At 37.4% G+C, this 57671-nt stretch carries 53 protein-coding genes, 4 tRNA genes and 1 riboswitch (1 of these 58 running past the window's edge); of the genes, 20 read left to right on the top strand and 37 right to left on the bottom strand.

Translation table 11 applies throughout. The features are described from left to right. The 3 genes from H280_RS0112220 to H280_RS0112210 all read right to left on the bottom strand — a co-directional run. Positions 1-891, bottom strand: partial view of a hypothetical protein gene (locus H280_RS0112220; protein ID WP_020061413.1) — the 5' portion only. The gene continues 195 nt to the left of window position 1, outside the view; only the first 891 of its 1086 coding nucleotides appear in the window; its start codon is at positions 889-891; the stop codon falls past the left edge of the window. A 218-nt stretch (positions 892-1109) separates the two neighbouring features. Next, entirely contained in the window at positions 1110-1589 is a 480-nt protein-coding gene (gene ytkD / locus H280_RS0112215) for an RNA deprotection pyrophosphohydrolase (RefSeq protein ID WP_020061412.1), read from the bottom strand. Between the two features lie 81 nt (positions 1590-1670). Continuing rightward, positions 1671-1985, bottom strand: a complete 315-nt coding sequence (locus H280_RS0112210; protein ID WP_020061411.1) for a hypothetical protein — start codon at positions 1983-1985, stop codon at positions 1671-1673. 219 nt (positions 1986-2204) lie between these two features. Here H280_RS0112210 and H280_RS0112205 point away from each other — a divergent pair, with 219 nt between their 5' ends. From H280_RS0112205 to H280_RS0112195, 3 genes are read left to right on the top strand one after another with little or no spacing between them, the layout of a single operon-like run. Continuing rightward, positions 2205-2435: a DUF3953 domain-containing protein gene (locus H280_RS0112205; protein ID WP_020061410.1), complete on the top strand. Its 231-nt coding sequence runs from the start codon at positions 2205-2207 to the stop codon at positions 2433-2435. A 37-nt stretch (positions 2436-2472) separates the two neighbouring features. After that, positions 2473-2706 carry a DUF3953 domain-containing protein gene (locus H280_RS0112200; protein WP_020061409.1) on the top strand — a complete coding sequence of 78 codons (234 nt, stop codon included), beginning with the start codon at positions 2473-2475 and terminating at the stop codon, positions 2704-2706. Between the two features lie 40 nt (positions 2707-2746). Beyond that, positions 2747-2977 (top strand): YczI family protein, encoded by a 231-nt coding sequence (locus tag H280_RS0112195; RefSeq protein WP_020061408.1) that lies wholly within the window; start codon positions 2747-2749, stop codon positions 2975-2977. Between the two features lie 113 nt (positions 2978-3090). Here H280_RS0112195 and luxS read toward each other — a convergent pair whose 3' ends face one another. Next, positions 3091-3564 carry an S-ribosylhomocysteine lyase LuxS gene (luxS, locus tag H280_RS0112190; RefSeq protein ID WP_020061407.1) on the bottom strand — a complete coding sequence of 158 codons (474 nt, stop codon included), beginning with the start codon at positions 3562-3564 and terminating at the stop codon, positions 3091-3093. A 482-nt stretch (positions 3565-4046) separates the two neighbouring features. Here luxS and yidD point away from each other — a divergent pair, with 482 nt between their 5' ends. Then, the gene (gene yidD, locus H280_RS0112180; protein ID WP_020061405.1) at positions 4047-4277 is read left to right on the top strand and encodes a membrane protein insertion efficiency factor YidD; all 231 of its coding nucleotides are present in this window, start codon (positions 4047-4049) and stop codon (positions 4275-4277) included. Here yidD and H280_RS0112175 read toward each other — a convergent pair. Continuing rightward, a complete protein-coding gene (locus H280_RS0112175) occupies positions 4274-4837 on the bottom strand; it encodes a beta-class carbonic anhydrase (RefSeq protein ID WP_020061404.1) in 564 nt (187 codons plus the stop codon). The genes yidD and H280_RS0112175 overlap by 4 nt on opposite strands. A gap of 348 nt (positions 4838-5185) precedes the next feature. Here H280_RS0112175 and H280_RS0112170 point away from each other — a divergent pair, with 348 nt between their 5' ends. The 3 genes from H280_RS0112170 to H280_RS0112160 all read left to right on the top strand — a co-directional run bounded on the left by H280_RS0112170 (position 5186) and on the right by H280_RS0112160 (position 8920). Further along, the gene (locus H280_RS0112170; RefSeq protein ID WP_020061403.1) at positions 5186-6532 is read left to right on the top strand and encodes a cytochrome ubiquinol oxidase subunit I; all 1347 of its coding nucleotides are present in this window, start codon (positions 5186-5188) and stop codon (positions 6530-6532) included. After that, a complete protein-coding gene (gene cydB, locus H280_RS0112165) occupies positions 6522-7550 on the top strand; it encodes a cytochrome d ubiquinol oxidase subunit II (protein WP_020061402.1) in 1029 nt (342 codons plus the stop codon). Before H280_RS0112170 ends, cydB begins: the two co-directional genes overlap by 11 nt. Positions 7551-7888: 338 nt before the next feature. Further along, positions 7889-8920, top strand: coding sequence for a YdcF family protein (locus H280_RS0112160; protein WP_020061401.1), 1032 nt, complete (start codon positions 7889-7891; stop codon positions 8918-8920). Between the two features lie 53 nt (positions 8921-8973). Here H280_RS0112160 and H280_RS0112155 read toward each other — a convergent pair whose 3' ends face one another. From H280_RS0112155 to H280_RS0112125, 7 genes are all read right to left on the bottom strand, one after another. Beyond that, the gene (locus H280_RS0112155; RefSeq protein WP_020061400.1) at positions 8974-9783 is read right to left on the bottom strand and encodes a DUF4247 domain-containing protein; all 810 of its coding nucleotides are present in this window, start codon (positions 9781-9783) and stop codon (positions 8974-8976) included. Positions 9784-9795: 12 nt separating this feature from the next. Continuing rightward, on the bottom strand, positions 9796-10302 hold the full coding sequence (locus H280_RS0112150) for a DUF4178 domain-containing protein (RefSeq protein WP_020061399.1): 507 nt from the start codon (positions 10300-10302) through the stop codon (positions 9796-9798). A 22-nt stretch (positions 10303-10324) separates the two neighbouring features. Beyond that, positions 10325-10729 (bottom strand): DUF350 domain-containing protein, encoded by a 405-nt coding sequence (locus H280_RS0112145; protein WP_020061398.1) that lies wholly within the window; start codon positions 10727-10729, stop codon positions 10325-10327. A 257-nt stretch (positions 10730-10986) separates the two neighbouring features. Continuing rightward, positions 10987-11652: a PspA/IM30 family protein gene (locus H280_RS0112140; RefSeq protein ID WP_020061397.1), complete on the bottom strand. Its 666-nt coding sequence runs from the start codon at positions 11650-11652 to the stop codon at positions 10987-10989. 230 nt (positions 11653-11882) lie between these two features. Then, positions 11883-12050: a FeoB-associated Cys-rich membrane protein gene (locus H280_RS0112135; RefSeq protein ID WP_020061396.1), complete on the bottom strand. Its 168-nt coding sequence runs from the start codon at positions 12048-12050 to the stop codon at positions 11883-11885. Between the two features lie 16 nt (positions 12051-12066). Beyond that, positions 12067-14055, bottom strand: coding sequence for a ferrous iron transport protein B (gene feoB / locus H280_RS0112130; RefSeq protein WP_020061395.1), 1989 nt, complete (start codon positions 14053-14055; stop codon positions 12067-12069). Continuing rightward, positions 14052-14279: a FeoA family protein gene (locus tag H280_RS0112125; RefSeq protein ID WP_020061394.1), complete on the bottom strand. Its 228-nt coding sequence runs from the start codon at positions 14277-14279 to the stop codon at positions 14052-14054. The genes feoB and H280_RS0112125 overlap by 4 nt, the downstream gene beginning before the upstream one ends. A 429-nt stretch (positions 14280-14708) precedes the next feature. Next, positions 14709-14810, top strand: a riboswitch (TPP riboswitch). Between the two features lie 86 nt (positions 14811-14896). On the opposite strand from H280_RS0112125, the gene thiT reads away from it, so the two are divergent. Then, positions 14897-15496, top strand: coding sequence for an energy-coupled thiamine transporter ThiT (gene thiT, locus H280_RS0112120; protein WP_020061393.1), 600 nt, complete (start codon positions 14897-14899; stop codon positions 15494-15496). A gap of 119 nt (positions 15497-15615) precedes the next feature. Here thiT and H280_RS0112115 read toward each other — a convergent pair whose 3' ends face one another. From H280_RS0112115 to H280_RS0112105, 3 genes are read right to left on the bottom strand one after another with little or no spacing between them, the layout of a single operon-like run. Next, complete coding sequence (locus tag H280_RS0112115) at positions 15616-16266, bottom strand: response regulator (protein WP_020061392.1); 651 nt, start codon at positions 16264-16266, stop codon at positions 15616-15618. Then, complete coding sequence (locus H280_RS0112110; protein WP_020061391.1) at positions 16235-17698, bottom strand: sensor histidine kinase; 1464 nt, start codon at positions 17696-17698, stop codon at positions 16235-16237. Before H280_RS0112110 ends, H280_RS0112115 begins: the two co-directional genes overlap by 32 nt. Beyond that, complete coding sequence (locus H280_RS0112105) at positions 17682-18584, bottom strand: substrate-binding domain-containing protein (protein WP_020061390.1); 903 nt, start codon at positions 18582-18584, stop codon at positions 17682-17684. The genes H280_RS0112110 and H280_RS0112105 overlap by 17 nt, the downstream gene beginning before the upstream one ends. 689 nt (positions 18585-19273) lie before the next feature. Here H280_RS0112105 and pgtP point away from each other — a divergent pair. Continuing rightward, positions 19274-20638, top strand: coding sequence for a phosphoglycerate transporter PgtP (gene pgtP, locus H280_RS0112100; protein WP_020061389.1), 1365 nt, complete (start codon positions 19274-19276; stop codon positions 20636-20638). Positions 20639-21024: 386 nt separating this feature from the next. Here the strand turns inward: pgtP and H280_RS0112095 are convergent, their stop codons facing one another. After that, on the bottom strand, positions 21025-21348 hold the full coding sequence (locus H280_RS0112095; RefSeq protein WP_020061388.1) for a hypothetical protein: 324 nt from the start codon (positions 21346-21348) through the stop codon (positions 21025-21027). Positions 21349-21992: 644 nt separating this feature from the next. On the opposite strand from H280_RS0112095, the gene hpt reads away from it, so the two are divergent. Continuing rightward, the gene (gene hpt, locus H280_RS0112090) at positions 21993-22523 is read left to right on the top strand and encodes a hypoxanthine phosphoribosyltransferase (protein ID WP_020061387.1); all 531 of its coding nucleotides are present in this window, start codon (positions 21993-21995) and stop codon (positions 22521-22523) included. 27 nt (positions 22524-22550) lie between these two features. Beyond that, a complete protein-coding gene (locus tag H280_RS0112085; RefSeq protein ID WP_020061386.1) occupies positions 22551-22739 on the top strand; it encodes a hypothetical protein in 189 nt (62 codons plus the stop codon). Positions 22740-23092: 353 nt separating this feature from the next. Here H280_RS0112085 and H280_RS0112080 read toward each other — a convergent pair whose 3' ends face one another. The 3 genes from H280_RS0112080 to H280_RS24445 form a co-directional block, all read right to left on the bottom strand. Continuing rightward, entirely contained in the window at positions 23093-25039 is a 1947-nt protein-coding gene (locus H280_RS0112080; protein WP_020061385.1) for an ABC transporter permease, read from the bottom strand. Then, positions 25026-25796, bottom strand: coding sequence for an ABC transporter ATP-binding protein (locus tag H280_RS0112075; protein ID WP_020061384.1), 771 nt, complete (start codon positions 25794-25796; stop codon positions 25026-25028). Before H280_RS0112075 ends, H280_RS0112080 begins: the two co-directional genes overlap by 14 nt. Before the next feature lie 826 nt (positions 25797-26622). Next, positions 26623-26805, bottom strand: coding sequence for an ArsR family transcriptional regulator (locus tag H280_RS24445; protein WP_051094774.1), 183 nt, complete (start codon positions 26803-26805; stop codon positions 26623-26625). A gap of 102 nt (positions 26806-26907) precedes the next feature. Here H280_RS24445 and H280_RS0112065 point away from each other — a divergent pair, with 102 nt between their 5' ends. The 5 genes from H280_RS0112065 (at position 26908) to H280_RS0112045 (ending at position 33672) form a co-directional block, all read left to right on the top strand. After that, complete coding sequence (locus H280_RS0112065; protein WP_020061382.1) at positions 26908-27603, top strand: response regulator transcription factor; 696 nt, start codon at positions 26908-26910, stop codon at positions 27601-27603. A gap of 3 nt (positions 27604-27606) precedes the next feature. Beyond that, positions 27607-28617 carry a sensor histidine kinase gene (locus H280_RS0112060; RefSeq protein WP_020061381.1) on the top strand — a complete coding sequence of 337 codons (1011 nt, stop codon included), beginning with the start codon at positions 27607-27609 and terminating at the stop codon, positions 28615-28617. A gap of 269 nt (positions 28618-28886) precedes the next feature. Further along, positions 28887-30857 (top strand): FtsX-like permease family protein, encoded by a 1971-nt coding sequence (locus H280_RS0112055; RefSeq protein ID WP_020061380.1) that lies wholly within the window; start codon positions 28887-28889, stop codon positions 30855-30857. Positions 30858-30949: 92 nt separating this feature from the next. After that, the gene (locus tag H280_RS0112050) at positions 30950-31702 is read left to right on the top strand and encodes an ABC transporter ATP-binding protein (protein ID WP_020061379.1); all 753 of its coding nucleotides are present in this window, start codon (positions 30950-30952) and stop codon (positions 31700-31702) included. Next, on the top strand, positions 31699-33672 hold the full coding sequence (locus H280_RS0112045; protein WP_020061378.1) for an FtsX-like permease family protein: 1974 nt from the start codon (positions 31699-31701) through the stop codon (positions 33670-33672). Before H280_RS0112050 ends, H280_RS0112045 begins: the two co-directional genes overlap by 4 nt. Positions 33673-33727: 55 nt before the next feature. Here H280_RS0112045 and H280_RS0112040 read toward each other — a convergent pair whose 3' ends face one another. The 7 genes from H280_RS0112040 to H280_RS0112010 all read right to left on the bottom strand — a co-directional run bounded on the left by H280_RS0112040 (position 33728) and on the right by H280_RS0112010 (position 42278). Beyond that, positions 33728-33907 carry a YjcZ family sporulation protein gene (locus tag H280_RS0112040; protein ID WP_020061377.1) on the bottom strand — a complete coding sequence of 60 codons (180 nt, stop codon included), beginning with the start codon at positions 33905-33907 and terminating at the stop codon, positions 33728-33730. Positions 33908-34183: 276 nt separating this feature from the next. Then, complete coding sequence (gene menC, locus H280_RS0112035) at positions 34184-35290, bottom strand: o-succinylbenzoate synthase (RefSeq protein ID WP_020061376.1); 1107 nt, start codon at positions 35288-35290, stop codon at positions 34184-34186. Continuing rightward, the gene (locus H280_RS0112030) at positions 35291-36736 is read right to left on the bottom strand and encodes an o-succinylbenzoate--CoA ligase (protein WP_020061375.1); all 1446 of its coding nucleotides are present in this window, start codon (positions 36734-36736) and stop codon (positions 35291-35293) included. 756 nt (positions 36737-37492) lie between these two features. Continuing rightward, a complete protein-coding gene (gene menB, locus H280_RS0112025; RefSeq protein ID WP_020061374.1) occupies positions 37493-38311 on the bottom strand; it encodes a 1,4-dihydroxy-2-naphthoyl-CoA synthase in 819 nt (272 codons plus the stop codon). Positions 38312-38317: 6 nt separating this feature from the next. Next, entirely contained in the window at positions 38318-39136 is an 819-nt protein-coding gene (gene menH / locus H280_RS0112020; protein WP_020061373.1) for a 2-succinyl-6-hydroxy-2,4-cyclohexadiene-1-carboxylate synthase, read from the bottom strand. Then, the gene (gene menD, locus H280_RS0112015; protein WP_020061372.1) at positions 39133-40887 is read right to left on the bottom strand and encodes a 2-succinyl-5-enolpyruvyl-6-hydroxy-3-cyclohexene-1-carboxylic-acid synthase; all 1755 of its coding nucleotides are present in this window, start codon (positions 40885-40887) and stop codon (positions 39133-39135) included. Before menD ends, menH begins: the two co-directional genes overlap by 4 nt. Then, positions 40884-42278 carry an isochorismate synthase gene (locus H280_RS0112010; protein ID WP_020061371.1) on the bottom strand — a complete coding sequence of 465 codons (1395 nt, stop codon included), beginning with the start codon at positions 42276-42278 and terminating at the stop codon, positions 40884-40886. Before H280_RS0112010 ends, menD begins: the two co-directional genes overlap by 4 nt. A 247-nt stretch (positions 42279-42525) precedes the next feature. On the opposite strand from H280_RS0112010, the gene H280_RS0112005 reads away from it, so the two are divergent. Both H280_RS0112005 and H280_RS0112000 read left to right on the top strand, forming a co-directional pair. Further along, on the top strand, positions 42526-43479 hold the full coding sequence (locus H280_RS0112005; RefSeq protein WP_020061370.1) for a 1,4-dihydroxy-2-naphthoate polyprenyltransferase: 954 nt from the start codon (positions 42526-42528) through the stop codon (positions 43477-43479). A gap of 281 nt (positions 43480-43760) precedes the next feature. Then, positions 43761-44492: a yteA family sporulation protein gene (locus tag H280_RS0112000; protein ID WP_020061369.1), complete on the top strand. Its 732-nt coding sequence runs from the start codon at positions 43761-43763 to the stop codon at positions 44490-44492. A 44-nt stretch (positions 44493-44536) separates the two neighbouring features. Here the strand turns inward: H280_RS0112000 and cspD are convergent, their stop codons facing one another. After that, a complete protein-coding gene (gene cspD, locus H280_RS0111995) occupies positions 44537-44737 on the bottom strand; it encodes a cold-shock protein CspD (protein ID WP_020061368.1) in 201 nt (66 codons plus the stop codon). Between the two features lie 291 nt (positions 44738-45028). Here cspD and H280_RS0111990 point away from each other — a divergent pair, with 291 nt between their 5' ends. Further along, positions 45029-45811 (top strand): TIGR00266 family protein, encoded by a 783-nt coding sequence (locus H280_RS0111990; RefSeq protein WP_020061367.1) that lies wholly within the window; start codon positions 45029-45031, stop codon positions 45809-45811. 364 nt (positions 45812-46175) lie between these two features. Then, positions 46176-46898 (top strand): lipase family protein, encoded by a 723-nt coding sequence (locus H280_RS0111985; RefSeq protein WP_020061366.1) that lies wholly within the window; start codon positions 46176-46178, stop codon positions 46896-46898. 223 nt (positions 46899-47121) lie between these two features. On the opposite strand, the gene H280_RS0111980 is transcribed toward H280_RS0111985, so the two are convergent. The 10 genes from H280_RS0111980 to H280_RS0111935 all read right to left on the bottom strand — a co-directional run bounded on the left by H280_RS0111980 (position 47122) and on the right by H280_RS0111935 (position 57671). Next, a complete protein-coding gene (locus tag H280_RS0111980) occupies positions 47122-49530 on the bottom strand; it encodes a glycogen/starch/alpha-glucan phosphorylase (protein WP_020061365.1) in 2409 nt (802 codons plus the stop codon). A 67-nt stretch (positions 49531-49597) separates the two neighbouring features. Further along, positions 49598-51103 carry a glycogen synthase GlgA gene (gene glgA / locus H280_RS23570; protein ID WP_020061364.1) on the bottom strand — a complete coding sequence of 502 codons (1506 nt, stop codon included), beginning with the start codon at positions 51101-51103 and terminating at the stop codon, positions 49598-49600. Positions 51104-51188: 85 nt separating this feature from the next. Then, positions 51189-52217, bottom strand: a complete 1029-nt coding sequence (locus H280_RS0111970) for a sugar phosphate nucleotidyltransferase (RefSeq protein ID WP_020061363.1) — start codon at positions 52215-52217, stop codon at positions 51189-51191. 289 nt (positions 52218-52506) lie between these two features. Continuing rightward, positions 52507-53637 carry a glucose-1-phosphate adenylyltransferase gene (locus H280_RS0111965; RefSeq protein WP_020061362.1) on the bottom strand — a complete coding sequence of 377 codons (1131 nt, stop codon included), beginning with the start codon at positions 53635-53637 and terminating at the stop codon, positions 52507-52509. Then, positions 53585-55492 carry a 1,4-alpha-glucan branching protein GlgB gene (gene glgB, locus H280_RS0111960; protein WP_034303787.1) on the bottom strand — a complete coding sequence of 636 codons (1908 nt, stop codon included), beginning with the start codon at positions 55490-55492 and terminating at the stop codon, positions 53585-53587. Before glgB ends, H280_RS0111965 begins: the two co-directional genes overlap by 53 nt. Positions 55493-55846: 354 nt before the next feature. Beyond that, positions 55847-56791: an L-lactate dehydrogenase gene (locus H280_RS0111955; RefSeq protein WP_020061360.1), complete on the bottom strand. Its 945-nt coding sequence runs from the start codon at positions 56789-56791 to the stop codon at positions 55847-55849. A gap of 548 nt (positions 56792-57339) precedes the next feature. Then, positions 57340-57411: transfer RNA gene (locus tag H280_RS0111950), tRNA-Glu, on the bottom strand. Between the two features lie 6 nt (positions 57412-57417). Beyond that, positions 57418-57508: transfer RNA gene (locus tag H280_RS0111945), tRNA-Ser, on the bottom strand. An 8-nt stretch (positions 57509-57516) separates the two neighbouring features. Continuing rightward, a tRNA-Asn gene (locus H280_RS0111940) sits at positions 57517-57591 on the bottom strand. 3 nt (positions 57592-57594) lie between these two features. After that, positions 57595-57671 (bottom strand) — tRNA-Ile (locus H280_RS0111935).

Genomic DNA, 57671 nt, shown 5'->3' with positions numbered 1-57671 from the left:
TGCATATTCAGAAACAAATTTGTCTTCATGTTCTTTAAAAAACTGCATTTGCGCTTCTACATCTGTCTCTACTTTCTTCTCTTTCCATTCACCTTCAATTGGTTTCCAAAACTGTTCATAAAATTGATTCACATACGACTCTTTCTTTGTACAGCCCTCTGTTAAAAACAGCGTTGTACATTTCGATTCATATGCGGAAATATCCTTTTCTTCTGTAACAGCTTTTATATACTTTTTATCTACAGGAATTTGCGTTTTGTTTAACGTGAAAACGTGAGCCGTTTCATGAATTAACGTTTTCATCACTTCGTTTATATTAACGTTGGAATCTAATGCATCTAAACTTAATATCCAGTCTTCAGGATTATTTTCATTTTGCACCACATGTGCAACGACATTATCATAGCCATCTGATACAATATCAAATTCCTTTATATTCTCTCGATATTTTGCTGGTATTAACACACTGTACATATCCCATAATGTTTGATGATAATCTGTGTCTTCATGGAATGCACTAATTTCTTCCCTTGCCTCTTTATCATCACTAAAGACTTTCTGTAATCTTTTTTTATCTAGCTTTTCAAAATATGGATCTATTATTTCATCGTTATCAATATAATAAGATGCTAAAAAGAAGTAACGTTCGTCATCTTTTCTTTGTTCTTCGTATGCCGTTAATTCTTCTTTATTTTCTACTTCTGTATATGTTTCTAGTTCAGAGATTCCTTGCATATTTTTATTAATCTTGCTCAGAGATGCATCCCCAGTTTTTAAACATTCTTCTTTTGTTTTACATACTTCTTTTGCCACATTCTTTGCTTTACTACAGCTACTAATCAAGCAAATAAATATAAGCAAAAATAAAAAATGAATATAGTTTTTCCTCATAACTTCCTCCTTGCATTCTATTTTTTCATTGAAATCATAATCAATTTTGGCAAAAGATACAATAATACGATTTCACTCTATATAGATGCAAATTGAAAAACTAACATAAAAAACCTTTTCTTTTTAGGGTAGGCAAGAGGATCTGGCCATGCATAGTAGCAGTCTATCCCGTACTAACAGACCTATCTCTAGAAAAATAAAAAAAGAAATCGGTTGCTCTACTTTGTAAAACAGCCGATTTCTTCTATATGCCGCATTGTGCGCGCTAGTACATCATCACGCATAATGAAACTGAAGCGTCTATTTTCTTTGATGTCCCCTGGAATTTGTGTCAATAATACAGATCCCTTTGTTTCTTCATAGTGCGTATGTTGTTCTACGGCACTAATTGTTGCGAAATAAATGTTTTTAATGATTATTTTGTCTTTTCCGGATACTTTATATTGTCCAATATACGTTAAGCTCGATACAATACCGCCTGTTTCTTCATGAACTTCACGAACTGCCGCTTCTTCCGGTGTTTCTCCCTCTTCTACTTTTCCACCTGGAAATTCAATACCACGGCGCAAATGATGGGTTAATAACCATTGATCTCCGTACCGGCACACAACCCACACATGCTTTGGCTCGGGAGAAAATGGGTAACGTTCAAACGATAATTGTACAGTGTTATGATAGTAATCTTTAAATGTGTACATGCCCTACTCCCCTATTGATGGTTACAAATTTCTTACCATAAATTGTAGCACATTCTGACTAGTATGACTAATCTTATCCTATCATAACCCGTCGATAATACCCATTTGTGCAATTAACTCTTTTGCTTCATTGTCACCAAGCTCGTAAATCATTCGATATGCTTTTTGCAATTGTTCATCATACCGATCATTATTGGAATCATGATGATATTCAACAAACGGAACATGTGAACGTACAAACGTCCCAAGATCTTCACGATACGCCTTATCAAAATACTCGCGCAGCCTCAAAATTTCCTCATCCGTCGCTTCAATTGTAAAACTATATGTATTAGCCGTTTTCACTTGTGAAATTTCGCCATTTGCAACTGAAATATAGTATATTTTCTTATCCATAGAACGTCCCTTCTTTCACCTACTTTACTTTCTATTGTTTTCATTTTTTACAAAAATATGTAAAAGCATAGTTGATTTAATGATAAAATAAATGCAGGATTAATCTTGTAATAATCTGAACATAAATGCATTTCGTACGTACAATCAATAAAAGATATTCATAATAAGCCTTCTGTGGCTTCGACTATCAAGAAAACAATCATAAAGGAGAGAGGTAAGATGCTAACTGGATTACGTATTTTCTTCGGAATACTCACAATCGCTATCAGTACATACAGTTTGTCTACCAAGGATGTTACACTCATGCCTTACATGCAACTGTCCCTTGCTCTCATGTTTATCTTCATCGGTATTTCCGAAAAAAAGGCTGAGCGAAAAGACATGGGAATTTTGTCATTCGGCGTTTCTGGGTTCCTTTTCTTCGTTGTTATATTACATTTCCTTCGCTAAACGATTGAAAAAAATTCCAGTTAAGGAGAGCACGAATATGCTCAAAATATTACGGATTACTTTTTCCATCATCACGCTACTTTTAGGAGCATTCGGATTTTTTACAGATAACACTCCATTCATTTTACCTTATATGCTCATCTCTTTAGGACTCATGTGTGTCATTTCAAGTATTGCAGAATTTCAAAAACAACAAACATCTACTGGGATTTTACTGTTTCTTACTGGTGCATTTGCGATATATTTTCCGCTCTCACAACTCTTTCGCTAAACGGAACACTATATACAAAAAATGATAAGGAGAAGCGACCATGCTAAAAACACTTCGTATTCTATTTAGTACAATTGCTTTAATTCTTGCTACTTATTCCTTTTTCTCAGAAAGCAATCAGCTACCTATTTATATACAAATATTCCTAAGTCTGACCTGTTTAACATGGGGAATTTCTGAGATAAAAGAGCAGCGCAAATCAATGGGGATTTTACTCATTTGTGTTGCTATCTTTATATCCTTTGTCGCCTTCGTAAAAATGTTCCGTTAATACTCTCACTTCTGTATATCGGCGCTTCGACACGGTTTAGAGATTCCTCGACAAAATTTAACATACATCCGCCAACTAAAAAAGCTGCCTTCCCCAGGCAGCTTTCTCACATATTATCCAAACACTTTCTCAAGTTCACCTTTATCTTGGCTTAGCCAGAAATTCATTAAGCGTTTTGCACCTTCTAAGTCATGAAGTTTCGCTTGGCCGCACTGCGTTTCGTTTGCCGCAGGAATTTCTGTAATTTGTATTGCGTCTTGCAATGTTAACTCTAATAAGTCGATGACTTCGCGTACTGTTGGCGTACCGCTTACGACAAGGTAGTATCCTGTTTGGCAGCCCATTGGCGAAATATCAATAATATCAAAGTGTGGATAACGATCAATATATTTACGTAAATTAAATGCTAATAAATGCTCTAGCGTATGAATGACATCTGGCTTCATCGCTTGTTTATTTGGTTGGCAAAAACGAATATCAAATTTATTTACGATACCGTCTTTTCCTACTTGATGAACGCCGCAATGTCTTACATAAGGCGCTTTTACAATTGTATGATCTAATTCAAAGCTTTCTACTGATGGCATATTCATCTCTCCCACTTTTCATAATCCTTATATATCCAATATGATATAACGGAATTAAAAATTAGTAAAGTATTATATATATCAAACTTGATCTCCCAACACACAAGTCGCTGCCATGCCAAGCAAAAAGTAACCTGCTACTCGCATACTTCTTTTGTTTAAAACATCGCACGTAGCAGAAAATGGCCCTAATCGTTCCTAGGTACAGCCAGTCGATCTCACCCTCCCCTAAAGAGAATGGCGGCTTTATGTTTATTTTCAGTGAGTCGCTGCCACGCAGACAAAACATAACCCATACTTACCCTTTGTTTTAATCCTCGCACGTGGAAAAAAAGGAACTGACCGCCTCTACACATAGCCAGACGCTCTCATCCCCCTAAAAGAAAAGGGTTTTTGGTTTTTGTGCTTCGTGTTTTCAATTTATATATATACGTACAAACCGTGCTATAATACTTACAGCATATGCCGGAAAGGAGCTTATTATGAAACGCATTTTCATCGGTATTATTCGCTTTTACCAAAAGTTTATTTCTCCAATGACACCGCCAACGTGCCGCTTCCATCCAACGTGTTCTCACTACGGGCTTGAAGCCATTCAAACTCACGGTGCATTAAAAGGAAGTTGGCTTACAGTGAAACGTATTTTGAAATGCCATCCCTTTCATCCAGGCGGATTCGATCCTGTCCCAGAGAAAAAACAGAAGAAGAATTAACCTTCGTAACCATTCACAACAACATCTAACTTTCCAGTATCCGGATGAATAACAAGTCCGTGTACAGGAACTTCTGTTGGCATAAGCGGATGGTTGTGAAGAATAGAAACACTGTGTTCTACGCTTTCTTCTACACTTGAGAACCCACGTAAAAACTTCTCTAAATCGATTCCAGAATAACGAAGTGTGTCTAGTTTTTCTTCAGAAACACCGCGCTCTTTCATCTTTTCAATCGTGCTGCTCGCTTGAATTTTCGCCATACCACAATCGTGATGACCAATTACACATACTTCATCTGCACCAAGTTCATAAATCGCTACTAAAATGCTGCGCATAATACTTCCAAATGGATGTGAAATAACAGCGCCAGCTACTTTAATAATTTTTACGTCACCGTTACGCATGTTCATCGCTTTTGGCAGTAGTTCTACAAGGCGCGTGTCCATACATGAAATAAGCACCATTTTTTTATTCGGGTATTTTCCGGTTTCGTATTCTTCATATTTTTTACTTTCAACAAATTCCTTATTATATTGCAAAATCTCTTCTAGAGCTTTCATAGTCAATCCCCTCTTTCTTTATGTAGCTATAATGCAAGTGTACCAAAGAACAAAAAAAACAAAAAATTTATTGCTTTATCCCGCATTAACGATCAGTAAGCCCCCACCTCAAGATGCAAAGGGAGATAACTGACCGTAAAAGCCCGATTGGTGAGGGCTAACCATCAGTGAGAAAGGCATCACTGATGGAAGTTTCACTTTATCCTAAGAATATAATTTTTCAGACAACAGTCATAATTCTTCCATAATTTCCACACAGTTCTGTAACAACTACCTCGTACTTTGCTTAAATTTTCACTATAAACTAAATGTAGATAATGAAAATGAAAAAAGGGAGTGAATTTTATTATGTCCGACGTTTTGTTACTGAGTCGTTTTCAATTTGCAATTACAATTTTTTATCATTTCTTATTTGTACCGTTAACACTCGGACTCGTTATTTTAGTAGCGTGTATGGAAACGCAATATGCACGCACATTAAATCCAACGTATCGAAAAATGGCGAATTTCTGGGGTAAGTTATTTACGATTAACTTCGTAATGGGAATCATCACCGGGATTACGATGGAATTCCAATTCGGAACAAACTGGTCTGAGTACTCCAAATATATGGGAGATATTTTTGGATCTCCGCTAGCAATAGAAGCACTTGTTGCCTTCTTCTTAGAATCTACTTTCATGGGAATTTGGTTGTTCGGTAAAGATAAAGTTTCACCAAAGTTCCGTGCTTTCTCTATGTGGATGGTCGCACTTGGCACAAATATTTCTGCACTTTGGATCATTACAGCGAACGGCTTCATGCAAAACCCAGTTGGTTATGTAGTCCGAAATGGCCGCGCTGAATTAAATGACTTTTGGGCACTAGTTACAAATCCATACGCATGGCATATGTTCTTCCATACTGTTGTTGGTTGTTATATCGTTGGTTCATTCTTCGTTATGGCAATTAGTGCGTATCACTTACTGCGTAAAAATGACGTTGAATTCTTTAAAAAATCATTTAAGTATGGTTTAATATTCGGTTTATTTGCAGCAACTGCAACACCATTCATCGGTCATGAATCCGGTGCTTTCGCGGCGAAAATGCAACCTGCAAAAGGGGCAGCAATGGAAGCTGTTTGGGACACTGGGGAAGGAAAAGGGTTCTCAATTTTTCAAATTCCTGATGTGAAAAATGAGAAAAATTTCGAAGCATTAACAATTCCAAAACTCGGCAGCTTCTTCTATACAAATTCATTTGATGGAAAAATTGTCGGTTTAAAAGATATTCCAAAAGACGAGCGTCCAAACGTAAATCTAGTTTACTACAGCTTCCGTTTAATGGTTGCACTTGGCACATTCTTTATGGCACTTACATGGTTTGGTTTCTATTTAAGCCGCAAAGGAAAACTAGAAAACTCAAAACGTTTCTTAAAACTTACAATGTGGTCTGTATTACTTCCATATGTAGCGATTAACGCAGGTTGGATTGTTGCAGAAGCGGGACGTCAACCTTGGACAGTATACAAACTAATGCGAACAGCAGAATCAGTTTCACCAATTTCTGTACCGCAAATTTGGTTCTCTTTAATTAGCTTAATCTTATTCTACACTTTACTATTAATTGCTGATGTATACCTTATGTTGAAATTTGCGAAAAAAGGACCAGCAGCATTAGAAGAGACTACAGAGGGAGGTGCAGCTCATGTCTCATGATACACTTGCAATTATTTGGTTCGGCTTATGGGGCGTGATTTGGACAGTTTACTTTATTCTCGATGGTTATGCACTTGGTAACGGAATGATTTTCCCGTTCGTTACGAAAGATCGCCAAGAGCGCAATCAGCTGCAAGAAGCAATTGGACCGTTCTGGGGCGGAAATGAAGTATGGTTAATTACAGCTGGGGGAGCAACATTCGCTGCTTTCCCAATCACATATGCAAACATGTTCAGTTACTTATACACACCATTATTCTTAGTATTACTTGCTCTGTTCGCTCGTGCAGCAGGACTAGAATTCATGCACAAAGATGATTCACCAGTTTGGCAAACTATTTGTAAATGGACATATGCCGTTGGTAGTTTCTTAATTGCTTTCTTATTCGGCGTTACATTCGCTAACCTATATTACGGATTACAAATTGGTAAAAATGGCTATGAAGGAAATCTACTTAGCTTATTACACCCATATGGCATTTTAGGCGGCCTTTTCTTCACAGCAATCTTTGTCGTATCAGGCGCGCTTTGGGTTATGATTAAAGCGACTGGTGAAGTATCAGATCGTGCTTATAAAATTGCCAAGCCATTTTCAATGGCAGCCGCAATTATTCTAGCTATCTTTTACGTCGCAACGTCAAACCTTACAAACTTATTCCAAAATTTCACGGAATATCCTGTACTGTTCTTAATCCCAGCTCTAGCGATGTTAATGAGCGTCATCGCTATGGCAATGGTTTTCAAACGTAAAATTGGCTTAGCCTTCACATTTGTTTGCTTAACAATTGCTACGTTTATGGCAACTGGTTTTGCTGGTATGTTCCCAAGAATGCTGCCATCACGTATTAACGATGCATACAGCACAACATTATTCCAAGCAGCAGGTAGTGAATTAAACTTAAAAATTATGTTCTTTGTTGCTATGGTAATGGTACCTATCGTTATTGGCTATCAATTATGGAGCTACACAATCTTTAAAGAAAAAATTCATAAAGACTCTGCAAAAGGGTATCACTAAAATCGCGAACCATCCTCTATCTGGGGATGGTTTTTTCTGTTATTTTCTTTACTTCTTGATATATGATTAAAAAAGGTAACTACTCAGTTACTTTATGAAAAACCGATAGAAAAGGGGAGAGGGACTGGCGATGCATAGGAGCGGTCAGTTCCTTTTCCTGCCACGTGCAGGCCCCCTATTGTATTTGCATAACAGCAGTCTATATACCAAAAAGGAATTTACAAGTAATAGAGAGACACATCTTCACTAGAATCATACCCTTTTCTAAATTTCTAAAAGGTATAGCTGAGTAGTCACAAAAAGAAATTTATTAGAAAGTTGAGGTATTTACAAAGGCTATGTTTTTAGAAATCATTACTTTTATTTTACTCGTTATTTTTCTATTCTTTTATTTAAGGGATCCAAGAAGTTTAATAATTGGATTTTTATTCAATCTGTTTTTTTGCTCATTCCTTATCCTGTTTGTTTATTTAGGTTTTAGCTCCGGTAATGCGATATTTCGAATCATTGCCACTATCCCTCTTTTCATCATTGGCTTTATGTTAACCTTTGGTATATTCGCTTTAATGATTGGACTATTTCTGAATGCAAGGATTTTAATGAGAAAAGAAGGACGACGCTTTTCAAATTGTTTAACTTTACTAGCTGGACTAGGTATTTTATTCAGTATAATATGCTTACTATTTAAGCCAACTCAATTTTTATCTCCTCATTTCGGACCAATTTTTAGCGGCGTATTTTTCATTATGGTATATTTCTTTTTCCACTTATCCAACTTCTTAACAGCTTATTTTCTGTATCAGTTCAACAGACCAAGACGCAATCAAGATTTCATTATCGTTCTTGGCAGTGGATTAATTAACGATAAAGTGCCACCACTTTTAGCAAGCAGAATTAATAAGGCGATTGATTTTTATTGGAAACAAGCAGCTATTTCTTTTCCGCCTACAATCATTTTCTCTGGTGGACAAGGCCCTGATGAAAACATTCCTGAAGCTGAGGCTATGCAAATATACGCCATTAAAAAAGGGATTCCTACCGAGCATACGATAAAAGAAGATCGTTCTGTTAACACGTATCAAAATATGTTATTTTCAAAACAAATTATGGATTCACGAAAAGAAGGAAAATACAAAAGTATCTTTACAACAAACAATTTCCATCTTTTCCGCGCTGGATTATATGCAAAAGAAGCCGGACTTAACAGCCAAGGAATTGGTTCAAAAACAGCTTTTTATTACTGGCCAAACGCGATGATTCGAGAGTATATTGCAATTGTTGTCATGGGTCGTAAACGCCATATTAAGGTTGTAGGAGTTATCTTAGGATTCTCCGGACTCCTTACAATGATTCGTTTTCTATTTTCTTAATCCATATAAGAAAAGCGCAAGAAGCAACTAGTATGCTTCTTGCGCTTTTTTCTTTACCTTCTTTTCGTAACTTTTCCGGAACCGCCAACCTTTGTTTTAGGGGGAGACGTATTCTTCGGTGGGCCTGTTGTTGATGATTTCGGCTTCACATCTGATTCACTAGAACCACCTGGTGATTTTATAATTTTCCCTTTATTCTCCGTAGAAGGCGGAACTGCTTTCGTGCCTTTTTCTGTAACGCTTCCCGAATCACCTACAGATGGTTTTTGCTCTACTTTATCACTTCTTTTAATAATAGAACCTTTACCTTGCTTCGTGATTGGCGGTGGTGTTTTCTTTTCTTCTTTTGTAGGTGGTCGTTCTTGGATAACCGGTTTATAATTTTGTCTGTCTGTATACCCACGGTAATCGCCGTGATACGATTTACGCGAATCAAATATATCGTCCAGTATGCTTGCTAACAGAAATCCTTGTAAGAAAGATGGCTGATAGTTTTGACGGACAAACTCTTTATTACTGATTTCAATTAATGTGTCAGATGGCTTCTCTTTATCCTTCTGAATGTTGTATATTTTATCAGAATACACAAGGAACATTTGATTTTCGTCTTCTTTAGACGCTTGTTTTGGTTCCTGTTCATCAATTAATTCTTTGGCAACTTGAGGAACTGTCCGATTGGCGGCCCGGTACACATAAGATTCTTGCTTACCGTCTTTCGCAACTGATTCTAACGGGTAACGGTCTTGAATCGACTTTCCATTTTGACATCCCGATAAAGCAAAACCTGCAATTACAAGTAACATAACAATAGCAAGTATAGCGATGCCGAGCGATTTAATCATGGGAAACAATCGTTTTGACATGATTACGCCCCCTTACGTTGCTCTTATGATTTGTACATCAGCTGAAAGAATCGATTCTCCCTCATACATCATTGTACGTCCATCTTGCCACTCAACGCGAAGCAGCTTTCGATTATCAGATTGGAACTCCCATACGTATTGTTCATCATTTGCTGCAAATGGTGTTTTCCCCACGACAACAACACGCCCGTTATATTGCTCTTCCATATGGTAGTCTATCTCATCCATTTCAAGTGTCGTTGGAATCTCATTGATTGAATCTAATCGGCCATCAATAGGAGCATATAATTTATAATACGTGTTCTCACGATTTTCAATTTTTAAATATCGAATCGTTCTTCCATCCCGCAATGTTAAAATAATTTCGTTGCGAGAATGCATGCTTGTTTTTCCAATCACTTCATACATGACTAACGAAACTTCAATCATATCACCAGGCGCTAACGTGAGTACCGTTTTCTCAGGTTTAGCAGGTTCCGGACTTTTTATTATATTTTTAATACGTTTAAATAAACTCATTGACCGACCCATCCTTTTCTCGTTATAGACATGCTGATAAAATAAGGGCACCGACAATATGTAACGAACCTGCTAAGACAGCATGTGCTACATATCCTTGCTTCGTTCCCTCATCTACATCTAAATCAATGGCTTTTCTCAAAATAAATTCAACAAACATTTGTACAAATAATAAGATTGCAAAAGATACCGCTGACGCAAGTAATGCCTGCCATAGATCGTTTGATTTCGAAATCGATTGCGATAAAATGTATCCTTGTGCAAACAACTTCATCGCAAAGCGCGTCGTCACTGCCACATTCCCTTTTTTAATTTCTTCTAAATCTTTATATTTAGTAAAAAGTGAATCAATCCACATCAATAGAAATAAAAGGATAGCGCCTGCACCTGTCCATACAAGCATGGCTAAAATATTCATTCCTGTCATTAAAAAACCACCTCTGAAAAAATAATAGAAAACCGACATGACTTCCTTCTATGACATGTCGGCTCTCTTGTCTATTCTCTATAAATCCATCGTAATTTCCTAGCATATAAACTGCGGCTATGAAAACAATAACAGTTCTCCACTCATTCTCTCCTTTTGTTTTCACGCGGCATGGAGCTAAAAAAGGAACTGACCGCTCCTATACATGATCGGATGCTCTCTCCAACCTAAAAAGAAAAGGTTTTTTCATTTATAGATTATTTCTCATACTGCTTCATAATACGAGCTAATTCATCATCTACAGCTGAGTTTTTGTTTAAACTCGCAAATTCGTCATCTAATGATTTTTCTTTTTTATAAATCTCTCCACTCGCTTCTGCTTCAGCCTCTAATTGAAGAGCTTTTTCTTCCATACGGCTTAAACCTGCTTTTGCTGTATTCGCATCAAAACCAGACATTGCCTGATTAATATTTTTTTGTGCTTTTGCTGCGTTCACACGCGCTACAAGCGTTTCACGTTTATTTTTTAATTCTGTTAATTGCTTACGCATTTCTTCTAATTTCATACGAAGATTATCAGCAGCCGCTTTATTTTGCTCATAGCTTGCTTTATATTCATTCATTTTTTGTTCTGCAGTTTGTTTTTCTTCTAAAGCACGGCGCGCAAGGTCAAGGTTATTTGCTTGAACTGCCATATGCGCTTGTTCTTCACGTTTCTTTACAAGTGCTTCTTGCTCTTCAAACAACAATTTAAATTTTTTCTCAAGTGCAATTTGTGCTGCTACGCTTTTCTCAGCTTCTTGTACATCCTCTTGCATATCACGTAAATACTGATCTGTCATTTTAATTGGATCTTCTGCTTTTTCAATTAATGAATACACGTTTGACATTGTTAAATCTCTTAATCGTTTAAATACGGACATTTAAATTCCTCCTAATAAATTGCTTCCTATTTCAAATTCAGTACTCGGAAAACCCAAAAATCTCCCTTTACAGTAAGAATATTCATATTTCAAACCCATGTGTACATTATATCAAAAATAAAATGCACTTACATATTGTTTTATAAATATATAAACGATAATCTGACATTCCCATCATAACTTATAAAAAGTAGATAAAAAAAGCTTTGCGAAATTCGCAAAGCTTTCCTCTATTTATTCACAACTTGTTCCATACCAGTACTACAAATGTTTGACTGACATGATTTATTAAGAGAACATGCTGCACATTTCCCTTTTTTACTTCTCTTTACAAAGTTCATTAGCGTATATCCTGCATATCCAAAAATGACAGCTCCAATTACAATATTGACTATCATTGTGATACATCTCCTTTTAGAATCCGAGCATGGATCCAACTTGGTATATAACTAGTGTTAATACGTATGCAACCACAAGCGGGTAAACAACAGCGAAAATCGTCCACTTTAAGGACCCTGTTTCACGGCGGATAACCGCAACTGTTGCTAAACATGGGACATATAACAAAATAAAGAACATAAACGAATATGCTGATAATGTCGTGAAATGCGTACCAATTACGTTTCCTAATACATCTTCTTTCACAGAATAAATAATTGCCATTGTCGAAACAACAACTTCTTTTGCTAAAAATCCTGTTAATAGTGATGCAGCTGCTTGCCATGTTCCAAACCCAAGCGGAGCAAGAATCGGTGCAAATAAGCCGCCAATCATTGCTAAGAAACTATCTCCCATATCTACACCGAATCCAGATGGCCCAGCATAGTTTAATAACCAAATCACAACAGAACCACCAAAGATAAATGTACCAGCTTTACGTACAAATCCTTTTCCTTTTTCCCACGTACTGCGCCATAACGTTTTTGCTTGCGGCACACGGTAAGGCGGAAGTTCAATTACAAAAATAGATTTCTCTTCTTTTAAAACCGTAATGGACATAATTTTTGTAACGAGTAATGCAAGGATAATACCGATAAGATATAAAGAAAATACAACAATCGCTTGACTATGCGGAAAAAAGACTCCAGCAAATAGTGCATATACAGGCAGGCGGGCTGAACATGACATAAATGGTGTCACTAAAATCGTAAGCAGCCTCTCCTTCTCCTGTTCAATCGTTCTCGCTGCCATAACGCCTGGTACATTACAGCCAAAACCGATAATCATTGGTATAAACGCTTTTCCGTTTAATCCAAAAAACTCCATAATCCGATCCATTACAACGGCAATACGTGCCATATATCCGGAATCTTCTAGTAATGAAATAAAGAAGAACAATGCGAAAATTTGCGGCACGAATACTAATACCGCACCAACACCTGCAATAATTCCATCTGTAACGAGCGCTCGAATGAAATTAGACGCACCAATATTCGTAAGGCCTGCTGTTACCCAATCTGTAAATGGACCGCCGACAAATGCATCAAATTGATCCGATAAAGGCTTTCCAATCCATGAAAATGTAATCTGAAAAATTAAAAACATGATTCCTAAAAAGATTGGTAGTCCCAAAATTTTATGCGTAATTAATTTATCAATTCTTTCCGAAAAAGGAATGCTTCCTTCTTTTTCAAGGCGAATCACACTTGTTTTCAACTTTTCAATATACGCTGCACGTACTCCGTATATATGCTGTTCTAACGTAACATCTAATTCTGCTTCTAATGCAGAGCGAATTGCTACAAGTTCGCTATATACATGCGATTTTGCGAGTTCTTTCTCTACCACTTCGTTATTTCCTAAAAATTGCAGTGCAAGCCACCTTGCATGCTCATCATTTTCTTGCTGCAATTTATCCATAACCCGCTGGATTCCTGTCTCTACTGCTTTACCATATGAAAGAATAAACGGCTTTTGCTCCGCCTTATCGCTTTCATGAAGAGCAGCTAATAATTCCTCGCAGCCTCTTCCACTTCTTGCTATTACGGGAATAACCGATACACCTAACATTTCAGCTAGTTTGTTGACATCAATTACAATCCCACGCTGTTTTGCCACATCAATCATATTTAAGCCAATCGAAAGTGGTTTCCCAAATTCTAATAATTGCAATGTTAAATGCATATTACGCTCAAATTGAGAAGAATCGACAATATTTAACATATGATGAAATTCTTCTGTTAATAAGAATTGCGTAACTACTCCTTCATCACGGGATACAGGATTTAAATCGTATATACCTGGTAAATCTATTAGCATTCCTTGCTTATCTTTTAATTTACCAATCTTTTTTTCTACGGTTACTCCGCTCCAGTTCCCAACATATTCATAAGAACCAGTAAGTGCATTAAACAATGATGTTTTCCCCGTATTCGGATTTCCTAGCAAAGCAACCTTGTTCACGTTAATTCCACCTTTATCATTTTCGCATCACAATGACGAATAGAGATTAATTGTCCACGGCATTCTAATGTACACGGACCATTAAGCATTGCTTTTTGTTTTACACAAAGCTCGCACCCCTCAGAAAATCCAAATGAAGCCAAACGGCGTTTTAACAATTTATCAAGAGACTGCAAATCTTTTACACGTACTTTTTCATCTATACTCATATCAACTAAGTTCATAAATTATCCCCCTAAAAAGATAACGATAATTATTATCAATATAAATTATAACATGACTCTCTGAAAAAAAACTATACACTACGCTGTGTATTTATTACTATTTTTTGTACAATTCCATCTTATTTAACATAAAAATCGTCGCTATGCACGGACAGTTGCTCTCGCTCTTCCTAAAAAGAAAGGGTTTATGTCACTTTTTTAACTTGTATTTCTAAAATTACCTATATAAATCCCTGCCACGCAAAACAAAACATGACACACTCTCGCTTTCTACCTTTGTTTTAAACCTCGCACGTGGAAGAATAAGGAACTGACCGCTTCTATGCATTGCCAGTTCCTCTCGTCCCCTCCTAAAAAGAAAAGGTTTTTGATTTTCGTTTGCCATTCTTATCCATTGTTATTACAATAATAATAACAATCTAAGAATCTCGTTGTCACAGGGGGAGCCTCGTTGCTGAGAGGGAACACTTTGTTCCGACCCTTTGAACCTGTTAGTTAATGCTAACGTAGGAATTGTGCAGACGTATATACATAAGTAGTAATTTACAATTTGTGTATTTTCATCTCCCTATGGTAATGATTCTTCTTTTGTAACTTGGATGTAGGGGGACTTTTACATGCGTAACACAAATTTACAAGCAATGATAGAGGCAGCGATTCTCGCAGCATTTGCGTTAGTCATCGACATTTTGCCGCTCTCTATTAAACTTCAACCAGGCGGTTCTATCTCATTTGCTATGATTCCAATTTTTATTATTGCTTACCGCTGGGGCTTTAAAGTGAGTTTCTTAAGTGGTCTCGTTTGGGGGTTATTACAAATTGTTGCAGGAGATGCATCTATTTTCACACCGGTGCAAGCGTTTATTGAATACTTCATCGCCTTTTCCTTTATTGGCTTTGCTGGATTATTTCATGAACCAATTCAACAATCAATTGCAAATGGACAAAAAACAAAAGCGATTACGTATATCATTATTGCTACATTTATTGGTAGCTTAGCTCGTTACTTTTGGCACTTCATTGCTGGCTTTATTTTCTTTGGACAATATGCACCAAAAGGACAATCAGCTGTTTTATATTCCTTTATCTTTAACGGCGTTACAATGATTGGTTCTTTCGTATTGTGTGCGGTTCTACTTGTCGCTTTATTTATAACAGCACCGCGCTTATTTACAGGCGTGAATAAGCATTATATAAATACAAAAAACATTGCTTAATCAGCAATGTTTTTTGTATTTAAGAGATAGACAAAAATCCCGCTTTTCTAAAGCGGGATTTTTCTGCTACTTTCAATGAATGGAAGGAAAAAATACCTTTTCTCACAAACACCATTCCGTTATATCATGTTGATTAAATTATACTTTATCGCATATTGAACAAGTTCACTTTTCTTAGAAAGATTCAGTTTGTTCAACATTCTCGTCTTATGAGTATCAACCGTTTTTATACTGATAGTTAACTCCCCAGCAATTTCAGACAATGAAAATCCTTTAGCAAGATACTGCAATACCTCTCGTTCACGTGGACTTAGAATTACATAAGGATTTCGGGACTCTGTTTCATTTTGTACTCTTTTTAACATCGTTGAAATTTCCTTTGGGCGAAGGTATAGGTATCCATCCATAACAGAATCAATAGCAGTGTATAATTCTTCATCTACAGCTGCTTTAGGGACATAACCTGAAGCTCCCGCGTTCATGATTAACGTTATATAGTCCTCATCTTCGTGCATGGTGAGCGCTATGACTTTCGCTTGTTCATAACGTAATTTAATTTCTTTGAGAACCTGTATTCCATCTAAGCGTGGCAAAGATATATCCAATATCAAAATATCAGGTTTTAAAATGTCGTAAAGTTGAAGGGCTTCAAGCCCATCAGATGCTTCACCTACAACTTGTAAGGACGATCTTTTTTGCAGTAGTAGTTTTAAACCTGATCTCATCAAGGCGTGGTCATCAACTAGCATTATGCTGATTGTCTTTTTCATCTTGACACCCTTCTCTCTGTTTTACTGGGATAGACACCATAACTTCAGTCCCACCGATTTTGTGAGTTTTGATAAAAAATGAACCACCTAGTAATTCAGCCCTTTCCCTCATTCCATATATTCCTATTCGATTTTGCTGGCGAGCTTTTTCAAAATCAGTCTCACGTATGCCTTGTCCGTTATCATGGATACTTAGCTTAATAGAACAATTATTAATCTCCATACTAACTACAATCTCAGTCGCCACTGTATGTTTCACTACATTAGCAAGACTTTCTTGAACAATTCGATATAACGCTACAGCGATATGGCTGTCTATGGGAGCAATGTCATCATCGAGAACGCGCAAAATTACAGCAAGAGCGAATTTTTCTTCAAACTTTCTTATATGTTTCTTTAATGCCGGAATTAAACCTATATCATCAAGGATTGGTGGTCTTAATTCTACCGCTAAATCTCTAATTTCTCGTAAAATATTTGCCGCAGTCTCTCGGCTTACATTAAGTAGCTCCTGTTGTTCAGCATCTTTAGCTTCATTAGCCAAAATACGCATGGTAACCATTAGAAACGTAAGGGCTTGGCTTGTTTCATCATGAAGTTCACGAGAAATTCTTTTTCTCTCCTCCTCATGCGCGGATAATAATTTCAAGATTAACGTATCTCGAAGAGCATCCTTTTCTTGAAGCTCCCTCAGTAATTTTTCTACTGCCGCGCTCGAACTAATTAGGTTATCAGTCATTTCGTTAAAAGCACGTGCTAGTTTTCCAACTTCATCGTCCCCCTCTGTTTTAGCCCTTAAGGATAAATTACCGGCTGATATACCTGATGCTATATCAACTAAACTATTAATTGGTTTGGTAATGATACGAGTTACATAATAAGCTATACCTGCCGCTCCCATGCATACCAAAAATGTAGCGAAAACCAATTCTACTATTTTAGTAAAAATATAGCTTTTCGCCTCTTTTTCTGCCATTCCAACTCTAACAAATCCTACATCTCCACCTTCAATTGGAACAAGTATGTCATGGATATTCCCTTCATCTGAAGTTAATATAGCGGATTTTTCATTATTGCTACTATTAGGCTTATGTGCACTTAATATTCCTTTTGGTAGATGTTTAGAGAATGTATTTCCAATAAGAACATTATTATTGTCAATGACCAGTATATAACGAACGTCTTTATTCGCTTCCTGTGCCCGGGTAATGAGGAGGTGAATCGAATAGTAGTCGTCAGTTAGAATGTAATCTGAAGACAATGCTGCAATATTTTCAGCGATATTTACGCCACGCTTTTTAAGATCCTCTGTCATCATTTTTGTGAGCGATTCCCAAATGATACATCCCAATAATAGAGCAAGAAAGAGTAGTGAAACGAGGATGGCTCCAAATATCTTCTGGTTTATTTGTAATTTATTTATCCATTTCATAGGTGACCTCATATAACTTAGGTTCAAATGGAACAAAACGATCAATAAACAGCCCCTGAAAAGCTGTTTTTATTGGTTCTTGTTCGTGCATGGAAATAAAACTTTCTTTAATAATTTTCTTCTCTTCATCAGGTAAATTACTCCTAACGACAACAGGGCCAGTACCAATCGGTTCTGTTTTTGCAATAATTTTCAAATCCTTAACCAGTTCTGGATTTTGACGTTTCGTGCGTTCAAAGACTAAACTATCAACAGCAGCTGCGTCAACAACTTTATTTATTACAGCGCCTAAGGAGCTTTCATGACTATATGTAAAAACATAACGACCGAAGAAATGCTCTGGAGTTTCACTTAATTCAGCTAATTTTTTCCTCACAAAAATATATCCGGAATAACTGGTTGGATCGGTAAAGGCAACGTTTTTGCCTCTTAAATCATTTATAGCGGATATTTCATTTTGGCGGTGTACGACAACATAACCATAGTAATAGGGAACCCCCATCCGCTCTTGCATAGCAATTGCTTCAAGCCCTTCGACATGTTTGTAAGTAATATACGCTCCTGTTGAAAGTATAGCAATGTCAGCGCCTCCATTTATCATCAACATGCTAATCTCATTATAACTCTTACGCTGGATTAAAATTACAGGTCTATGGAGCTTTTCTCCAATATAATCAGCTATTTTCCTGTAGTACATAATTGTATCAGTCGGTGATAACACACTTGAAATTGCAATCCGTACAGGAGAGGGCTTTCCCTCTTGTGAACCAACAGGCTGAGCTTCAGATTCGGAGAAAACAATTTGAGAGCTTGAACGATCATGCTGACAGCCTATTGCAAGTAAAGTAATAAAAAATATAAAAAAAATCCTCAACAAATTTATCATACTTTCCTCCATTCTTGCAGGCGAGGGATTTATACATTATGTGGAAACACCTTAATTTAAGGCTTTCGAAATTGATATTTATATATTACTTCAGGACGATACATGAAATCTATGAAAGAGTGTATACTTAACTACTTTTCATGTCGGAATTGTGTCAGCAGGTATATATAAATCGCTACTATATAGATGCAAATTGAAAAACTAACATAAAAACCATTTTCTTTTTCGGCGGGTGAGAGCAACTGGCCATGCTTAGAATCGGTCAGTGCCTATTTCTGCCACATGTGCAGCGAAAACCAAAAAGAGCAAGCAAGTGCAGATCATGACGTATTCTGTATAGCAGCGACTTATATGTCGGAACATTAACATGGATTTACATATACAAAATATAACGTAACACGCACGGCTCGATCCTCTCGCCTCCCCTCAAGAAAGGGGCTATATATACCAGTTTTTCAACTTGTATATATAACCGTGAATGTTTTTTGTCAGATAAATTCTTACAGAAAATCAGATATTTACTGATAGTTTAACGCGTTCTCATATAAGATAATGTAGCCAAGGAGGAATGATATAACACAAGCACTTTGAAAACGTTTTTACCAAATTGGCATTCTATTGAAATACTTAATTTCATGCTAATCTAATTTTTTTCTGTAAATCAAAGTAAAGAAATCGAGGTAGATAATATGTTCTCATTTTTGAAACCTAAAATTGCTACTGCAAAAATAGCACCAGATCAGGTTCAAAAAACCTATAAACTTTTTCGGCTACAATCTTTATTAGGAGTGTTCTTAGGTTACATAGCTTACTATATAGTACGTAACAATTTTGCCTTATCTACTCCTTACCTGAAGGAACAACTCAATCTCAGTGCTACAGAAGTAGGATTGTTAAGCAGTTCTATGCTTATCGCTTATGGAGTTAGTAAGGGTTTGATGAGTAGTTTAGCCGACAAAGCTAACCCTAAAAGTTATATGGCGCTTGGTTTGCTTCTGTGCGCTATGGTCAATATTATGATGGGATTCAGCACGGCATTTTGGATGTTTGCAGTTCTCGTTGTTTTCAATGGTTTTTTTCAAGGAATGGGCGTTGGGCCTAGCTTTATTACTATTGCAAATTGGTTTCCTCGTAAGGAAAGAGGAACGATCGGTGCTATATGGAATATTTCTCACAATATAGGTGGAGGTATCGTAGCACCTATCGTTGGTATGAGTTTTGCTATGTTGGGCTCCAATCACTGGCAAACGGCAAGCTACCAAGTTCCAGCTGCTATAGCCATTGTTATTGCACTTATAATACTAACTCTTATTAAAGGCTCACCAGTAAGTGAGGGATTACCTCCATTAAACGAAATCGTCAAAGACGAATCCGATTCGAAAACACAACAAAGTGCTGATTCAAAACCGCCAACAGACATGAGTGCTTGGCAAATCTTCAAGAATTATGTTTTATTTAACAAAAATGCATGGTTCGTTTCCTTCGTAGATGTTTTCGTTTACATGGTTCGTTTCGGCATTATAAGTTGGTTACCTATTTATTTATTACATGTGAAACATTTCACTAAGGAAGAGATGAGTGTTGCCTTTTTATTCTTTGAATGGGCAGCTATTCCTTCTACTCTTCTGGCTGGTTATCTATCAGACAAGTTATTCAAAGGGCACCGCATGCCGCCAGCAATCATCGCTATGTCGATGATACTTGTCTGTATCATTGGTTACTGGCAAAGCACATCTTTACATTGGGTGACTATCTTTGCCGCCATTATTGGATGCTTGATTTACATTCCACAATTTCTAGCTTCCGTACAAACTATGGAGGTAGTTCCATCTTTTGCTGTTGGCTCTGCAGTTGGTTTACGAGGTTTTATGAGTTACATTCTAGGTGCATCTTTAGGTACTACTCTCTTCGGTGTAATGGTTGACAAGGTAGGATGGAATGGCGGTTTCTATGTATTACTAGCAGCAACTGTCTGCTGCATCATCTGTTGTATATTAGCCCATCGAGGGGCAAAAGAACTAGAATACAACAAAAAACATGGAATCCAATCCTAAAACAACTCAAAACACGAAAAAAAAATGCCCTTCATCTGACAAAAAAAATCAGATAAAGGGCATTTTTTTATACTTATTACAGCAAATTCTTAGTAGAAAAAGTATATATAAATCTATTTTGATGTTTCAACATATAAATCGCTGCTATACAGAACAAAACATGGCCGCTACTTGCTGTCTATCTTTGTTTTAAACTTTGCACGTGGCAGGAAAAGGCCCTGACCGCTTCTATACACGGCCAGATGCTCTCATCCTCCCCTAAAAAAGAAAGAGGTTTTTATATCGGTTTTTTAATTTGGATATATAGTTACCTTGTATTTATACAAATTAAAAAAGATTGCTTAAACAGCAATCTTTTTTGTATCTCAGTTTTCCAAGTTACTTTCCTAATGTGACTCTCTGTTTCTTACCATTTCAGGAGTTTGAGAATGGAGTACGTGGCTGCTCTGAAAATTATTCTTACCGTTTTGCTTATGAATCCAAGATTTCATCTCATTCCATAAAACAACTCTATGCACATCATACCCTATGTGATATTGCTCATTTATATTCTCTTTGTGGTTCTCATTCCATTTGTACCATACTATTTTATCACGTGAATCTACTGGTATTTCTCGCCGATCAATTACAGTTGTACAATCTTTATTATTAGCTAACATAATCGCATCATTCTTTAATAATAAAGCAAGAGCCACTGAGCGCTTCTCCATTCTCTTTCTCCTTTCAGTTGTAGTGCCTAACGTCTTATTTCCCTAAAATGTGTGTGTCTTACATAGATAAGTTTATGCAAAATCATGCTGCTAAACTATCGATTAACCTTACAAAAAACCTTACATTTTTGTAATGTAATAATAATGAATAATCATATACAAATATAAAAATTCTACATAGCAGTCATATATATAAATCCAACTTGATTTTTTAACATATAGATTGTTGCCATGTAGAATACAACATGACCGCTCCAAGCAATGGCCAGACGCTCTCGTCCTCCCCTAAAAAAGGAGGTTTTATGTCAGGTTTTCAACATACAAATTACGACTATGTAGAAAAAAAGATTCTGCACTCGCTTTCTCCCTTTGTTTGAACTTCGCACGTGGCAGAAAAAGGCCCTGACCGCTACTATGCATGGCCAGTTGCTCTCGTCCATCAAAAAAGAAAAGGGGTTTATATGTCAGTTCTTCAATTTACACTTGTAAATATTTTCCTTTTATTTCCCGCACTCTTCCTTTCATTCTAATATATTCTAAACATTATGTATATTCTATTTAAAATAGGTACTCTCCTTTGACTTTTTCTTATCAATCCTTTACAGTCAAACTGTTCACAAGTTTTACAATGTAGGAGGCTCTCAATGGACATTCAACTAAAAGACACTTTAATCTCACAAGAGCAGTTGCAAGAAAAAGTAAAAGAATTAGCACTGCAAATTGAACGTGATTTTGAAGGAGAAGAAATTTTTGTTATCGCTGTATTAAAAGGCTCTTTCGTATTTGCAGCAGACTTAATTCGCCATATTAAAAATGAGGTAACAATTGACTTTATTTCTGCATCTAGCTACGGAAACCAAACAACAACAACTGGAAAAGTGAAATTACTAAAAGATATCGATGTAAATATTACTGGTAAAAACGTAATTGTAGTAGAAGATATTATCGATTCTGGTTTAACACTTCACTTCTTAAAAGACCATTTCTTAATGCATAAACCAAAAACATTAAAATTCTGTACGCTTCTTGATAAACCAGAACGCCGTAAAGTGGATCTAACAGCTGAATATGTTGGCTTCGTTATCCCAGATGAATTCATCGTTGGTTACGGCATTGACTGTGCTGAGAAATATCGTAACTTGCCGTATATCGCATCAGTTGCAACAGATAAATAATATAATTATACTTAACGAAAAACGAGGTTGTCCCAAAAGTGGAACTTTTGGGCAAGCTTTCATAAAGGATTAACGATCGATTTAGTAATCAAACTGATCCAATCTTTCGCAAAAACAGTTGAACATAACACAGTTTATCTAAAAAATGTACTCGCTTTACTGAAGACAAATGAATTTACAACAATGCCTTATATGGCAATTTTAGCGAAGAATTAGGCAAGAAACCCGAATAAAACTTTAATTTACGTCAGCATTATTTAAAATAGAAATAGCCTCTACTTCGATCATCAAAGTAGGGGCTATTTCTATTTTAGGGGAGAAAAGATAATGTAATTGGACTGAGTTTTTAATATATCTAAATACAAGTTGACTTTTTAACATCTAAGTCGCTGCTATGCAGAACAAAACATGGCCGCTACTTGCCGTCTATCTTTGTTTTAAACTTTGTACGTGGCTGGAAAAGGAACTGACCGCCTCCATGCATGACCAGTTGCTCTCGCTCACCGAAAAAGAAAAGGGTTTTTATGTTAGTTTTTCAATTTGCATCTATATAGCAGCTTCTTTCTCTACTACTCCCCGCTCACAATCTTAAAATAAGAACGAACTGTTAAGAAGTAATAACCAATATAGATTACACTGTACACGCCAATACTCATTAATAACGGAATGAAAATGTCAAACGGCAATAAGTTGGATAATCCTTTTAGTGCAAATAAACTGTGCAAAATTCCAACTACCAACGGAATTGCAAAAATAAAGAAGGTCTGCTTTGCAATTGCTTTCTTCATTTCTTTCTTCGTTATGCCAATTTTCCTTAGAACGACGTAGCGTTCACGGTCTGCATTCGCTTCCGTTAACTGTTTGAAGTAAATGATAGAACCTGTTGCAAGTAAGAATACAAGCCCTAAGAAAACACCGATGAACATCATCATACCCGTTGCTTCCATTTCGCCTTTAAATCCTGTATAGAAATCACTAAAGATCAGCTCAGCTTCAGACTCCTTCGGCATAGTCTTTACTAGCTTCTCTGTTAATACTTTACTGTCCTTTTCATGTTTCACATTAATATTTTTAACAACTCTTGTTTCAGCTGTCTTTTTCGCTTGCTCGTATACGTCATCTGGCACAACAACAACTAATTCTCCTAAGTTCGTAACATTACGACCTTCAGCATTTTTAATTGTTAATGCCTTCGTTTCATTCCCAATAGGAAACACTGCTTTGTTTCCTTTATATGCTGTACTAAACTCGTGTCCTTCGATATACATACCATCAAATACAAATGCTTCTCCAGCAGTTAAACTTACCACATCTACATCCATTTTTTTCGCAATTACCTTGAAGGCGGACTGTGACACCAGTTGATATTGTTCCGTCATTATATAACGAGAATTCATACTTATATTTGCTTTTTCACCTTCGAATTTCCCTTTCACCGGTACCATTTCAATTTCAAATTGCTCTGTAATCGGATTGTGTTTCTTCTCTTCTGCGAAGATTGCATTCACTTTTTGTTCAAAAGCGGCATCTTTTTTCTCATAAGAAAAACTATACGGGGCAATGTCCTTCGCCTGAGTAAATGTATTATAATACGTCGTAACAGTTGTACCAACAGCCGTTAATGTTAACGCACTCAAAATAGCAATTGTCGCCAAAGATTTTGCATTTCCTTTAATGCGGTATAAAAGCTGAGATGTTGTTACCATATTCATTCCATTATAAAAAGACGATTTATGATTTCTTACTCTTCTTAAAACAACAACTGCAAAGAACATAAATAATAAGTATGTGCCAAGGACGATCGCAAATAAAATATAAAATACGATTATCATGAAGTCTGCATATTTAATAACTTTTGTAAACATAAGTGATAAGAAATACCCAGAACTAATTAAGAATACAGCGACACATGCAATAATAATCGATTCTTTCGGTACTCCCTCTCCTTCACGTTTAGCGTGAAAGAGTTCAATCAGTTTAAAACGATAAATTAAACGATATCCTTGCAGCGATGTGTATAAAATAATGACAAAGAAAACAACTGTTGTATCAATAATTGCTGCTAATGGGACCTCAAAATAAACTTGGAAATCAAATCCCATTAAGTCTACTAATAATTCAAGGAATAACTTAGACAGCACACTGCCAATTACAATCCCGATTACTAGAGACATGAATCCCATTAACATATTTTCGTAAAACAGCATTTTCCCAATTTGACGTTTTCGAATGCCGAGCAAAGAATATAAACCAACTTCTTTTTTTCGTTTACATGTAAAAAAACTGTTGGAATAAATAATAAATATCGCTACGAAAATAATGAGCATCGCGCTAGAAACTTGGAATGCCCCGCTAATTTTCTTTGACCCTTCCACTGCCTTTGCCATTTGCGTATTATGTTGAAGTGATGCAAATGTAAAATAAATGACGATACTAAAAATTATCGACATAAAATATAAAGCATAATCTTTAAAGTTACGCTTTATATTACGAAGGGCAATACTAGATAACGTCATCTACTGCACCTCCAGAGATTGTAGACATTACGTCTAATACCCGCCCAAAAAATTGTTTACGTGTTAATTCTCCTCTGTGCAGTTCTTTAAATAACTCACCATCTTTAATAAAAATAACGCGCTTACAATAACTTGCGGCGAGTGCATCATGCGTAACCATCAAAATTGTCGATTGGTCATATTCATTTAATGCTTTCAAACTCTCCAATAAATCAGTTGCAGACTTAGAATCTAGCGCCCCCGTTGGCTCATCCCCAAAAATCATACTTGGATTTGTAACAATCGCACGAGAAGCTGCACAGCGCTGTTTTTGTCCACCAGATATTTGGTATGGATATTGATCTAAAATATGATCAATACCGAATTTTTTCGCGATTTCAAGAACTAGACGGTCAATTTCACTTGCCTTGACTTTTGATAGTGCAAGTGGAAGCGCAATATTTTCTTGTACTGTTAACGTATCTAATAAATTATAATCTTGGAAAATGAATCCTAAGTGATCACGACGGAACAACGCTAATTTATCATCAGTCATTTTCACAATGTCATTTCCATCAATTAAAACTTCACCGCTCGTTACATGATCAATTGTAGAAAGAACATTTAATAACGTTGTTTTCCCCGATCCAGACGGCCCCATAATTCCAACAAACTCGCCTTCCTTCACTTGTAAGTTAATGTCATTTAATGCTTCATATGTATTTCCACCAGTATCATATACTTTTCGAATACCCCTCGCTTCTAGTACTGTCTTCATTACGATATCCCTCACTTTACCCTATCTCATCATTACTGTTGCCACGATTACACTTCCTTACACAATTAGAATTGTTATATAAGAAACTTTATTTTATAAATTGTTATATTAGAATTCTTTCCCGAAGCACCTTGTTACTATACCATTTACCATAATAACGGACTATCTATTTCTCTTACATAAACCTTACATTTCTGTAAGGTTAAAAAGCCGCTCTTTCCAAGTGAAAGAACGGTTTCTTTCTTCTTATTTTGTAACTACTCAGCTATACCTTTTAGAAATTTAGAGAAGGGTATGATTCTAGTAAAGATGTGTCTCTCTATTACTTATACATTCATTTTTGGGCATATAGACTACTGTCATGCAAACAGGGAAGGAGCCTGCACTGTTTGCCTACCTTTGTTTTCAAACCTTGCGCGTGGCCGGAAAAGGCACTGACCGCTTCTATGCATAGCCAGTTCCTCCGGGCCATTAAAAAAAATGCTTTTCTATCGATTTTTCATAGGGTGACTGAGTAGTTATTTTTTTATTCAAATAACATATAATAAGTAGATTACTACTATAAAGTATATGTTGTTATTACACTCTTTTTATAATTATTTCAATATAATAATTCACCTATACATCAGAAGAAACACCCTTTTAGAATAGAACTCTTGTTTCTTTATTGGGACTCATACATATATTCTATATAATTACAAATTAAAAACCTGACATAAACCCTTTTTCTTCCACGTGCGAAGTTCCAACAAAGAGAGAACGAAAGTAGCAGGTTATTTTTTGTTTAGCATGGCGGCGACTTGTGTGTTGGAAAGTCAAGTTTGATTTATATATTTAATGAATACACAACAAACTGTCCTTTTTTCTCATCATGAATGAGCTCTGCATTTTTGAGCGCATTTAAATGATGAGAGATACTCGGCTTTGTCATATTGAAGTGATCGGCAATTTCTCCCGCTGTTAAGTCGCTGAAATGTCTCGCTCCTCCTAAAAAGAAGACGATTTTTATGACGTTTTTTCAACTTGTATATATAATAAGGATTGACATAATGAAAACAACGAAAACACATGTTACACTATATATACACAAAGCTAGAGGAGGCATGTACGTATGTACAAGATTTTAATTGTAGAAGACGATCCAAGTATTTCATCTTTGCTGCAATCTCACATTCAAAAATACGGTTATGAAGCAGTTGTTGCAGATAATTTTGATGACATTATGGCTTCATTTCATCATACAAAACCACACCTTGTTTTATTAGATGTAAATTTACCGAAGTTTGATGGCTTCTACTGGTGCCGTCAAATTCGTCATGAATCCACTTGTCCAATTGTTTTCATTTCTGCTCGCGCTGGTGAAATGGAGCAAATTATGGCGATTGAAAGTGGCGCTGATGATTATATTACTAAACCGTTTCATTATGATGTTGTAATGGCAAAAATTAAAGGACAATTACGCCGCATCTACGGTGACTATGCACCGAGTATGACCGAACGCATCGTTGAAGTAGAAGGATTAAAACTATACCCTGAACGCCCAGAGCTTCACTATAGAGGTGAGCACGTATTACTCACAAAAAAAGAGGCCATTTTAGCAGAGATGCTTCTTTCTAAACATCCTCGCACAGCCAACAGAGAAGATTTGTTATCAGCTCTTTGGGATGATGAAAGTTTTGTCGAAGAAAACACATTAAACGTAAACATTACACGTCTTCGTAAAAAGTTCACTGAACTTGGGATTGAAAATGCAATCGAGACTGTACGTGGCTTAGGCTATCGGTTAAATGCAACTTGGAGTGAATAGAGCATGAAGTTATTTTTACGTGATCATATTAGTTTTTTTCTTCTTTATATTTTAAACTTTGCCATCATCTTCGTTTTATATGATGCCGTTGATGGATTTAAAAACAATAAATTTTATTTTATTGTACTAAGTATGTATTTATTCATTTGTTTTCTCGTTTATCGCTATGTTCGAAATCGCAGATTATATAAACGACTAAGTGAACTGCCTGACAAAATAGAGGATGCGTTTATTGAGCGAGCAACCGCCCCTATGCCACATGGTGTAAATGAGCTTGTTCGTACACAATATCGTCTGTTTCAAAAAGACTTGCAAGCATATGAAGTAAAACAGCAAGAACATCAAATGTTTATTAACCAATGGGTACATCAAATGAAAACGCCCGTTTCTATTATGCAGTTAATGGTACTTGAAATGGAAGATGAGCATCTAATTCCAAAATTCAAACAAGAGCTTGAAAAGTTAAACCAAGGACTAGATATGGCATTATATATGGCACGTTTAAATAATTTCCATGAGGACTTTCATGTGGAAACTATTTCGTTAAAAGACGCAGTCACCAAAAATATAAATAGTTTAAAAGAGCTGTTTATCCGAAACGGTGTCTTTCCTGTTTTAGAAGTGCATTCTGATGTAATGGTTACTTCTGATGCAAAATGGCTAAAATTCATTATTTATCAGTTAATGACAAATGCGGTTCGGTATTCAGGAGAAAGAGGAAAAAAAGTATTCTTATCTGCTGCTCAAAACGGGAAAGATATTATTTTTGAAGTGCGCGATGAAGGTGTCGGTATTCCGCAAGAAGATATTCGCCGTGTTTTTGAACCATTTTATACAGGAAAAAATGGTCGAACGTTTGGAGAGTCTACTGGTATGGGATTGTACATTGTGAGTAAAATTTGCTCCTATTTAGGTCATTCTGTCAAACTAGACTCTGAAGTTGGCAAAGGGACAAGTATCAAAATCATTTTCCATAATGCCGCCCTAAACAAAACAGGTGAACATGCAGATTAAGTTATATATATGCAAATTGAAAAACTAACATAAAAGCCTTTTTTTTCGGTGGGCGAGAGCAACTGGCCATGCATAGAATCGGTCAGGGCCTATTTCTGCCACGTGTAAAGTTCAAACAAAGGAACAAAGGAAGAAAGCAAGTAGCGATTATTTTTTTGATTTGCATAGAAATAAATTTATATAGCTTTATAACAAAGTGTATGGGGAAAGGATTCCTTATACACTTTTGCAACATATAAGAATGCTTTTAAGACTGAGAGGATAAAAATATGACATTTTGGCAATTTGCATTTAAGAACGTAACACGCAACTCTCGTGCTTACTTTGCCTACTTTTTAAGCAGTGCTTTTTCCATTGCAATTTTCTTTTCATTTGCCGTGTATTTATTTCATCCTCGTTTGCAAAATGCTGACACAACTTCCGGTATCGACACCTTAATGGGGATATCTGAGGCTGTTATTGTATTCTTTTCATTTTTCTTTTTACTGTATTCTACCGGTACATTTTTAAAAGTTCGAAAAAAGCAATTTGGCGTTTTAACTGTTTTAGGTATATCAAAAAAGCAATTAAAACGACTCATTTTCATTGAGAATATGCTAATTGGACTTCTTTCCATTTTTGCCGGAATTCAAATCGGGATTGTGTTTTCACAACTTTTCTTATTAGTTACAGCAAAAATTACGCATATGCCTGGATTATATTTATATTTTCCAAAAGGCGCAATACTGTTAACAATATTAACCTTTCTTGGACTCTTTATCTTCGTATCAGCTTTCACACCTGTTTTAATTCGAACAAGAAAAGCTGTACGTCTTTTAAAAGAAGGAAAAATATATCAAAAAGAAAAGAAACCATCCATAATCGTTTCCTTGTTTGGCATTTCATGCTTACTTTCTGGATATACACTAGCAGGATGTCCAAAGTACTTTATTTCACAAGGCGATACGATCGGTGTCCTGTACATTTTCTCTAGCATTTTTGTCATTCCAACACTTGTGGCAGTTGGAACTTACTTCTTCTTTTCACAATTTAGCTTTCTGCTCATTCACACGTTGAAAAGAAGACGGAAATTTTATATGAAACGAATTAATTTACTGTGGATTTCCGATTTAGCAAACCGTATTCGGATCAATATTAATATGCTCTTTGTAGTAACAATGTTGTCCACTCTTGCCTTTACGATGATTACCTTTATCTATGGTTTCGGGAAATTTACAAAGGCGCAAATTGTAAAAGATACTCCATTTCCATTCACTTATCTTTCTTTTGATGCAAATCCAATCGCTTCGCAGCATATTGATTGGTTAGAACAGCAACTAAAAGCTGAGAAATTTGAATACACTAAAACACAAGTAGACTTATACGGGGTATCGTTTCAAAAAGAAACAAATTCCCCCTATGAAGCTGAAGTGTATGTATTAAAACAAAGTGATTATAATCAATTAGCTACCGCTCTGCATCGTCAAAAGGTTTTCTTAAAAGATGATGAAACGTATTTAATTCCCGGGCATGCTTACCAAAATCTGATTGGCGAATGGGATCCATTGTACGGAAGACAGACAATTGTCCTTTCCACGCATTCCCTAGAATTAAAAGTGAAGGGTGCTGGTGATAAGAATATGCTACCGTCTGGAGCTGTTTCAAATGTACTCATCTTATCAGACAATACAGTACAATCACTATCCAATGTTATGAAGCATATGACATTATACAATTTCCAAGTACAAAATTGGGAAAATACACATGCAATCGCAGTCACATTCAGCAAAAAACTTGAGGCGGATCGCAAACAGATTCCTTCTAAAGAACCGTTATACAAAGCTTTTGAAGGAAGTAATCAACTCTATGAAACGAAACTACAAAATGCTTCCTTTTTCTTTATCGGCACATTCCTTGGTATAATCTTCTTTATCGGCGCTGGAAGCGTACTATATTTCCGAATGTATACGGATTTAACGAATGAACAAGAGAAATATATTGCGATCACAAAAATTGGATTAACAGAATCAGAAATGAAGCGATCCGCTACCATTCAGCTTGCTATCTTATTTTTTGTTCCGTATATAATAGCTTCCATCCATACGATGTTTGCTGCAAAAATGTGGAAAGGCGTAATAAAACTATCCTTATTTACTGAAGTTAGTGTTGTCCTTACCATTTTTGGAACGGTTGAAATTCTCTTTTTCCTTTTAATTCGTTCATTATATATGCAAAAGTTGTCCCAGCATATTAAACTATAGGTAAATATAAAGATATATAAATATAAAATGGAAAAATCCCCCTTTTTAGAAGAATGAAAATGAATTTATAGCGTTAGAAAGGTGATTGATATATGGAAGAAGTACTGCACATTCAAAATGTATCGAAAGTGTATGAGGGAAAGGTCCCTCATACTGCTTTAAAAAATATTAATTTACATGTAGATAAAGGGGAATTCGTTGCGATTATGGGTCCGTCAGGAAGTGGGAAATCAACTTTATTAAATGTTGTATCGACCATTGATTCTCCTACAGCAGGCGAAGTCTTTATTAACGGAAAACAGCCTCATACATTTCGTAGTGAAAAGTTAGCGATCTTTCGGCGACAAGAATTAGGGTTTGTATTTCAAAGTTTTAATTTATTAGATACATTAACAATTGGCGAAAACATCGTTTTGCCTTTAACTTTAGATAATGTCTCACTTTCTGAAATGGACGAAAAACTAGAGACCATTTCCAGAAAACTCGGTATTGATCATATTTTAAATAAACGAATTTTCGAAGTTTCCGGAGGACAAGCACAGCGCACAGCAGTAGCCCGTGCGGTTATCCATAAACCTTCGTTACTACTTGCCGATGAGCCAACTGGAAACTTAGATTCAAAAGCTGCAATTGATGTAATGGAGTTATTTACGAAGTTAAATAAAGAAGAACAATCAACAATTTTAACAGTGACACATGATCCATTTGCTGCTAGTTATTGCAACCGCGTCATTTTTATTAAAGACGGTGAGCTTTATAATGAATTGCACCGCGGCCTGCATCGTGAAAAGTTTTATCAAGAAATATTAGATGTATTAGCATTACTAGGAGGAAGACGTGGATGAATTTTTGGCAATTTGCTTTAAAGAATGTCGTTCGCAACTCAAGAGCTTACTTTGCTTATTTTTTAAGCAGTTCATTTTCAATTACGGTGTTCTTTTCATTTGCCGTGTATCGGTATCATCCACGTTTACAAAACATAAAAGGTTTTAGTGAAACAGGGCCCCTTCTCACTTTAATTGGGTTTACGCAAGTTGTAATTGTACTGTTTTCTCTTTTCTTTTTATTGTACTCGATTGGAACATTTTTAAAGGTACGTAAACAACAGTTTGGTATTTTAACCGTTTTAGGTATTTCAAACCGGCAAATGAAATTGCTTATTTTTCTAGAAAATATGATTATTGGGCTTCTAGCTATTATTTTCGGTCTTCAAGCTGGTCTTGTATTTTCTAACTTTTTCTTATTAATTACATCAAAAATTTCCGGTGTTAACGGCCTTTATTTATATTGGCCTTCAGAGGCAATTTGGACAACGGTAAAAACATTTCTCATACTGTTTATTGGTGTGTCGCTCTTTACACCTGTTTTAATTCGTACACAGAAAGCAATTCATCTTATAAAAAGTGAAGTTCACAAACAAAAGGAAACATCACCTTCTGTTGTCATTTCAATTTTTAGTTTACTGTGTTTACTTTCAGGTTATATTTTTGCGGCATATCCACAAAGTTATATAACAGAAAAAAATTTAACAAATGGAACCGGCTTGCTTATTATTTTATCTATTATCCCTCTTGTTATAATGGGGACATATTTTCTATTTTCACAAGCAAGCTTTCTTTTCATTTTAATATTAAAAAAACGCCGACGCTTTTATATGAAAAAAACGAATATGCTCTGGATATCTGACTTACCATCGAGGGTCCGCCTCAATATTAATATGCTTTTTGTAGTAACGATACTATCTACAATTGCTTTTACAATTATTACACCGTTATATGCTTTTAATAAATACACAAGGGCTTCTATAGAAGAAGCATTTCCTTTTCCATTTGCTTACGTATCTCATGAAGGGAATCAATTAGAAACAAAGCATATGGAAGCATTGGAAAAAGAATTACAGACGGACAAATTTACTTACCAAAAGCGTACAACCATTATTTATAAAGATAGAGCTGTTAATGAAGACATTTGGATTATCAAACAAAGTGACTATAATAGTCTCGCTCAATTGCTAAACCGTCCTCAAGTTCAATTAGCAGAAAAGGAAACATATATAGTTCCAAGATATTCACCAGTACCATTAGAACTATTAACAAATCCGTTTCTTATACAAACAAAGATTATGTTACAGTCTAATAAAAAAGAATTTTATATAAAAGAAATAGCCAAAAATCCAATTATACCGGAGAATGCCAATGCGTACTTGATCGTACTGCAAGACCCTGTTATCGACAATGAAATTCCCCATCTTGAACCAATGACGTTTTATAATTTTCAAGTTGATGATTGGGAAAATACATTACCGCTCACAAAGCGTATTTTGCGTATGACTACAGAAGATGCAAAATACTATACAGATCAGCAGAATGAGAAGGATCAGAAAGCCCCTTTTCAAATTTTTACATCAAGTGATGAATTATACGTTAACAAACGCGAGAACATTGCAAACTTCTTTATCGGTACATTTCTTTGCATTATTTTCTTAATGGGAGCGGGAAGTGTTTTATATTTCCGTATGTATACTGATCTTACTAGTGAAACAGAGAAATATAAGACCATTACAAAAATTGGTTTAACAAAAGCTGAAATGATACGTTCGTCCACGATTCAATTAGCAATCCTATTTTTCGTTCCTTATGTGATTGCTTGTATTCATACAATATTTGCAATTAAATTTTTACAAAGTATGTTCTCTTTCTCGTTATTAAAAGAAGAACTGCGAATATTAAGTCTCTTTGGCATAATTGAAATTATTTTCTTTTTCTTTATACGCTCATTTTACATTCAAAAACTGTCACGACATATTAAACTGTGAATAAAATAGCCTTGTGCAGAGCACAAGGCTATTTCTAATAGTTTTTAACATATTATCAACAATAACCGCCGTAACCGAAGCCAGGACCACCACCGTAGCCACCATAACCGCCATAACCGCAGCCACCAAAGCAGCTAGCACCGATAATGATTAACAAAATAAATAATACGATTAAAAGCGCAAAGCCATTACCGTGATGACGATGCCCATGTCCGTGTTCGCAACTTTCACCCATTGCTCTATTCCTCCTTTAATAAAAATCCTTTTTCCTTGCAGGATCCTTTCAGTGGATTCCATTTATCCTATGTTTCGGACGGAAATAAGAAGCTTGTTCTTTTTAAAAACAGGCTTGTTTCAAATGAGGTTTTTCTTATGGTTTACTATATCCACTTCGTTACTTATTAGTAGACCGAAATAGTTAGGATATATATAGATGCGAATTGAAAAGCTAACATAGAAATCCTTTTCTTTTTCGGTGGGCGAGAGTGGCTAGCCATGCTTTTGCATCTGTTCACCTCTCACATACAATGCATTGTTTCGTTATCTCTTCTAGTCTTGCCCGGTTTATATCATAGCCACACCCAGCTTTCTCAGGAACGACAATTTTTCCATGTTGCAATGTTACTTCCGGCAAGATAATATCTAGCTTCCAATGTCTGCTAGAAGCGGAAATATCACCGGGAATTGTAAAGTTTGGAAGCGATGCGAGCGCAATATTTTGCGCCCTAGAAATTCCCATTTCTACCATACCTCCGCACCAAACAGGAATGCGATGCTGCTGACAATAATCATGAATACGAATGGATTCTGTTAATCCGCCAACTCGGCCCGGTTTTATATTGATGATACGGCAGCTCCCAAGTCGTATGGCAACTCTTGCATCTTCTAAACAATGAATGCTTTCATCTAGGCAAATGCTTGTTTCCATTTGCTGCTGCAAACGAGCATGATCAAGAAAATCGTTATCTGCTAACGGCTGTTCAATCATCATTAACTGAAATTCGTCCAACCTTTGTAACTGCTTTACATCCGCCAATGTATAGGCAGAATTGGCATCTGCCATCAATGGAATTTCCGGAAACATTTCGCGAATTTTGGAAAGCAAAGCATAGTCATTGTCTGGTTTAATTTTCACTTTAAAACGTTTATACCCTTCTTCAGCGTATGTTTCAATTCGTTTTAACATATTAGGAATTGTATCAAGGCCAATCACGACACCGACTTCAATTTCCTGTTTTACACCGCCAAGCAGCGCAGCAAGCGATTGATTCTCACACTTTGCATACAAATCCCATAATGCGCCTTCAATGCCTGCTTTCGCCATATTATTGCGTTTTATATGTCGAAAAAGAGACGTCACATCAGAAGGATGGGCAAGTTTCTGTTCAAATAACACTGGCAACAAAAAGTCTTGCAGCATATGAAACGCTGTCTGGACTGTTTCTTCTGTATACCACGGTTCTGAAAAAGCAACCACTTCGCCAAAACCGCTTCGTCCTTCTTCATCTATTAATTCAATTACAATACTTTCGCGCTTTTCATACGTACCGTAACTTGCAGCAAACGGAATAACGAGCGGCATTTCTGTTACATAAAGGATTGCCTTTTTTATGTGCATTTACATTTCCTCCAGCAACTGCCGCAGTTCACGGCGCAGTAATTTCTTGGAGGCACCTCGCGGCAAATTAGAAAGAAAATGAACTTCTTTTGGCACTTTATACCGTGCAAGTTTCCTCGCGCAAAAAGCAAGCAATTCCTCTGCCGTTACCTCTTCTACTTTCACAACAAATGCGACAGGAACTTGTCCCCATCTCTCATCGGTCACTCCAACAACGCCCGCTTCCAAAACAGCAGGATGTGCAAGTAAGACTTCCTCAATTTGCGCTGGGTATATATTCTCTCCGCCAGAAATAATTAAGTCACTGCGGCGATCTAGCACGTAAAGAAAACCATCTTCGTCTAAGTAGCCAATGTCTCCTGTATGTAACCATCCGTCTTCAATACTCTCTCTCGTCGCCTCTTCACGCTTGAAATAACCACTCGTTACATTCGGCCCCTTCACAACAATCTCCCCAGCAGTTCCTACGCTCGCTTCCCTTCCATCTTGTTCAATACGAATTTGACATGGAAACAACGGTTTTCCAGCCGAGCCAACTTTCGTTAACATATAATCAGTGGCCAATGTACAAATTTGCGAAGACGTTTCCGTCATACCATATGTTTGATACACAGGTATCCCTTTTACAACGCACGTTTCTAAAAGCGGCCTTGGAGCTGGCCCTCCGCCAAGCAATACGCAGCGAAGAGACGGTGGATATGTATCTTCTTGTAGCCGCTCTAATAAATCCGTCAGCATTTTCGATACAACAGAAATCATCGTTACGCCTCTCGTTTGCAGCGATTCGTGAATGAAATCCGGATCATATTTCGGAACAAGCAGCACCCTCATGCCATACATAATATTTTTCATTAACAGCGATAATCCGCCCACGTGGAAAAATGGTAAACACGCTAACCAACAATCATCATCACGAAGCCCTAAATTTAGCGAAGAACCAACTGCACTCCACCAATGGTTTCCGTACGTAATCATTACGCCTTTTGGTTTCCCTGTCGTACCTGACGTATAAATGATCGTCATCGTCTCTTCTAAAACAAACTCGTTTTGCACGGTTACCTGTTCTTTCGGCAATGCTGCAAGCTCTGCAAATAAGTATACAGGCACTCGCTCTCCCTCAAACTCTTCATCTGTAAGCAAACAAGACACCTCTACGTCCTCCATTTGCCAAAGTAGCTCTTCTCTTGAAAGACGTGTATTCAATAGCACAGCGACTGCCCCTATATAAGAAAGAGCATGAATCGCAATCACCATCTCCATACTATTTTTCATCAGAACAGCCACTTTTGTTCCCTTTTTCACTTGCAAATAAGCAAGATGCTCACACATTGAAAGAACCTCTTCATGAAGTTGTAAAAACGTATATGTACGATTCCTCGTTTCAATTGCGGTGCGCTCCGGTGTTAAAAAAGCACGTTGCATAAGCCAATTCGGCATTGTTTCCATATCATATTCTCCTTTCAAAATATAGAACACTTACATAGCTTCTTATCACTCTTTTTCTTCCTCTATATAAGTTGAAAAACAACATAAAAAAACCCCCTCTTTTTTAGACGGACGAGAGCATCTGGCCATGCATAGAAGCGGTCAGGGCCTTTTTCTGCCACCGGCTAAGTTTAAAACAAAAAGAGAAAGTAAGTGCATGTCATTTTTTTATTCTGCACAGCAGCAACTTACATATCAGAAAATAAATTTATATAACTAAGTTTACGTTAATTCTATCTTATCTCTCTCTTGCGCTTATATCAAATTGTAACTATGCACAAGTGAAAAACACTTTTTTGTGAGCGAGAGGATTCAACCTTAGGATTAGGATTTCTTAACCAGTTGCCTATCACTACTAAGTGACTTGGCTCTTACCTAGACTGTATTTTCGCGAGTAAGCAGTGTCCACTTTAACTGGACACGCATACAATAAAAGGACTTGATGAAATTTCATCAAGTCCTTTTATAACGTTTATCTTATCTAGCTACGGCGGCTAGAACAGTCGGTCGTTTCGCACCTTCCTGCGAGGCATAGAGCACCTCTACGTCAGGGGCTCCAACGTCCTCTTGTTCTAAACGAGCCGCTTCCGCTTTTATCTTATCCAGCTACGCCTCCTAAACCCTTCCGTCTAAGAACCTCCCCCGCAAGAAGACAAAAAGCGCCTTCTGCGGGAGAGAACCTTAGCCGACAGGTCTAGACAGTCGGCTCCGCTTTTATCACGGGAATCTAGGGAATTGTCCAAAGTCCGGACTGCGTTTTTCTTTAAACGCATCGCGGCCTTCTTTTGCTTCGTCTGTTGTGTAGTATAATAGCGTTGCATCACCAGCTAGTTGCTGAATACCTGCAAGGCCATCTGTGTCTGCATTAAATGCAGCTTTTAAGAAGCGAAGTGCCATTGGGCTGTTTGCTAAAATTTCTTCTGCCCATTTCACAGTTTCTTCTTCTAGTTGTTCTAATGGTACAACTGTGTTAATTAAGCCCATATCAAGTGCTTCTTGCGCATTGTATTGACGGCATAGGTACCAAATTTCACGAGCTTTCTTATGACCAACCATACGAGCTAAATAACCAGCGCCGTATCCGCCGTCAAAGCTACCTACTTTTGGACCTGTTTGGCCAAACACTGCATTTTCTGCTGCGATTGTTAAATCACATACGATGTGAAGTACATGTCCGCCGCCGATTGCATAACCTGCTACCATTGCGATAACTGGTTTTGGAATTGCGCGAATTAAGCGTTGTAAGTCTAATACGTTTAGACGTGGGATTTGATCGTCGCCAACGTATCCGCCATGACCGCGAACTTTTTGGTCACCGCCAGAACAGAACGCACGGCCACCTTCACCTGTTAAAATGATAACACCAACATTTTGATCATCGCGTGCATGTGCAAACGCATCGATTAACTCCATTACCGTTTTTGGACGGAATGCATTATGTACTTCAGGACGGTTAATCGAAATCTTTGCGATTCCATTGTATGTGGAGTAAATAATATCTTCGTAATTTCCTTCTTTTATCCATTCAATCGTCATGTATTTCTACCTCCTTTTAATGTTTTGCAAAAAGCCCCTTACTATTGTATCAAACTTTTGCGGTTGTTCCACATGAATTGCATGGCCCGCTCCAATAATTTGTACAAGTTCAGCATGAGGGATCTGTTTTTTCATCTTTGTTAAGATGTAAAAGAACTTTTCATCATATTCTCCGCTCATAAGTAAGACTGGCATTTGCAAGTGCTCCAGTTCATTCCACCAAGATGGCTGCGCCCCTGTTCCCATGCCCCGTAAGCTATTGGCAAGGCCCCGAGGATGATTCGCTAATCTTTCTTCACGTACACGAACTTGTACATGAAAAGATAATTTTTTTTGCGTAGCAAAGAGCGGAATGTTTTCCCACTTTTCAACAAAAGTAGCAACGCCCTCTCGTTCAATCTTGTCTGCAAGCTGTTCATCCTTTTGTCTGCGCTCTTTACGTTCCTCTTCTGTTATCAGTCCTGCTGTACAGTTTTCTAATAAAAGAGAAGAAATCCGCTTTGGATATAAGCAAGCAAGCGTAAGGGCAAGGCGCCCTCCCATAGAATACCCTAATAGATGCACTTTCTCAATTTGTAAATGATCAAGCACCGCAATGAGGTGCGCAGCTACCGTTTCTATATGATAGTTCTGGACTTCTTTTGGACTTTCTGTTTTACCGTGTCCGATCAAATCAACTAAAATGACTTGAAACTGCTCGCTCCACGCCGGAACAAACGAACGCCACGTTTCCATACTACCAGTGAAGCCATGAAGAATAAGAAGCGGCTCGCCACTTCCGATTACTTCATATTCGTAAGAGATACCATGCACGTTTACTTTCATTCCTCTTCACCTTGCAGTACCCTTGAAACAACTGTTGCTGCTCTTGCCATCATATCACGATGAAGCTGCAAGTTTTCTTCACGATCCGTTTTTATTTCAATGACATGCAGGCCATCTTCTCTCGTTCCTTGTTCTACTTCATGACGAAATGCTTCCCACGTATGTACACGCTGAAATGAACCGCTATACATCTTCACGACATGTTCATAATCAAGTCCGAGCGGCGTGCCAAATAGCGCTTCAAAATGTTCTTTTTGTTCATACTGTGGTAAAAATGAGAAAATACCACCGCCATCATTGTTTACAACCACAATCGTCGCATGTAAATTGTGCAGCTTTGCAGCCAGCAATCCGTTTAAATCATGGTAGAATGATAAATCTCCCACAACTAATACGAGCGGCTTGCGAGCTACACTTACGCCAAGTGCCGTCGAAACAATGCCATCAATACCGTTTACACCGCGATTAGCTGATACCTCAATATTCTTCTCATTTGTGAAGAAAAACGTATCTGTATCACGAATCGGCATACTATTACTTACAAATAAAGTTGCATCTTCCGGCAAAACATCTACAAGTTCTGTAATTACTTTTCCTTCAAATGCATACTCATACGATTTTATTTCCGTAAGTTTCTCTTTTACTACGGCATTCATCTGTTTCCACATATGAAGCCACTCTCGCTCGCTTTTCTGCTTCGCACCATTTACAAGTTGCTCACAAAATGTAGCATCACTTGCATACACAACTTCTGTGGACGTAAGCATCGGATCTCGCCAGTTTCCAGATTCGTCAACGACAATATGCAAGGCTTCCGTTTGCTTTTTCAAATATTGCATAATTGCTTTGGAAACCGGCATACCGCCGAAGCGAATAATCACATCTGGTTTCCAGCTATCACGAAGTTGCTCATTTCGTAAAAAAGTATCATAGCAATCAATGATTGTCTCTTTACGATGCACACCACTGCGAAGGCCAGAAAGCGGATCTGCAAGAATCGGATAGCCATATGTTTCAGAAAAAGCCACGACAGCTTCGGCGATATCCGGATGACTATCATCACCACATACAATAAGCCCCTTTTCCATATGCAAAAGGCGCTCTCGTAAAGATGCTGCATATTCATCCGTCATTGCTATTGTCCCTTGATGAACAGTTGCCTGGTATTCTCCGCGACCTTTTTCCCATAATTCCTCTAAAGAAAAATCGGGAATTAACGGCTCACGAAGCGGAAAGTTGAGATGAACAGGTCCTTTTGGCGTTTGCAACGCCTGAGCAACTGCGCGCCCAGCTGTCATTCGTGCATACCGATACATTGGTTCTGCTGCTTCTGGAAGTGCCATTTCTATAAATTGTTTCACAAACGAACCGAACAAATGAATTTGATTCATCGCTTGTGGTGCCCCAATATCTCGCAATTCATGCGGACGATCCGCTGTCAATACGAGAAGCGGCACCCGCGAATGAAATGCTTCACATACAGCGGGATAATAGTTTGCTGCCGCTGTTCCTGATGTACATAGCAAGGCAACAGGGCGTTTTTTTGCTTTGGCAATGCCCAGCGCAAAAAAGGCCGCTGATCTTTCATCTACGTGTAAATATGTGCGAATTTGTTCATGCTGCGCCATTAATAAGGCAAGCGGCGTTGACCGCGAACCCGGGCTAATAACGATATCCTCTACACAGAGGCGCGCCAATTCATCAACAAACGCGCCTAAGTAATATGATAATGCTTCTATATGATCGCTCATCTAGATAGTCCCTCCAAAGCAGAAAGCATCGGCTTAAATTTCAATCTTGTTTCTTCATACTCTAAATGCGGCTTCGAATCGATGACAATACCGCAACCGGAAAATAATGAAACATGTTTGCCAGTCAATAACCCGCAGCGAAGCGCTACCGCAAACTCACCGTTTCCTTGCTCATCAATCCAGCCAATTGGCCCTCCGTATAAACCCCGGTCTAATAGCTCTACTTCACGAATCAGTTTTAGTGCTTCTTCTCGTGGCGTTCCTCCAAGAGCTGGTGTTGGGTGAAGTTCTTCAATTATTGATAACAAATTACCATTTCCCTTTGCCTCTACCGATGTATATAAGTGAAGTAAATTTTTTGTCTTTAATAAACTTGGTTCATATGGAATAGCAACTGTTTCACAATGCTTTGTTAACACACTGCGAATCATGTTTACTACATAACTATGCTCTGCTAAATTTTTCTTATCATGTAAAAGTTCATATCCATTCTCTTTCGTTTCCTCTTCTGAAGCACCTCGTCCAATCGAACCGGCAAGACACATGGATGCATATATTTCTCCCTCTTTACGAAGAAGCCGCTCTGGCGTTGCTCCTAAGAAGCACGTTCCTTTATAATCAAACGCAAATACATAACAATCCGGTTGCCCCATGCGAAGTGCTGCCAAAACAGAAGTCGAATCCACATCTTTATCCATAACAAGTTGCATTTCACGAGCTAACACAACTTTTTGAACAGCTCCTCGCTTCATTTCTTCCTGTACTTGTTCAATTGCTGTAAGCCATTTCTCCGGTTCTACTTCTACTTTTGAAAGAATGGGTACATTTTCTTCTGCGAAGGAATGCTTGCTTTGCTGTAACAATTGCTTCTCAGCACTTTGTAATTCCTCGTAAATCTTTTCCGCACAATCATCTCCAGATACGAAACGGTTTACTGTTAACCAAGCTTTTTCATTCTTTACCGTTAATAAAAAGGCTGGTAATTGCAGCGTTGTATCGTCAAATGCCTTCCACAAATCTGTTCTTTCTTTTTGCGGATCGAAAGAAAAACCACCAAATAGAAGCGGTCCCGTTCCAAATTCATAAGCACTGCGGTGAATTACCGCTTCTCCTTTCACCTTTTCCCATTCTTCACGAGCATTTTGAAAGCGCTTTTTAGAAGAATTTGCTATAGTAAAAGCAGAGCCTACTCCAGCGAAAATAACATGCTGCGCTGGGTCTGCAAAGTAACATCTATCTCTATATCTAAATTGTGTTCCTGCTGCATAAAAAAGGAGTGGATCGATCCATTCCACTTGCTTTACACAACTAACAAGTACTTGCCCTTTAGCTGCGCGTTGAATTGCAGTCAGAATCACATCTTTTATATCATGTTGTTTCGTTTGAATCACAGAATCTCCCCCCTATGGGCGAAAAATAGTCATAAATACGCTTGATTTTAAGATACACCTCATATGAAAGGTGTGTCAATGTTTAGCATTTCTGAGAAAATCCGAGCACATTCCTAGAAAATAAACGTTGACACTATATGACACTTTTCCTACACTTAATTGTGTACTTTTTGTGTACGTTTCCCGCTCTAATGGGAAATAAGAACTCATTTTTACCTTATAAAACAAACAGATAGGAGGATTCCATATGGAAGCAAAAGTTGAAATGAATTCCTCTTCCATGCAGCCAAAACCAAGTAAACAAACAGGCTGGCGTATTTGGTGGAGCTTATTACGTCCTCATACATTAACTGCAGCCTTTGTGCCTGTTTTTATTGGAACAACTTATGCGATGCAAGTTGATGGGATTAACAAAATAAATGTACCTCTTTTCCTTATCATGCTTCTTGCTTGCCTTCTCATACAAGCAGCAACAAACATGTTTAATGAATACTTTGATTACAAAAGAGGGCTCGATCATGAAGGATCTGTTGGGATTGGCGGTGCAATTGTTCGCGATGGAATTCAGTCGAAAACAGTATTGAACTTGGCGTTTGGATTCTTTGGCATTGCAATTTTATTAGGAGTTTACATTTGCATGAACTCCAGTTGGTGGCTCGCAGCAATTGGTCTTATCTGTATGGCTGTTGCCTATTTATATACTGGCGGTCCACTTCCAATTGCCTATACACCGTTTGGTGAATTAACAGCCGGGTTATTTATGGGTGTTATTATTATTGGAATTTCATTCTTTATTCAAACCGGAAACGTAACATCAGAAATTGTATTACTTTCCATTCCAAGTGCAATTTTAATCGGAGCCATTCTACTCGCAAATAATATTCGCGATTTAGATGGCGACAAAGAAAACGGCAGAAAAACATTAGCTATTTTAGTTGGGCGAAACAATGCAATCAGCGTATTAGCATCCATGTTTATCATTTCTTATATATGGACGATTGCCCTTATTCTTGTCGGTATCGCCTCACCGTGGATGCTTGTAGTCTTTCTAAGCGCTCCAAAGGCATTTAAAGCAACAAAAGGTTTTATCGGAAAGAGTATTCCAATGGAAATGGCACCTGCAATGATTGCCACAGCAAAAACAAATACAATTTTTGGATTTTTAATGGGAATTGGGTTATTACTTGGATATTTCCTATGAGAAAAGCGCAAGTGTGGAAGCACTTGCGTTTTTCTTGTCATGTATTCATGTCATATGTTGTTGAAACGTCTTTATATTGCGCCGAAGCACCGTTATATGTAAACAAAAAGTTCCTTTGCTTTCTCTCTTTAGTTTAACTTCGCACAGAGCAGGAAAAGGCCCTAACCGCTTCTATGCATGGCCCACCGATAGTTCTAAAACGTGCCGTTATATTAACGTAATAATTCCTGCAATTGAGCTCATACTACTTAAAGAAACCGAATTGTAGGAAGGTGGATTTTATGCTAACTCCACAACAAATGGATCATTTTCAATCTGTACTACAAAAGCAAAAGAAAGAGCTGGAACAAACGCTGCAAAATCATGAAGATAAAGGACAAGCTTCTGAACGCGATGCAGTTGGTGAACTCTCGGCATATGATAATCATCCTGGAGATATGGGAACAGAATTGTATGAACGCGAAAAAGACTTAGGATTAGTAGAATTTTGGCATAAACAACTTACAGATGTAAAACATGCCTTAGAAAAAATAGAAGCTGGAACATATGGAATTTGTGAAGTATCAGGCGAACCCATTCCAGTTGAACGTTTAGAAGCAATGCCAACCGCAACGACTTGTATCGAACATACACATAATAAGCTAATCCTAGGCGCGCGTCCAATTGAGGAAGAACTGATTGAACCGCCTTTTGGTAAATATGATATGGATAGTGCCGTTGGATATGATGCTGAAGATGCTTGGCAAGACGTTGCTTTATACGGAACATCAGAAACACCTGCTGATTTAGAGCGCCGCGACTCTAAAAATTTTAATGAGATGTACGTAGATGCTGAAGAGCCCCGCGGATATGTGGAGGATTTCGAAAACTTTATCGGAACAGATATGTACGGAAAAAACGTACAAGTATACGCTACAGAAGAACATGAGGAATATGAACAAATGCTAGATGACTACGAAGCAAGAACCTTTAAAGGCGAACTTTCCTCAGACGAGTCCAGTTCAAGGCCATAAAAAAAGAAACATTCCTTATTCAGGAATGTTTCTTTTTGCCATCATTACTTTTTAGTAACGTTAGCAGCTTGAGGTCCGCGGTTACCTTCAACGATTTCGAAAGAAACTTCTTGACCTTCTTCTAAAGTTTTGAATCCGTCGCCTTGAATTGCAGAGAAATGTACGAATACATCTTCGCCACCTTCAACTTCGATGAAACCGAAACCTTTTTCGCCGTTAAACCATTTTACTTTACCTGTTTGCATTGCATGTACCTCCTAAAAATAAAAAAGAAATTTATCTATTGGAAACCACATACAACGGTCGAGATAAATATCATGATTTTCTCACAAGCTAATGCTTTGAAACGAACACGTTTTATTTCCGTACCACATTATGTAGCTCAATAGTTCTTTTACTATATCATGCCCGAAATAAAACGTCAAACAAAACAGGAATACTTCATTTAAAAATTAACAAAACTTGTATTTTCTATTTGGAAATGTTTCGGTACAATATAAATGTATTACTACATATTTACTATTTGAGGTGAAATGATGAAAGCACATGAAATTGAATACAAGTTATATGGCGATGATATGCAATTTGTTGAGATTGAATTAGATCCACAGGAGAGCGTAGTCGCTGAAGCCGGTGCTATGATGATGATGGAAGACAATATTGAAATGGAAACCGTATTTGGTGACGGTTCCGCCCAAACAGGTGGATTTTTTGGTAAGCTTGTTGGTGCTGGAAAGCGCCTCGTGACAGGTGAAAGCATGTTTATGACTGTATTTACAAATACAGGATATGAAAAACGTCACGTCTCATTTGCTGCTCCGTACCCTGGGAAAATTATTCCTGTTGATTTAACGAAATATCAAGGAAAAGTAATCTGTCAAAAAGATTCTTTCCTATGTGCTGCAAAAGGTGTTTCTGTCGGCATTGAATTTACAAAAAAACTTGGCAGCGGCTTCTTCGGCGGTGAAGGATTTATTATGCAAAAGCTTGAAGGTGACGGTCTTGCCTTCATGCATGCTGGTGGAACTGTTTATCAACGTGATTTAAAACCAGGAGAAAAGTTACGAATTGATACAGGTTGCCTTGTTGCTATGACGAGAGATGTTGACTATGATATTCAATTTGTTGGGAATGTAAAAAGCGCTATCTTTGGCGGCGAAGGTCTATTCTTCGCAACACTACAAGGGCCTGGAACCGTTTGGGTGCAATCCTTAACATTAAGCCGCTTAGCACAGCGCATCGTTGGACCAGGAGCAAAAACTTCTGGTGAAGGAAGCGTTCTTGGCGGGATCGGCCGCATACTTGATGGAAACGAATAATCTATAAAGTGAAACTTTAATCAGTGGGGTTTTTCTTCATCCCCCACTGATTATTAACCCTCACCCATCGGGTTATTCGTGGACAGTATTACCGACCGCAGATAGCGGAATAAAAGAATGAAACATACATCCTCTTCATATATTTATATAAATCCATTTTGATTTTTCAACATTAAGTTACTGCTATGCAAAACAAAAATTGACTTACACTCACTTTTTGTTTTTGTCTGGCATGTGGCAGGAAGAGGATCTGACCGATTCTATGCACGGTCAGATCCTCTCGCCCATCTAAGAAAAGGGGTGTTATGTCGCTTTTTCAATTGGATTTATATAAATAATATTTCATCATGAGGAGGATTTTTCTATGCCAACTTCCGTATCCTTTCATAAGGATACCGCTATATTGTTAGCTACGTGTTGTGAATTAACATATGAGCAATATAACCAAAATGGCATTTTTACTATTCCAAAAGGTTTCAATTATGTACAGGGCTTTCAAGCAACAGCTATTCAAATGACAGAATGGTTTGGATTCATTTTGGAATCAGACGAGCAAATTATTGTAGCCTTTCGCGGGACACAATCAGACCGTGATTGGATTGCTGATTCGATCGTCCAACAAAAGTCGTACCCATTTACCGCAAATAGCGGGAACGTTCATAGTGGTTTTCTTTCTATTTATGAATCATGCCGAGATACAATTATGGACACTCTCGTTTCCTTACCTTCCTCAAAAGCTCTTTTCGTTACAGGGCATAGTTTAGGAGGAGCCCTTGCTACTTTACATATACTAGATGCCCGCGTAAACACTTCATTCCCTCATTACACACTCTACAGTTTCGGCTCTCCAAAAGTCGGTGATATCGCCTTCCGAAATTATTATAAAATGCAAGTTGCCAATAGCTTTCGTTTCGTAAATTTATTTGATGTTGTTCCACTTCTTCCTCCCCGTAAAGTACAATTTGAAGAAAATGAATGGGAATATTCTCATACGCATCGAAGTATGACATTTACAAAAAATATGCGTTCCTTTATCAAAAACCATCATATTACAACATATAAAATGGCAATTTCTTCTCATTTTTAAAGGAATACATTAGAAAAATTATCATAATATTTTCGAAGTACACTTTGGAGAAGAGGACCTACTATGCAAGAAACGACTTGGAATGTTCCAAGTCGTTTCTTGCATGTCGAACAACGTCGAAGGGTCTTTATATTGTGTCGAAGCGCCGATATCTCATAAAAAGTCGCCGATATATTATATTGGTGGGCTAGGTAAAAAACGACTGCTTGAAGCAGTCGTTTCTTTACCTAGCCCTCATCCCTTCTGTAATCCTCCAAATATCATGGCTGTACTGCAAGATTGTTCGATCACTTGCAAAATGACCAGATTTTGCAATGTTCATTGTACTTATTTCCAACCATTTTTTTCGACTTTCATATATTTCTCCAACTTTTTCTTGCATATCAGCATATGGTGCAAAATCTCTGAGAACAAAATATTCGTCATTTTGAATAAGAAAAGAATCAAAAATAGCTTCAAACTCATCGCCTGCATTTTCAAAAAAACCATTTGTCAGCTGATTGACAACCTTTTGAATACGCATATCATGATGATAATAATCGCTAGCACGATAACCACCATTTTGGTAATAATGCAGTACTTCCTCGGCCGTTAAACCAAAAATAAAAATAGCATCATTCCCAACGGCCTCTTTAATTTCAACATTCGCACCGTCTAATGTACCTAGTGTCACCGCACCGTTCATCATAAATTTCATATTTCCAGTTCCCGATGCTTCTTTACTTGCGGTTGAAATTTGTTCACTCACATCTGCGGCTGGAAAAATATCTTCAGCAAGTGAAACACGATAGTTTTCTAGAAATATAACTTTCATATATTGATTGACATACGGATCATCATTTACTTTCCGTGCCAATTCATTTATAAGTTTAATAATCTTTTTCGCGTAATAATATCCAGGTGATGCCTTTGCCCCAAAAATAAATGTGCGCGGATAAAAGGAAAAACTAGCATCTTCCTTTAATCGATTGTACAAATATAAAATATGCAGTACATTTAACAACTGCCGCTTATAAGCATGCAGACGTTTTACTTGTACGTCAAAAATAGAATATGGATCGACAACAATACCGGTTTGTTTTTCAATCCGTTTCATTAACAATTCTTTTCGCACTTGTTTTACATTATGAAGCGACTCCTGAAACGCTGCATCGTACTTATAATTTCCTAATGCTTGCAGCTGATCCGGTTCTTTCATCCAATCCGTTCCAATCGTGTCACAAATTAAATTCGATAGCTGCGGATTTGCTTTTAATAACCAGCGCCGATGCGTAATTCCATTTGTCTTATTGTTAAACTTCTCTGGATAAAATTCATAAAACAAGCGCATTTCTCGCTGCTTTAATATTTCCGTATGAATTTTCGCAACGCCGTTTACACTATGACTCCCCACAATCGCCAAATGCGCCATTTTCACAAGCCCATGAGCGATAATCGCCATGTTTTCGATGCGATTCCAATCATACGAATAGCGGTCCCATAACTCATGACAAAAGCGCTCATTAATTTCTTGGACAATCATATAAATACGCGGTAACAACGGTTCAAAAATATGAATTGGCCATTTTTCTAACGCTTCCGATAAGGTTGTGTGATTTGTATAAGAAATCGTATGTGTTGTAATATGCCATGCATCTTCCCAATTCATCTTTTCCTCATCAAGCAAAATACGCATTAATTCTGGAATAGCTAAAACTGGATGCGTGTCGTTAATATGAATAGCAATTTTCTCATGTAAATTACGAAGCGTACCATTTCGTTCTCGGTGCAATCGCACAATATTTTGTAAGCTAGCCGACACAAGAAAATACTGCTGTTTCAAACGAAGTATTTTCCCTTCATCATGCGTATCATCTGGATATAAGAACTCCGAAACTGCTTCTGTTTCCCGTTTATACTTCAATACATCCTTGCAATTCGGTGGAAACGGAACAGGCTCTGCGCTCCAAAGTCGCAATGTATTGACGGTACTTGTTTCATACCCAACAACAGGTACATCGTACGGTACAGCCACAATCGTTTCCGCATTGATATGCCGAAACTCAAGACGCCCACCAGACTGAAAAGTATCAACTTGTCCCCAAAAACTAACTTCTACTGCTTGGTCATGCCTTCGCACTTCCCAAACATTCCCGTGCCGCAGCCATTGCTCTGGCAATTCAATTTGATAACCATCCACAATTTTTTGATCAAACAAACCGTGCTTATAGCGAATCCCGTACCCGTGCCCTGGTAAATTTAACGAAGCAAGCGAATCAAGAAAACAGGCTGCTAAACGACCGAGCCCACCATTTCCAAGGCCAGCATCCGCTTCCATTTCCTCAAGGTCTTGCAAATAAATCCCCAGCTCTTCTAATCCTCGTTCACATACATCGCGTATTCCTAAATTTAATATATTACTTCCTAACAAACGCCCTAATAAAAACTCAATAGATAAGTAATACATTTGCTTTTGATTATCTGTTCGGTACCGTTCATTCGTCCCAATCCAGCGCTGGCTAATATATTCACGTACCATATGACCGAGCGTATTATATTGATCTTGCACAGTCGAATCTTTAAAACTTTTTCCATACATTGTTTCTAGTTTTTCTAAAAAAGCAGCTTTAAAATCCTCTGTATTTGAAAACAACTTTCTCACCTCTTTCAAAGTGAAACTTCCAGCAATGGTTTTTCCACTGCTGGTTAGCTCTACCCTACTACTTGTTAACAGAAAAAATCGGTTGCTTCTGATTACTCATCTTTTCTTCCTCATTAGATTGCGGTTCTTGATTTGAACCGAACAAGCTTTCATATAGCTCCTTATATTTCTCGGCAGACTGCTTCCAGCTATAATCCTCCGTCATCGCACGTTTCATAAGAGATTGCCATACCTTGGTGTCGTGGTAATAGTGCAAGGCTCGCTGCACTGTATGCAGCATATCGTGCGCATTAAAGCTCGTAAAACTAAAACCATTTCCTTCATTTGTATATTCATTGTACGATTGAACAGTATCATTTAAACCGCCTGTTTCCCGTACAATTGGAATCGCCCCGTACGTAAGGGCAATGAGCTGTCCAAGACCACATGGTTCAAATAAAGATGGCATTAAAAATAAATCAGACCCGGCATATACTTGATGTGCCAATTCTTCATGAAATCCGATATATACTTTCACTTTATCTGAGTATTCATATGCCATTTGTTCAAAAAACTGTTCATATTCTTTATCACCTGACCCAAGTACAATAAATTGCACATCTTCTTGCATCATTTCATGAAAAGCATGACGCACTAAATCTAATCCTTTTTGCTTCGTTAAACGAGTAACCATTGCAATAATTGGTGCATCTTCTTTTTCTGGTAATCCAAAATAACGCTGCAGAGCTCGTTTATTCTCTCTTTTTTTATAGAGTGAATTTGCATCATACATTGCCGCTATCGTTTTATCATTCTTTGGGTTGTACAAAACATCATCAATTCCATTCACAATCCCAATAAGTTTATCGTTATATTTACGTAATAAACCATCTAACTTCTCTCCGAAAAACGAATATTGAATTTCTTCTTTATATGTCGGGCTTACCGCTGTAATGATATCAGAGGCAATAATTCCGCCTTTCATAAAGTTAATGTTTCCGTAAAACTCAAGTTGTTCACTATGAAAATACTCATCACCAAGCTCTAATAAGTCATGCATAACAATGCGCGGGAACACACCTTGAAACTGCAAATTATGAATCGTAAAAACAGTCTTTATCTTTTCATACAATGGCTGCTCACGATATTTCTCCCGCAATAAAAAATTTGCCATCGCTGTATGCCAATCGTGACAATGCAGAACATCCACTTCAAAATCTAAATGCGGAATACACTCTAATACCGCCTTTGAGAAAAATGAAAAACGTTCGCCATCATCATAATGACCATATATGGAATCACGTTTAAAATAATACTCATTGTCGATAAAGTAATACGTAATTCCTCCCTGTTCCAATTTCAAAATACCACAATATTGATTACGCCAACCAAGCTGAACCGTAATCACTTTATGAAGCACACATTTGTTTCTTATATTCTCTGGAATTAAACTATAATAGGGAAGCATAACGCGCACGTTCATCCCAAGTTTTTGTAACGCCTTTGGAAGTGCCCCAGCTACATCTGCTAATCCACCCGATTTAATAAATGGTACGCACTCTGATACTGCAAATAAAATATTCACTGTAATCGTCTCTCCGCAATAGCTAGGCATAGGTAAAACATTTACCTATGCCTAGCATGCAGATTCCTCCTCTCAATTTCTGATCTTACTGTATTGTTACATTACTGCTTTGAATCTTTCCTTTCTCTACAACAAATGGATAACTTGAACCTGTTAATATTGTTCCATCTTGAATTTTTACATCCTTATCGAGGATTACACCATCTAGTATACAATTCTCTCCAATTTGGCTCTTTTGCATAATAATACTATTACGAACGATAGAGCCTTTTCCAATCTTTACAGAACGAAAGACAACGCTGTTTTCTACTTCCCCTTCGATAATGCTGCCGTTAGCAATCATCGCATTATGTACACTTGCCTCTTTTCCGTACCTTGTTGGCGGCTCATCCTTTACTTTCGTAAAAATTGGCGCCTCTTTCTGAAAGACTTGCTTCCAAATTTCCGGCTGCAATATTTCTAAACTATGCTTATAGTAACTTTCAATTGAATCTATAACGGCTACATAACCAGTATGCTCATAACTTTCCATACGCAACGAAGTGTCTCGTTTTTCTTTGACAATATCAAGTAAGCTATAATAGCCCATATCTTGATACGTCTCAAACAAGTGTAATAGTAACTCCTTCTTTAATACATATGTCTGAAGCGACTTACCACGGTGACATACTTCCGTAATATGTGCGTTTGTATATAAATGACGCTCTAATACAGCTTGAAAATCAAGCGCTGTTACAACATGACTGTTTGTAATGACAACATATTCTTGCTTACTACGTAAAAAGTAATCAATATGTCTGCTAAAATGAGCAAACGAGCCAAACTCATCTTGAGCACATTGGCAATTTGGAGGAAATAAAAATAAGCCGTCGCGTTTCCGATCTAAATCCCACTGTTTCCCAGAACCGAGATGATCCATGAGCGAACGATTTTTATGACTTGTGAAAATAGCTACACTATGAATATGAGAATTTACCATATTAGAAAGCATAAAATCTATTAAACGGTAGCGCCCACCAAACGGCAATACCGCCAACGATCGATGATTTGTTACTTGCTGCAGTGATGGAAAATTCTCTGTCGCATTAATAATTCCTAACATTGATTCTCTCACTCATCTCATCCCCTTTTCGTCACGCTCTAACAGAAAGTAAAATAATCATTCATAAAAACCTCTTATAGAAATTCATTTTGACTTTTCAACATATAAATCGCTGCTATGCAGAACAAAAAAAGACCTGCTCTCGCTTACTCCCTTTGTGTTAAACTATTGCATGTGGCAGGATAAGGCACTGACCGCTTCTACGCATGGCCAGATGCTCTCATCCCCCTTAAAAAGAAAGGGGATTTTCATTTTGTTTTTTCAATATATATACCTTTCCTTGCAAATCATTCGTCTCACTTTACATTTCCTCTGCAATTAACACAACGTCCTCTATATTTTTTTCTGGACGAATAATCGCTCCATCTTCAATAACCATTCCTGGTCCCACAATAGCACGCTCAATCACAACATTCTTTCCAACCTTGGCATCTGGCATAATAACTGAATCAACAATCCTACTCCCTTCCTCTACAATTACCCCTTGAAACAATACAGAATGCTGTACGTTTCCTTCAACAACACAACCTTCATTTATTAATGATTCTTCCACTTCTGCTGATGGTGCAATATATTGCGGCGGCTGATTCGGATTTACAGAACAAATTCTCCAATCAAGGTCATATAGATTAAGCGACGAATCTTCCTGAAGTAGATCCATATTTGCCTCCCATAAGCTCTTCACTGTTCCAACATCTTTCCAATATCCGCTAAATGGGTACGCAACAAGCTTTTTACCTTCATCTAATAAAAGTGGAATCACATCTTTCCCAAAGTCATTACTAGATTCTGGATTTCTTGCATCCATTTCTAAATACTCTTTTAAAATAACCCAATTAAAAATGTAAATTCCCATTGAAGCTAAGTTACTTTTTGGAAATTGTGGTTTTTCTTCAAATTCAACAACCTCCATCGCTTCATTCGTATTCATAATACCAAAGCGGCTCGCTTCATCCCAAGGTACTTCAATAACAGAAATAGAGACATCTGCTTCTCGTTCTATGTGGTAATCAATCATTTTGGCATAATCCATCTTATAAATATGATCTCCAGATAAAATGAGAACATGTTCTGGATCATACTGCTTTAAATAGTTTAAATTTTGATAAATGGCACTTGCCGTTCCTGTATACCATTTCACACCTGAAGACTCCGCATAAGGAGGAAGTACAGTAACCCCTCCATTTACACGGTCTAAATCCCATGCATCTCCAATACCGATATAACTATGCAACTCTAACGGCTGGTACTGTGTTAAAATCCCGACTGTTTCAATACCAGAGTTCGCACAGTTACTTAATGTAAAATCAATAATGCGATATTTCCCCCCAAATGGAACAGCTGGCTTAGCTAAATTTTTTGTTAATGCACTTAGACGACTACCTTTTCCCCCTGCTAATAACATCGCTACGCACTTCTGCTTTTGAACCATCCTGTTTACTACTCCCCTTTCGTGTTTTCACTGGTCGTAAAATTGAAATTCCAAATGGTGGTATTGTCATTTCGACATGTGCAAGCTGATTATGGTAAGGTGCCATAATCGCCTTTAATCGCTTCTTATTAATTTTCCCTGAACCGCCATATGCAGAACTGTCGCTATTTAAAATTTCGTTATAATAGCGAAATTCCGGTACGCCAACTTTATAGTTTTCATATACCACGCTTGTAAAGTTGCACACGATAACAAGAACATCTTCTTCTCTTTCGCCTTGGCGAATAAACGAAAAAACACTTTGCTCACGGTTATCCGCATCAATCCACTGAAAGCCTTTCGGTGTATGGTCAAGCTGCCAAAGCGGCTTAGAGCGCTTATACAATGCTATGAGCTCCTTAAAATAATCATGCACACAATTATGCATCTCAAAATCATGTAAACTCCAATCTAAGTCCTCAAGATCTTTCCATTCATCAAATTGACCAAACTCACCACCCATAAAGAGCAGTTTCTTCCCTGGATGTGTAAATAAATAGCCGTACAATAAACGAAGCTGAGCAAACTTCGACCAATAATCACCCGGCATTTTATTTAACAGTGACTTCTTCCCATGTACAACCTCATCATGCGATAAAGGTAAAATAAAATTCTCAGAATACGCGTACAGCAGCGAAAATGTTACTTTGTCATGTATATATTTCCGATACTCTGGCGCACATTCCATATATTTTAAAATGTCATTCATCCAGCCCATATTCCATTTATAATTAAAGCCAAGTCCGCCTTCATAAGTCGGTGCTGTTACGAGCGGCCATGCCGTTGAATCTTCTGCGGTCATTAAGAAAGTGGGATCTTCTGCAAATACAGCTTCATTTAACTGCTGCAGGAATGATACCGCATTCTCGTTGCTTCCCTGCCCTCCACTACGCTCCCAATACAACATATTCGCAACCGCATCCACTCGAAAGCCGTCAATATGATAATGCTTCATCCAAAACAAAGCATTTGAAATAAGAAAATTTCGCACTTCTTGTTTTCCTAAATCAAAATTTACCGTCCCCCATACACGGTTTTCTTGCACATCAAGATCTTTATATTCATACGTCGGTTCTCCGTCAAATAAATAAAGTCCATGAGCGTCTTTACAAAAATGTCCTGGTACCCAATCTAAAATGACACCGATCCCATATTTGTGACATTCATCGACAAAATACATAAAATCTTGTGGTGTTCCGTATCTACTTGTCGGTGCATAATATCCCGTTCCTTGATACCCCCAAGAACGATCATACGGGTGTTCAACAAGCGGCATAATTTCAACATGAGTAAATTGATGCTCCGCTACATACGGAATAAGCTCATCTGCCATTTCTCTATAAGAATAAAAAGACCCATCTTCTTTCTTTTTCCAAGAACCAAAGTGAATCTCATAAATGGCTAATGCTTCAGTATAGATTAACTTTCGTTTCTTTTTTTGAAACCACTTCTGATCTTTCCATTTATAACCTTTTATATCGTAAACAACGGATGCCGTATTTGGCCGAACTTCAGCATACATTGCATACGGATCAGCTTTTAAAATCGTATGCCTTTCTCTCGTTTGAATTGCATACTTATATAATTTCTGCTGAGGAATATTCGGTATAAATAAAGACCAAATCCCTTTCTCTGTCACTCGTATCATTTCATGCATCTCGCTATCCCACTCATTAAAATCTCCTACAATACTCACAGCTTGTGCATGAGGTGCCCATACGGAAAAACGTGTGCCTTCCATCCCATTTTCCACCGTCAAATGAGCACCAAGAATCTCGTAGCTATCATAAAACTTTTCTTCATGGAACAATAACATGTCTTTCACATTACACTTTGTCTCAATCACTATGTTCACCTCACAAGATGACAGAATTTTAAATATGTTATTACTATTCTTCGGTAAATTGAAATATCCTTGCGAATTTCTAAAAAAACATACGTTTTTTTATAGGAATTCGTGGTAATTTCATGGAATTTAATTAAAAAATATCGAATTTTGACGAATATTCATTGTAAGCGTTTTATTTTAGAATAATTTTTTTAGTGGAAAAGAAAAGGAATTTACCGCTATATTGTTATTACTTTCCACTAAAGTAATACATAAAAAAACCCCTTCCGGCAAAGGGGTGAAATACAGGGGAGGCCGGAAAGGGATTTTATACAATTTGGATTATAGTACTGGTGCCATAGTTTCTTTTAGCACTTTTACAGAATGATCAAATTTCAATTCTTCTTCTGCATTTAATTCAAGCTCTACAACTTCTCGAACACCTTGACGGTTGATAACTGCTGGAACACCTACGTAAACATCTCGTTGTCCGTATTGTCCTTCAAGATATGCAGATACTGTCAATACGCTGTTCTCGTTGTTTAAGATCGCTTTAGTTACACGTAATAGTGCCATACCAATACCGTAGTAAGTTGAACCTTTACGTTGAATAATATGATAAGCAGCATCGCGTACATTTGCAAAGATTTCATCTAAGTCACTTTGTTTGTACTGCTCATTGTTCGCTAAGATTGTTTCTAGCTTTTGTACACCGATAGAAGCATGGCTCCATACAGGAAGCTCTGTGTCACCATGTTCACCAATAATATACGCATGCACGTTACGTGGGTCTATATCTAAGTACTCACCTAACATATAACGGAAGCGAGCAGAGTCTAAAGTTGTACCAGAACCGATTACGCGCTCTTTTGGTAATCCAGATTCTTTCCAAGTTACATAAGTTAAAATGTCCACTGGGTTAGTTGCGATTAAGAAGATACCATCAAATCCGCTATCCATAATACCGCGAACGATTTGTTTAAAGATTTTTGTATTCTTCTCAACTAAATCTAATCGAGTTTCACCTGGCTTTTGTGGTAATCCAGCAGTGATAACAACGAGATCTGCATCTTTACAATCTGCATAGCTACCTTTCCAAACTTTTGTTGGAGCTAGTGCAAATGGAACAGCATGGCTTAAGTCCATTGCTTCGCCTTCTGCTTTTGCTTCGTTTACATCAACAAGAACAAACTCTTCAACTACACCTTGGTTAATCATAGAGTATGCATAGCTGCAACCTACAGCTCCTGTTCCTACTAATACTACGCGGTTGATACCTTTTTTCATGGTAAAATCCCCTCTCTATTTTCTAATATCATTATTAGCATTGTCATTTAAGTAAAAAATTAAAATACTGATTTTATATTGTTTAACTTCCTTACACACATATTGTAGCACGTTTATTTGTGAATGTATTCACATTTTATGACCTATTTGTGAACTTTTTCACAGATAGGAGAAAGTTATAATACCAAGCATGGAATCAATCTCAATGGCAGCGTTTTCTTTAGATTGTGAAAAATAAAATATATAATATTATACTTATTTTGTAACTACTCAGCTATATAAATGCAAATTAAGAAACTAACATAAAAACCCTTTTCTTTTTCGGTGGGCGAGAGCAACTGGCCATTCATAGAGGCGGCCAGGGCCTTTTCCTGCCACGTGCAAAGTTTAAAACAAAGATAGACAGCAAGTAGCGGCCATGTTTTGTTCTGCATAGCAGCGATTTAGATGTTAAAAAGTCAACTTGGTAGGCTGTTCTTTTGTTCACCATAATACTAGTCTTTCTTAAACGCAAAAAAAGATAGCAGAATCTGCTATCTTTTTTAATATGACCCGTACGGGATTCGAACCCGTGTTACCGCCGTGAAAGGGCGGTGTCTTAACCACTTGACCAACGGGCCAATTTCTGGCAGAGAAGAAGGGATTCGAACCCTCGCACCGCGTAAGCGATCTACTCCCTTAGCAGGGGAGCCCCTTGAGCCACTTGGGTACTTCTCTATATTATATGGCTCCGCAGGTAGGACTCGAACCTACGACCGATCGGTTAACAGCCGATAGCTCTACCACTGAGCTACTGCGGAATATGGTGGGCCTAAATGGACTCGAACCATCGACCTCACGCTTATCAGGCGTGCGCTCTAACCAGCTGAGCTATAGGCCC

Origin of the sequence: Bacillus sp. 123MFChir2, from assembly GCF_000383235.1 — a bacterium.
Lineage (GTDB): Bacteria > Bacillota > Bacilli > Bacillales > Bacillaceae_G > Bacillus_A.
The sequence above is the reverse complement of the archived record's forward strand: the minus strand, read 5'-3'. Positions and strand labels throughout refer to the sequence as shown.

Bases quoted from the DNA above. Each gene is read 5' to 3' on its own strand.
- ytkD (WP_020061412.1), bottom strand. From the start codon at position 1,589: ATGTACACATTTAAAGATTACTATCATAACACTGTACAATTATCGTTT.
- H280_RS0112210 (WP_020061411.1), bottom strand. From the start codon at position 1,985: ATGGATAAGAAAATATACTATATTTCAGTTGCAAATGGCGAAATTTCA.
- H280_RS0112205 (WP_020061410.1), top strand. From the start codon at position 2,205: ATGCTAACTGGATTACGTATTTTCTTCGGAATACTCACAATCGCTATC.
- H280_RS0112200 (WP_020061409.1), top strand. From the start codon at position 2,473: ATGCTCAAAATATTACGGATTACTTTTTCCATCATCACGCTACTTTTA.
- H280_RS0112195 (WP_020061408.1), top strand. From the start codon at position 2,747: ATGCTAAAAACACTTCGTATTCTATTTAGTACAATTGCTTTAATTCTT.
- luxS (WP_020061407.1), bottom strand. From the start codon at position 3,564: ATGCCATCAGTAGAAAGCTTTGAATTAGATCATACAATTGTAAAAGCG.
- yidD (WP_020061405.1), top strand. From the start codon at position 4,047: ATGAAACGCATTTTCATCGGTATTATTCGCTTTTACCAAAAGTTTATT.
- H280_RS0112175 (WP_020061404.1), bottom strand. From the start codon at position 4,837: ATGAAAGCTCTAGAAGAGATTTTGCAATATAATAAGGAATTTGTTGAA.
- H280_RS0112170 (WP_020061403.1), top strand. From the start codon at position 5,186: ATGTCCGACGTTTTGTTACTGAGTCGTTTTCAATTTGCAATTACAATT.
- cydB (WP_020061402.1), top strand. From the start codon at position 6,522: ATGTCTCATGATACACTTGCAATTATTTGGTTCGGCTTATGGGGCGTG.
- H280_RS0112160 (WP_020061401.1), top strand. From the start codon at position 7,889: ATGTTTTTAGAAATCATTACTTTTATTTTACTCGTTATTTTTCTATTC.
- H280_RS0112155 (WP_020061400.1), bottom strand. From the start codon at position 9,783: ATGTCAAAACGATTGTTTCCCATGATTAAATCGCTCGGCATCGCTATA.
- H280_RS0112150 (WP_020061399.1), bottom strand. From the start codon at position 10,302: ATGAGTTTATTTAAACGTATTAAAAATATAATAAAAAGTCCGGAACCT.
- H280_RS0112145 (WP_020061398.1), bottom strand. From the start codon at position 10,729: ATGACAGGAATGAATATTTTAGCCATGCTTGTATGGACAGGTGCAGGC.
- H280_RS0112140 (WP_020061397.1), bottom strand. From the start codon at position 11,652: ATGTCCGTATTTAAACGATTAAGAGATTTAACAATGTCAAACGTGTAT.
- H280_RS0112135 (WP_020061396.1), bottom strand. From the start codon at position 12,050: ATGATAGTCAATATTGTAATTGGAGCTGTCATTTTTGGATATGCAGGA.
- H280_RS0112125 (WP_020061394.1), bottom strand. From the start codon at position 14,279: ATGAACTTAGTTGATATGAGTATAGATGAAAAAGTACGTGTAAAAGAT.
- thiT (WP_020061393.1), top strand. From the start codon at position 14,897: ATGCGTAACACAAATTTACAAGCAATGATAGAGGCAGCGATTCTCGCA.
- H280_RS0112115 (WP_020061392.1), bottom strand. From the start codon at position 16,266: ATGAAAAAGACAATCAGCATAATGCTAGTTGATGACCACGCCTTGATG.
- H280_RS0112110 (WP_020061391.1), bottom strand. From the start codon at position 17,698: ATGAAATGGATAAATAAATTACAAATAAACCAGAAGATATTTGGAGCC.
- H280_RS0112105 (WP_020061390.1), bottom strand. From the start codon at position 18,584: ATGATAAATTTGTTGAGGATTTTTTTTATATTTTTTATTACTTTACTT.
- pgtP (WP_020061389.1), top strand. From the start codon at position 19,274: ATGTTCTCATTTTTGAAACCTAAAATTGCTACTGCAAAAATAGCACCA.
- H280_RS0112095 (WP_020061388.1), bottom strand. From the start codon at position 21,348: ATGGAGAAGCGCTCAGTGGCTCTTGCTTTATTATTAAAGAATGATGCG.
- hpt (WP_020061387.1), top strand. From the start codon at position 21,993: ATGGACATTCAACTAAAAGACACTTTAATCTCACAAGAGCAGTTGCAA.
- H280_RS0112080 (WP_020061385.1), bottom strand. From the start codon at position 25,039: ATGACGTTATCTAGTATTGCCCTTCGTAATATAAAGCGTAACTTTAAA.
- H280_RS0112075 (WP_020061384.1), bottom strand. From the start codon at position 25,796: ATGAAGACAGTACTAGAAGCGAGGGGTATTCGAAAAGTATATGATACT.
- H280_RS0112065 (WP_020061382.1), top strand. From the start codon at position 26,908: ATGTACAAGATTTTAATTGTAGAAGACGATCCAAGTATTTCATCTTTG.
- H280_RS0112060 (WP_020061381.1), top strand. From the start codon at position 27,607: ATGAAGTTATTTTTACGTGATCATATTAGTTTTTTTCTTCTTTATATT.
- H280_RS0112055 (WP_020061380.1), top strand. From the start codon at position 28,887: ATGACATTTTGGCAATTTGCATTTAAGAACGTAACACGCAACTCTCGT.
- H280_RS0112050 (WP_020061379.1), top strand. From the start codon at position 30,950: ATGGAAGAAGTACTGCACATTCAAAATGTATCGAAAGTGTATGAGGGA.
- H280_RS0112045 (WP_020061378.1), top strand. From the start codon at position 31,699: ATGAATTTTTGGCAATTTGCTTTAAAGAATGTCGTTCGCAACTCAAGA.
- H280_RS0112040 (WP_020061377.1), bottom strand. From the start codon at position 33,907: ATGGGTGAAAGTTGCGAACACGGACATGGGCATCGTCATCACGGTAAT.
- menC (WP_020061376.1), bottom strand. From the start codon at position 35,290: ATGCACATAAAAAAGGCAATCCTTTATGTAACAGAAATGCCGCTCGTT.
- H280_RS0112030 (WP_020061375.1), bottom strand. From the start codon at position 36,736: ATGGAAACAATGCCGAATTGGCTTATGCAACGTGCTTTTTTAACACCG.
- menB (WP_020061374.1), bottom strand. From the start codon at position 38,311: ATGACGATTGAATGGATAAAAGAAGGAAATTACGAAGATATTATTTAC.
- menH (WP_020061373.1), bottom strand. From the start codon at position 39,136: ATGAAAGTAAACGTGCATGGTATCTCTTACGAATATGAAGTAATCGGA.
- menD (WP_020061372.1), bottom strand. From the start codon at position 40,887: ATGAGCGATCATATAGAAGCATTATCATATTACTTAGGCGCGTTTGTT.
- H280_RS0112005 (WP_020061370.1), top strand. From the start codon at position 42,526: ATGGAAGCAAAAGTTGAAATGAATTCCTCTTCCATGCAGCCAAAACCA.
- H280_RS0112000 (WP_020061369.1), top strand. From the start codon at position 43,761: ATGCTAACTCCACAACAAATGGATCATTTTCAATCTGTACTACAAAAG.
- cspD (WP_020061368.1), bottom strand. From the start codon at position 44,737: ATGCAAACAGGTAAAGTAAAATGGTTTAACGGCGAAAAAGGTTTCGGT.
- H280_RS0111990 (WP_020061367.1), top strand. From the start codon at position 45,029: ATGAAAGCACATGAAATTGAATACAAGTTATATGGCGATGATATGCAA.
- H280_RS0111985 (WP_020061366.1), top strand. From the start codon at position 46,176: ATGCCAACTTCCGTATCCTTTCATAAGGATACCGCTATATTGTTAGCT.
- H280_RS0111965 (WP_020061362.1), bottom strand. From the start codon at position 53,637: ATGGTTCAAAAGCAGAAGTGCGTAGCGATGTTATTAGCAGGGGGAAAA.
- glgB (WP_034303787.1), bottom strand. From the start codon at position 55,492: ATGTTATTGTTCCATGAAGAAAAGTTTTATGATAGCTACGAGATTCTT.
- H280_RS0111955 (WP_020061360.1), bottom strand. From the start codon at position 56,791: ATGAAAAAAGGTATCAACCGCGTAGTATTAGTAGGAACAGGAGCTGTA.